Source organism: Lysobacter korlensis (assembly GCF_042434515.1).
This window is the reverse complement of sequence record NZ_JBHLTG010000002.1, coordinates 227,046-283,784: the sequence shown is the minus strand read 5'-3', so window position 1 is coordinate 283,784 and position 56,739 is coordinate 227,046. Positions and strand designations below refer to the sequence as shown.

Sequence of the window (56,739 nt, the reverse complement as noted above, 5' to 3'; positions counted from 1 at the left end):
GAACTGGTCGCCGAGGCGCAAGGCAAGGGGCTCCTGCTGCCGGGCGGCGAAGTCGTGCCGGTGGTCCAGCGTGCACTGCTCGAGACGACGCCGGCGTACCACGTGCGCTCGTTCCAGGTGGCACTGGTCGACACGATGCAGCAGAAGCGGCGGTCGCTGGAACCCGTCGCCCGCCGCCTGGCGCAGGACGGCCTCCAGGACTCCCGGATCGCCGAGAGCCTCGTCCGCTCCGCCGATCATGTGCTGGCGAGCCAGCCGGAGCTGGCCTCCGTGCTCTACGACGAGGCCCAGGCGGCCGGCATGGACGGGCGCTCGATCGCCGCACGCCGAGCCCAGGCCGCGGCGGCGTCGGGTGAGCTCGGCAGGGCGGGACAGATTCTGGATGACCTGTTCGAGAGCGACGAGGTGCCTGACGTGCGGCGGGCCGTCGACACGTTCGCAGCCGTGTGGGCTCAACGCGGGATGCTTGCGCACAGTGCAGAGACGTACCGCTGGCTCGGAGCGGAGAAGGTCCGGGCATCCGCGCCGCTCGCCGCGATCGCCATGATCGGCACCGGGGACCGGGAAGGCGCCGAACGGATGCTGTCGTCGGCGCCCGTCGCCGGGACGCCGACGCTCCCTTCGGTGGCGGTTCGGCTGATGGGTGAGGGGGTGCGAGCCTCCATCGACGGGAGCGCGAGCGGCGCGCTTCCGACCCTGATCCGCGCCTCCGACATCATGACCGCGGCGGGTGTCGCGCTTCCGCTGCCCGACTCGCCTGCGGCACTTGCCGCGCTCGTGGCGCTCAGAAGCGGCGAGCTGGCGGTCGCCGGCTCCGTGCTCGACGCGGCGCTGAAAGGTGAGCAATGCGGCCCCGCGGCACGGCCCCGGCTGCTTCTGCTCAGGGCCTGGGTCGCGATGCAGGAGGATCGGCCAGACCAGGCGCGCACCGCCATCGTCGCGGCGACGGCAGCGGCGGGGGAGCTGTTCCCGCGTGACGAGCTGTTCCTCCGCGCCCTCGAGGTGGGCCTCGCGCGGCGCGGGGATGACGCTCCGGCGCTGGTTCGCGCCTGGCGCCGCGCTCGGGAGAGCATCCTGCATGTGCCGGTGGACCTGTTCGATCTGCTGCCGCTCGAGGAGCTCGTGGTCGCGGCGGCACGGATGCGCGAGTCGCACCGGCTGGAGTCGCACCTGACGGAGGCCTGGGCGCTGCTGCGGCGCCTCGGCGACCCGCCGCTCTGGGCGGTGCCGCTCCATTGGGCCTCGGTCCAGGCAGCCATCCTCACCGACCGTCCGGGGGATCTCGCGCCGCACGCCGCCGCACTGGTGCGCGCCTCGTCGGAAAGCCGCACCGCGTCCGTGCTCGCCGCAGCCGGGCGCGCCTGGGTCACGGTCCTGGGCGGCAAGTTCGTGCCCGCAACCGTGGAAGCCGCCGCCCGCGGACTCGCGCTGGTCGGTCTGACGTGGGACGGATCCCGCCTCGCCGGCCACGCGGCCGCACACGCGGAGGACCGCCGTGATGTCGCCCGGCTGCTCGCGTGCGCCCGCGATCTGCACCCCGGATCGAAGCGACCCGACTCCGGGCAGGACAGCACGGAGCCGGCCGAGGCGGCAGTTGAGTCGATCACCGGCGATGCAGTGCTCAGCCGGCGGGAGCGCGAAGTGGCCCGGCTGATCCTCGACGGCAAGAACTACCGCGAGATCGGCGAGGCCATCTTCATCTCCCCGCGCACCGTTGAGCATCACATTGCACGGATCCGCAGCCGGTTCGACGTGAAGAGCCGATCCGAGCTGCTCGACCAGCTGCGGCTGGCGCTCGGCGACGAGACCGCGTAGCGACTCCTGCGGGCGGGGGCGACCCCGCATCCCCCCGTTGTGTGCGTGGTTCCGCGCGTTCACGAAGTCGACCCCGAACGCGCCGATCCCCGTTCCCCCTAACGCCGGCTCGCCCCGAACCCCTATCGGGAGGCACGCGGATAGGGGGCTGACCGCCGATGTGACGGGTGGTCCCGCGGCCATAGCTTGGCGGAGCCGGCCCCCACTCGGCACAACCCCGAAGAAACCCCAGATCCGTTAGGACCACTCATGAATGTGACATCCGCACTGCTCGACTTTCTGATGAACCTGCTCCGGAACCCCGAGGCAGCCGCCGAGTTCCGGGCCAACCCGGACGCGGCGCTCGAGAAGGCCGGCCTCGGCAGCGTGTCCACCGAGGACTGCGACGCGGTCATGCCGGTCGTGCTCGACTACGCCCCGGTCATCGGCGACCGCGACTACGACACCGGCGGCAACAAGACGGACGGCGGCAACGCCGGCGGCGGCGGCCACCACGGCGGCGGCCACCACCCTGCCCCCTCGGTCGGCAGCGGCGGCAACTCGGCCGGCGGCGACCACGCCCACGCGGTGCAGCAGATCGAGTACATCGTCAAGAATTACTCCTACACCACCACCGACGACCGCGACACGATCGTCGACCAGTCGGTCAACCAGAACATCTGGGCGAACGGCGACGTGACGCAGCTGTTCGACAACGACTCCGTGGTCGCGTCCGGTGACCACGCCGTCGCGGCCGGGGACGACGCCTGGGTCGACCAGTCCACGGACAACTCGGTCGACGTCGATGTGGATCTCGAGGCGGACGGTGACATCAACATCGGCAACGACAACTCGACGAACGACTCCTACAACAAGGACGTCGACATCGACGACTCGTTCAACGAGGACAACGACGTCACGGTGACGGAGGACAACGACGTCACGGTGACGGAGGACAACGACAACATCCACAAGGAAGACAACGACGTCATTGTCAAGGACAACGAGGTCAACATCGGGAACGAAGACAACGACACCATCACGAAGGAGGACAACGACATCGTCGTGAAGGACAACCAGGTCGAGGTCATCAACGACAGCGTCGTGCTCGAGGACAACACGTTCGAGTACACCGAAGACAACGACGTCATCCTCAAGGAGAACGAGGTCAAGGTCGAGATCGAGGACAACGTCATCGTCCCCGGTTTCTAAATCACCCGAGTAGAACGGCCCGACCGGAAGCGCCCCCCTCTTCCGGCCGGGCCGTTCTTCGGTGTTCACTGGGTACGCCGGGATGCAAGGGAGCACACGTGGCGAATCTCGTTCAGCTGGTCGAGCAGGGCATCGCCCTCGTCGGAGAGGGCGATCGTCCCGACCTCGGCCGGCGACTGGAGCAGACGCGGCAGCGGCTGCTCGATTCGAGCGTCCGGGTGATCGTGGTCGGCGAGTTCAAACAGGGCAAGAGCCAGCTGATCAATGCGCTGGTGAACGCGCCGGTCTGCCCGGTGGACGATGACATCGCCACCTCTGTTCCCACGGCCGTCCGGTACGGGGAGCCCCCGTCCGCCGTGCTCGTCGTGCCGAAGGAGGGCGCCGGATCCGAGACCGACACGGCTGTGGAGCGAAGGCCGGTCAGCATCGACGACGTCGCCGGCCACGTCTCCGAGCGCGGCAACCCCGGCAACAGGGAGCAGCTCATCGCCGCCGAGGTGTTCCTGCCGAGGAAGGTCCTCGCGGGCGGCCTGACGATCATCGACTCGCCCGGCGTCGGCGGCCTGGACTCGGCGCACGCGCTCACCACTCTGACCGCCCTGCCCACCGCGGATGCCGTGCTGCTCGTCTCCGACGCATCCCAGGAGTACACCGAGCCGGAGATGCAGTTCCTCCGTCAGGCGATGCGCATCTGCCCGAACGTCGCCTGCGTGCTCTCGAAGACGGATCTGTATCCGCATTGGCGGCAGGTGGCGGACATCGACCAGGCTCACCTCGACAAGATCGCCGCAGGCATCGCGCTCTTCCCGGTGTCATCCGACCTCCGCCTCCAGGCCGCACGATCGAACGACGTCGAGCTCAACGCGGAGTCCGGGTTCCCGGAGCTCGTCGCGTATCTCCGCAGAGAGATCGTCGGCCAGGCGGAGCGACTGCAGGAACGATCGGTCGCGCAGGATCTGCTCTCCGTCACCGAGCACCTGAGTCTCGCCCTGCAGTCAGAGCTGAGCGCGCTGACCGATCCCTCGAGCACCGCAGCCGTGATCGCGGAGCTGGAGGCGGCGAAGCAGAAAAACGACGAGCTGCGCCGGCGCTCCGCCCGATGGCAGGTGACCCTGAACGACGGCATCGCCGACCTCATCTCCGACATGGAGCACGACCTGCGCGACCGGATGCGCGCGATCCAGCGGGACGCCGACGAGGCCATCGAGCGCGGCGACCCCGGTCCGGTCTGGGAGCAGATGGTCGACTGGATGGAGCAGCGGATCGCCGCCGGTGTGTCGGACACCTTCATCTGGACCAACGAGCGGGCGCGCTGGCTTTCGGAGCGCGTGGCCGAGCATTTCGCTCAGGATGACGTGGCTCTGCCGGTGCTGCACGTCGACAACACGGACGAGGTGCTCGACTCCGTCGAGATCGTGCCGATGCTCGACGAAGGACTTCTCGGTCCGATGGAGAAGATGTTCATCGGGTTGCGTGGATCCTACGGAGGGGTGCTCATGGTGGGCCTCGTCACCACGATCATCGGCATGAGCCTGATCAACCCGTTCTCCATCGCGGCCGGCGTCGTGATCGGGCGGAAGGCCTACCGGGAGGACAAGGATGCGCGCCTGAAACGGCGCCAGGCTGAGGCGCGGGCCCTCGTCCGCAGGCAGCTCGACGACGTCGTGTTCCAGGTCGGGAAGCAGCTCAAAGACCGGTTGCGATTCGTCCAGCGCGCCACCAGGGACCACTTCACCGAGATCGCCGACGAGCACTCGCGGTCCCTCGGCGACTCCGTGCTCGCCGCGCAGAAAGCCGCCAGCATGTTCACAGCCGAGCGCGAGCAGCGGATGAAGGAGATCCGCGCCGACCTCAAGCGGGTCGAGGAGCTGCGTAAGCAGGCGCCGGTGCGCGCAGCCGAAGCAGTGCCGGCGGGCCGGGCGTGACCTCGGCCACCGACACCCGCCCCGCGGGCACGGTCGCCGACCTCGTCGAGCAGGCCAAGGAGGTCTACGCCGACGATGCTGAAGCCCGCGCTGCACTGGCGAGCTATGCACGGCGTCTCGACGAGCCACTGCGGGTGGCCATCGCGGGGATGGTCAAGGCCGGCAAGTCGACGCTGCTCAACGCCATCATCGGGGAGGAGATCGCGCCGACGGACACGGGCGAATGCACCAGGGTGGTCACCTGGTACCGGTATGCCGACACGCCACGCGTCACCCTCCGGTCAGTCGCGGGGGAGAGCCGGCTGCTTCCCATCCGCCGGGTCGACGGGCGGCTGGCGCTCGACCTCGACGGCACGCGGGCCGAGGAGGTCAGCAGGCTGGTGGTCGACTGGCCGGCGAAGAGCCTGCGTGAGGTCACCCTCATCGACACCCCCGGCATCGCGTCCCTGTCGCACGACGTCTCTGCGCGGTCGCACGGGTTCCTGACACCGGAGGGTGGGCCGTCCGAGGCGGACGCCATCATCTACCTCATGCGGCACCTGCATGCCGCGGACATCAACTTCCTGGAGTCGTTCCGCGACGCGGCGGTCGGGCAGTCCGGCACGGTGAACGCCATCGCGGTGCTCTCCCGCGCGGATGAGATCGGGGCGGGGCGGATCGACTCGCTGGTGTCGGCGCGCGGCATCGCGGCCCGGTACCGGAGCGACGGAGCCCTCCGCAAGCTCGCCCTGGGGGTGGTGCCGATGGCGGGGCTCCTTGCCCAGAGCGCGCGAACGCTCCGCGAAGCGGAATACGCGGTGCTGCTCGAGCTGGCCGCGCTCGGACGGGACGAGCGTGAGGCGCTTCTCGTCTCGGTGGATCGGTTCATCCGGCCGACCCCCGTGCTCGGCTCCGATCCCGAGGCGCGGGCGCAGCTGCTGAGCCGCTTCGGGTTGTTCGGCATCCGCCTGGCGTGCGTGCTGCTGCGCACCAGCGTCCGCGACTCCACCGAGCTCGCGCACGAGTTGGCACGCCGCAGCGGCCTCGGTGAGCTGCTGCGGCTGCTCGACGCTCAGTTCCACGCGAGGGCGAAGGACTTGAAGGAGCGGACCGCCCTCGTCGGGGTCGACGCGCTCGTGCGGCGTCGTCCCCGCGCCGGGTGCGAGCGGCTGGCCGAATCGATCGAGCGGATCCAGGCGAGCGCGCACCAGTTCCGCGAGCTGCAGCTGCTGGCGACGGCACGCACCGATGGTCTGGGGTTGCCTGCGGAGCTGCAGGCCGAGGCCGAGCGGCTCATCGGGGGAGAGGGGGTCGCGGCGGCGAGCCGCCTCGGTCTTCCCGAGGACGCCGCCCCAGAGGAGATCCGTGCCGCGGGGGCCACCAGCCTGCGGCGCTGGCGGACGCTCGCCGTCAACCCGCTGACCGACCGCGCCACCGCTGAGGTATGCGAGGTGCTGGTGCGCAGCTGCGAGGCCGCGGTGGCCCGGGCTGCGGAGGGGACGCCGAGGAGCTCGCTATGGCTGCCGATCGCCGCGGAGCCAGCGTCCGGCGCCGGGGAGCAGCGCGACGACCGCGGCGATGCCCGCGAGCAGCAGCTGAGCGGCGAGCAGCATGCGCAGGTAGAGGCCGGCGTCGCCCAGCGCAAGGAACGCGTCGGCGGCCACGGCGACCCCCGCGTGCGCGAACAGGAAGAGCAGGAGCACCCAGCGGATCACACGGCGCCGGTTCATCACCAGACGCAGCAGCAGCGCCTCCACCACGATGACAAGGACGAGGCCGCCCATGCAGGCCCAGTAGGCAACCTGGGCCGCCCGCTCAAGCGTGCTCTCAGTCTCGTCGGGCATCAGGTCGGCGATCAGCTCCTGCAGCTCGTCCAGCTGCGCCGCCCGGGCAAGGAAGGCGAGGCCGATCGCGAGGAAGCCGACGACGAAGCTCGCGACCCACAGGGAGCGGGAAGCGGTGATCGAGGCCGGCGGCGGGGTGGGGGGCTTGATCGGCGCGGGTGAGGCGTTCGAGATCGGCGGCCGCGGTGGCGGGGCGGGCGGTGTCTCGGGTCGTGCCGGTCCCACCTGCTTCGACCCGAAGCGGTCGGAGATCCCGGCCTCGCCAGTGTCCTCAGCCATGTACGTAGGGTAGTGGGCAACCCTCGATTCGCCGCGAGCCCGTGACCGGGGGGCGGTGCCAGACTGATGCGGTGATCTCGATGGCATCGCTCGGCCTCTTCGTCGCCGCCAGCATCCCGCTCATCCTCGCGCCCGGACCGTCGGTCGCCTACATCCTGGCGATGACACTCCGGTCGGGGCGCTCCACCGGGCTCGCGTCGACGTTCGGCATCGAGGCGGGATATCTGGTGCATGTTGCCGGCACCGTGCTCGGTCTCTCGGCGCTCATCGCGGCGAGCGCTGAGGCGTTCACCGTCGTGAAGATCGCGGGCGCTGCATACCTGTTCTGGCTCGCCTGGCGGTCCTGGCGCAGCCGGACACCGGGGACGCTCGGGGCCTTGACCGCGACGGCGGCTCCGGCACGGGGTCTGCGCTCTGCGTTCCTCCGCGCCGTTCCGATCGGCATCCTGAACCCAAAGACCGCGATCTTCTACCTCGCCTTCCTGCCGCAGTTCGCCGATCCGGCCGTGGGTCCGGTGTGGCTGCAGCTCATCGTGTTCGGGCTGCTGTTCATCGCGCTCGCCACGGTGTTCGATTCGATGTGGGCCATCTTCGGCGGGGCGCTCACCGGGCTGTTTCCGAGACTCCGCCTGATGGTTGTGGAGCGCTTCTCCGCGGGTGTGCTGGCCGCGCTGGCGGTCTTCTCCCTCACCGCCCGCCGCGCGCCCGCCTGACCCGACCTCGATCGGCTCGGAGAAGCAGGACGGGTCAGTGTCCTCCGCCGTGGTGGCCGTCGGAGGTGTCGACCGGCTTGCGGATGAAGAAGCCGAGCACCACCGCGGAAAGGGAGATGACCGCACCGCACAGGAATGCGGCCCGGACGCCCGCCGCGGTCGCAGCGACATCCTCCGTGCCGCCAGGGGACACCGAGCCGGCCACGATCGCCAGCACGGCGATGAACAGCGCGGTGCCGGCGGCCCCGGCGAGCTGCTGCAGGGTCCCCACGGTGGCGCTGCCGTGCGAGTACAGGTGCGGCGGCAGGGCCCCGAGCCCGGCACTGAAGAGCGGGGTGAACAGCAACGCCAGGCCCATGCTCAGGACCACGTGGGCGGCGACGAGCAGCACCACCGGGGTGTTCTGCCCCACCATCGACAAGCCGAACAGCACGCCGCTCACGAGGACCGCCCCCGGCAGCACCAGGACCTTCGGGTTGAGCCGGTCGTAGAGCCGTCCGACCACCGGTCCGAGCAGGCCCATGAGGAGACCGCCGGGCAGCAGGATCAGCCCGACGCTGATCGGCTCGAGGCCGAGCACGTTCTGCATGTAGATCGGCAACACGATGATGGTGCCGAAGAGGGCGATCATGCTCGCGCACAGCATCGCGATGGCGAACGTGAAGTTGCGCTCCGTGAAGGTGCGCAGATCGAGCAGCGCCCGCTCGGCCCGCTGCAGCCGCAGCTGCCTGATGATGAAGAGTGCGAGCGTTACCGCGCCCACGCCCGCGGCGGTCACCGCGACGCCGGCACCGCCGACGCCGTCCGGCTCGCCGAGCCCGCTCAGCCCGAACACGAGACCGCCGAACGCGATCGCTGAGAGCACCACCGAGAGGATGTCGAGCGGCAGCCGCCGAGGCGTGGTGACGTTCTGAATCCGCCGGCCCCCGATCAGCAGCGCCGCGAGTGCGATCGGGAGCACCAGCCAGAAGATCCATCGCCAGTCGAAGACGCTGAGGATCAGTCCCGACACCGTCGGGCCCAGTGCCGGCGCGACCGAGATCACGATGGAGATGTTGCCCATGACCACGCCGCGCCGTGCCGGCGGAACCAGGTTCAACACCGTCGTCATGAGCAACGGCATCATGATGGCCGTGCCACTGGCCTGCACCACTCGCCCGACGACCAGCATCTCGAAGCCGGGCGCCGTCGCGCAGACGAGCGTCCCGGTCGTGAACAGGCCCATCGCCGCGAGGAACAGCGCGCGCGTCGAGAACCGCTGGATCAGGAAGCCGGTCACCGGGATGACGACCGCCATGGTGAGCAGGAAGGCCGTCGCGAGCCACTGGCCGGTGGTCGGCTGGATCCGCAGATCCTCCATCAGCCGGGGGAGGGCGACGTTCATGATCGTCTCATTGAGGATCACGACGAACGCCGACACCAGCAGAATGGTGATGACGAGCTTGTCTCGAGCCGGCAGCCGCACCGGCTGGGGCTTCTCCGTTTCGAGGAGTTCTTCGGTCACTTGGGTCCTTGTCTGTGCACGCGAACGGGACACGTTCCGCGGCGTCGCGATTGCTGAGAGAGGGGCGCCCCGCCCGCGTGCCGACGCGGTGTGCTGGTCGGCAGGTCAGGCTGGCGGCGGTCTGATCGGGGTGGACGGCGATCAGGCGGTGCTCAGAGCATCTGACCATCCTGTCAGGCCGACCCGTCTGTGGGAAGAAGATCATCGGCCATTCGCCCACGGCATACTGCCACGCCCGGCGAGCGGCCGGAGGGCCGGTGCGGGATACTGGTCGTTACGCCTCTCGCGGGGTGAACCGGAAAGGGAGGAGAGTCCGGTGACTCTCAAAGACACGCCAGCAACCACGCTCGCCAAAGTGGACCGTGCGGGGAAGATCGTCGGCGGAATCGTCAACGACTCGAGTCTTCGCCGCTACCTCGAGGGGATCCCGGGGATCGACGCGGTCGGGCTGGAAGCACGGGCCGGGAGTTTCGGGACCCGGTCGATCAAGACCACCTCGAAGGCGTGGGCACTCGACCGGATCATCGAGCTGATCGACCTGACCACGCTCGAGGGCGCGGACACTCCGGGGAAGGTGCGCTCGCTGGTCGCCAAGGCGCTGCTGCCGGACCCGACCGACCCGGCCTGCCCACGCGTCGCCGCCGTCTGCGTCTACGGCGACATGGTGCCGTACGCCGTGGAGGCGCTCGGATCGGCGCACTCCGCCGGACGTGACGACGGCATCAACGTGGCCGCCGTCGCGACCGCGTTCCCGAGCGGGCGGGCGTCGCTCGACATCAAGCTGCGTGACACCGCAGAAGCGGTCGCCGACGGGGCGGATGAGATCGACATGGTCATCGACCGCGGGGCGTTTCTCGCCGGCCGCTACAGCACGGTGTACGAGCAGATCGCGGCGGTGAAAGAAGCCTGCCGCCGTACAGACGGCAGCTACGCCCACCTGAAGGTGATCCTCGAGACCGGTGAGCTCGCCACGTATGACAACGTGCGTCGCGCCTCCTGGCTCGCCATCCTCGCCGGCGGCGATTTCATCAAGACCTCCACCGGCAAGGTGTCGCCCGCCGCGACCCTGCCGATGACGCTCCTCATGCTCGAAGTCGTCCGCGACTGGCACCGTCTCACCGGCGAGAAGATCGGCGTGAAGCCGGCGGGCGGGATCCGCGCCGCCAAGGATGCGGTGCGGTACCTCGTCGCCGTCGCCGAGACGGTCGGCGAGGAGTGGCTGGACCCGCACCTGTTCCGCTTCGGCGCCTCCAGCCTGCTGAACGACGTGCTGCTGCAGCGTCAGAAGGTTCGCACCGGCCATTACTCCGGCCCCGACTACGTCACTCTCGACTGACAAGGACCGCTCTCATGTCATTTCTCGACTACGCCCCCGCTCTGGAATCGGCGTCGATCCTGAAGCTGAAGTCCGACTACGGGCTGTTCATCGACGGCGACTTCGTCGACGGGAACGGCACGCCGTTCCCCACCATCAACCCCGCCACCGAGGAGCACCTCGCCACGATGCAGTCGGCGGACGAGGCGGACGTCGACCGGGCGGTTCAGGCGGCCCGTGCGGCCTACGAGAACGTCTGGTCGAAGCTGACCGGCTCCGAGCGATCGAAGTACCTCTACCGCATCGCCCGGCTCGTGCAGGAGCGGAGCCGTGAGCTGGCGGTGGCGGAGACCGTCGACAACGGCAAGCCGATCAAGGAGACCCGCGACTTCGACATCCCGACGGTCGCCGCGTGGTTCTTCTACTACGCGGGGTGGGCGGACAAGCTCGACTACGCCGGGATGGGTCCGAACCCGCGGGCGCTCGGTGTCGCCGGGCAGGTGATCCCCTGGAACTTCCCGCTCATGATGCTGGCGTGGAAGATCGCCCCGGCGCTCGCCGCGGGCAACACCGTCGTGCTGAAGTCGGCCCCGACCACACCGCTCACCGCGATCCTCTTCGCCGAGATCCTGCAGCAGGCCGACCTGCCGCCGGGTGTCGTCAACATCATCTCCGGCGGCGGCGCGACCGGTCAGGCGCTCGTCACCCATCCCGACGTGAACAAGGTCGCGTTCACCGGCTCGACGAACGTCGGCCGCCAGATCGCGCGCGGCGTCGCCGGGACGTCGAAGAAGCTCACCCTCGAGCTCGGCGGCAAGGGTGCGAACATCGTGTTCGACGATGCGCCGATCGACCAGGCGGTCGAGGGCATCGTGTCCGGGATCTTCTTCAACCAGGGCCAGGTCTGCTGCGCGGGATCGCGGCTGCTGGTGCAGGAGAACGTGCACGACGAGGTCGTTGAGCGGCTGAAGCTCCGCCTCTCGACCCTGCGCCTGGGGAATCCGCTGGACAAGAACACCGATGTCGGCGCCATCAACTCCGCGCAGCAGCTGAAGACCATCACGACGCTCACCGACATCGGCGTGGAAGAGGGCGCCGACCGATGGAGCGCCCCGTGCGAGCTGCCCGCGAAGGGCTTCTGGTTCGCACCGACGATCTTCACCGGAGTGTCCACCAGCTCCCGGATCGCACGCGACGAGATCTTCGGTCCGGTGCTGTCGGTGCTGACCTTCCGCACCCCCGACGAGGCAGTGGCCAAGGCCAACAACTCGCCCTATGGGCTGTCGGCCGGCATCTGGAGCGACAAGGGATCCCGCGTCCTCGCGATCGCCGACAAGCTTCGTGCCGGCGTCATCTGGACGAACACGTTCAACAAGTTCGACCCGACGTCGCCGTTCGGCGGCTACAAGGAGTCCGGGTACGGCCGCGAGGGCGGTCGGCCGGGGCTCGCCTCCTACCTGCAGCCGGCGCCCGCCGCGCTGCGCATCCCCGCGAACGGATCAGACCAGTGAGCCGCCTGCCAATTCTGAAGACCTACAAGCTCTACATCGGCGGGGCGTTCCCGCGCAGCGAGTCGGGCCGGTCGTACATCGTCAACGCCGAAGACGGCTCGTTCGTCGCGAACGCCGCGTGGGCGTCCCGCAAGGATGCCCGGGATGCGGTGCGTGCGGCCCGTGCCGCGATGGGCTCCTGGGCGGGCGCGTCGGCCTACAACCGCGGTCAGGTGCTGTACCGCATCGCGGAGCTGCTCGAGGGACGGCGCGAGCAGTTCGTGGCGGAGATCATGGAGGCGGAGGGCGTCTCCCGCGCCGCGGCGTCCGAGCAGGTCGACGCGGCGATCGACCTGTGGGTCTGGTACGCAGGCTGGACGGACAAGGTCGCCCAGGTCGCGGGGAACGCCAACCCGGTCGCAGGGCCCTACTTCAACCTGACCGTGCCTGAGCCCACGGGCGTCGTCGCGGTGCTCGCACCGCAGCACCGCGTCGCGACGCTGCTCGGCTTCGTCAGCGTCGTGGCGCCCGCGCTCGTCACCGGCAACACCGTCGTGGTCGTCGCGAACGAGGTCGCGCCACTGTCGGCGATCACCCTCAGTGAAGTGCTCGCCACCAGCGACGTGGCCGGGGGAGTCGTCAACGTGCTGACCGGCCCGGTCGCGGAGCTCGCCCCGTGGCTCGCCGCGCACGCCGACGTCAATGCGCTGGACCTGTTCGGCGCGGCCGGCCTGGATTGGGTGGAGTACGAGATCGCCGCGGCGGACACCGTGAAGCGGGTGGTGCGCCCGGATGGCGGTGCGGACTGGGCGGCCGGGTCCCTGGAGCGCATCCTGGCCTTCACCGAGACGAAGACGGTCTGGCACACCAAGTCGGTGCTGTAAGCCGCTACGGCCGTTCCGGGCCCCCGGGTGCCTTCTCGGGCGAATCGGAACGGGAGGTCGCCTCGACCGTCGGGCCGGCGGTGCGGGGTTCCCCGCTGAGTCGGCGACGGACCGCGCGTTTGAACCACGGCGTGTCCGGAACGCGGGCGAGCAGCGGTCCCGCGATCACCGTCATCAGCACGTAGGCGGTCGCGAGCGCCGCGAACTGCGTGTCCACGCCCGCGCTGATCGCGAGCCCGGCGATGACGATCGAGAACTCCCCCCGGGGGGTCAGCGTCAGCCCGGTGCGCCACCGGCCGGGGATCCCGATGCCGGCATGCTTGGCCGCGAGGTATCCGCTCAGCGTCTTCGTCGCGAGCGTGAGCACCGCGAGGGCAGCTGCCGGGAGCAGCACCGGCACCATTTCCCTCGGGTCGGTGGCCAGCCCGAAGAAGACGAAGAAGATCGCTGCGAACAGGTCGCGCAGCGGCGACAGCACTTCCACCGCGCTGTGCGCGAGCTGCCCGGAGATGGCGATGCCGACGAGGAATGCCCCGACCGCCGCCGAGACGCTCACCGCCTCCGCGAGCCCGGCGATGAGCATGGTGAGTCCCAGCACACCGAGAATCAGCGCCTCCGGGTCCCGGTCGGAGAGGACCTTCGAGATGACTCTCCCGTGCCGCAGGGCGAGGAAGAGGATGATGGTGACGGCCGCCACAGCGATCGCCACAGTCAAAGAGCCCTGAAGCAGGCCGGCGCCGACGACCAGCGTCGACAACACCGGCAGGTAGAACGCCATCGCGAGATCCTCCATGACGAGGATCGAGAGAACCGTCGGCGTCTCCCGGTTGCCGAGACGGCCGAGGTCGCGGACCACCTTCGCCACGACGCCGCTCGACGACACCCAGGTGACCCCGGCCAGTGCGAACGCGGCTACCGGACCCCAGCCGAGAAGCAGGGCGAACGCGGCACCCGGCAGGGCGTTCAGCGCGCCGTCGATCAGCCCTGCCCGGCGGGAGCGGCGGAGGCTCGCCACCAGCTCGTCGGCGGTGTACTCGAGGCCGAGCATGACGAGCAGCAGCACCACGCCGATCTGCGAGCCGATCTCGAAGAACTCCTCACCGGCGTTCAGCGGGAGGATGCCGCCCGTGCCGAAGGCGAGGCCGGCCAGCAGGTACAGCGGGATGGGCGAGATGCCGAACTTGCCCGCGGCACGGCCGAGCAGGCTGAGTCCGAGGAGGAGCGCACCAACCTCGATGAAGAGAAGGGTGGTGTGGTGCATGGCGTCGGCTCAGCTGGGGCCGTGCGCGAGCAGCGTGGAGAGGGCGTCGAGGCCCTTTCTGGTGCCGACGGCGACAAGGGTGTCGCTCGGCTGGAACACGACGTCGGGAGTGGGGGAGGGGATGACCTCGTGCCCGCGGAGGATGGCGACGATCGAGGCGCCGGTCCTCGTCCGCGCCCGCGTCCGCCCGAGCGGCGAGCTCACGTAGGGGGAGTCGGCCGGCAAGGAGATCTGCTCCGTGAAGAGGCCGGCCGCCTGATCGCGGATGCCCGCCAGCTGCTGCATCATCACCGAGGCGCCGAGCACGTTGGCGAGGGCCGCTGCCTCCTCCTCGGTGAGGGGAACGGATTCGGTGCTGGCGTCCGGGTCGTCCGGGTCGAACAGTGCGATGTCCCTCGCTCCGTTGCGATGCGATACGACGGCGACCCGCCGGCCTTCAGCTGTCACGACGTCGTGCCGGACGCCGATGCCTGGAAGGTCGACCTTCTCGATGCGAACACCCACGGGGGCAACGCTAGCATCGGCCCGCGTCGGCTCCGGCTGGGGGTCTCCGGGGCGTCCGGACGTGAAACGTGTCCGCCGGATACCCTGCGAAGGTGACCAGTTCCGGGCCGCGCGCCTTCATCGGCATCTCCGGCTGGCGCTACCGGTCGTGGCGGGGTCGCTTCTATCCGCCCGGCCTGCCACAACGCCGCGAGCTCGAGTACGCCGCCGAACGGATGACCTCAGTGGAGCTGAACGGGTCGTTCTACTCGCTGCAGCGCCCGAGCAGCTACCAGCGGTGGCGTGCGGAGGTGCCGGAGGACTTCGTCTTCGCGGTCAAGGGCAGCCGGTACATCACCCACATGCTGAAGCTGCGCAACGTCGACACGGCGCTCGCCAACTTCCTCGCGTCCGGTGTGCTGGCGCTCGGACCGGCCCTCGGCCCGATGCTGTGGCAGCTGCCGGAGCGGCTGCAGTTCCATCCGGAGATCCTCGAGCCGTTCCTGGCCGCGCTGCCGCGCTCGACGACGGCCGCGGCGGAGCTTGCGGTCGCGCACGACGCTCGCCTGAAGGGCCGTGCACATGTCGAGGTCGAGGCTGACCTGCCGCTCCGGCACGCGCTGGAGGTGCGCTCACCGACCTTCGAGACACCGGAGCTGGTGGAACTGCTGCGACGGCAGGACGTGGCGCTCGTCGTCGCCGACACGGCGGGCAAATGGCCGCTTCTGAAGGACGTGACCTCGGACTTCGTCTACGTGCGCCTGCACGGCGCTGAGGAGCTCTACGTGAGCGGCTACACCGACGAACAGCTCGAACGCTGGGCGGCCGACGTGCGCGGCTGGATGACCGGCGCCTCCACTCCGGACGGCGTGGGCCGGGACGTCTACGTCTACTTCGACAACGACGTCAAGGTGCACGCCCCCTTCGACGCCATCCGCCTGCTGGAGCTCGTCACCACCTCCTGACCCCACGGTCGACGATGCGGCGGAGGAAGTCGTTGTCGAATTTGCGCTGGGGGTCGAGGCGGTCGCGGAGCGCTGAGAAGTCCGCGAAGCGGGGGTAGAGCGACCGGACCTGCTCGCCCGTGCCGGCGAAGAGCTTGCCCCAGTGCGGGCGGGCGCTGAAGGGTGCGAGCGTCGCCTCCAACCGGGGGAGGAGCGGCAGCACGAGGTCCGGGTCCTTCCGCCAGGTGAAATGGAAGGCGATCACGTCGGTGCCCTCAGCACCGCTCAGCCATAGCGAGTCTGCCGCGAACGTCCGCACCTCGGAGATCTGGATGGCATGCGCGACCCGCGGCCCGAGCTCGCGCATCGCCGTGATCGCCTCAGCGGCGAAGCGGCGGGGGATCACGTATTCGCTCTGCAGCTCCTCGCCGGCGCTCGGCGTGAACTCGAGCCTGAAGTGCGGCAGGCGCTCGTGCCACGGGCCGGGCGCCCCGCCCTGCGCGGTGGTGAACTCGGTCGGGGCGTCCGGAACCGGGTGCTGCTGGCCGACCGCCGGGGCGGCACCGAACAGCTCGGCCGGCGCGTCGTCCGCCGTGCTCTTGCGCCAGACCTGCCGGATGTCTGCGTCGGCCCAGTTCGTGAAGAGGCTGACGCTGTAGGCGCTGCCGAGCAGCTCGTCCAGGTGGTCGATCGCCGTGCTCCAGGCGAGCCCGACGTAGACGGTCTGCCACACGTCGTATGCCGGAACGATGTCGAGCGTCATCCGCGTCACGATCCCGAGCGCGCCGAGCGAGACGACGGCGCCGTCGAAGTCCGCGTCGCCGCGCCGGATCCAGCGCAGCTCGCCGTCGGCGCTCACCAGTTCGAGCGCGGCGACCGCGGCCGCCAGCGATCGGCTGCCGACTCCGGAGCCGTGCGTGCCGGTCGCGACGGTGCCCGCGATGGAGATGTGGGGAAGCGAGGCGAGATTGCCGAGCGCCCAGCCCTCGGCGTGCAATGCCGTGGCCAGGTCGCCGTAGCGGAGCCCGGCCGATGCGGTGACGGTGCGGGCAGCCGGATCGATCCTCACATCGGGGTCGAGCCGGTCGAGCACGATCAGTTCGCCGGTCGTGTCCGCGATGTCGCTGAACGAGTGCCGCGACCCAAGCCCCCGTATGCTGTCGCTTCCCGCGACCAACGACTGGACTTCCTCGATACTGCCGGGGTGATGCACCGCGCGAGCCCGGTACGTCAGGTTCCCCGCCCAGTTCTCTTCCGGCATGGGTGCGACGATACCGGTCGTTCAGCGGAGTCGGAGACTCGGCACCCTCCCCGGAAGCCCTCCCTAGACTGACGCGGTGTCCCGACGCGAAACCTTTGACGACCTCACGATCGACGTGACGCGGCTCGCCGGACCACGCGGTGCGGCCGCCGCCCGCCCGTTCGTCCTCGTGCACGGCATCGGGGTGTCGCAGCGGTACTTCGAGCCCGTCGCCCGGCTGCTGTCCCAGCACGGCGATGTGTGGATGATCGACCTGCCCGGATTCGGCACCGCGCCGAAACCACCGCGGAACCCGAGCATCGAAGACCACGCGCGGGTCGTCGCCCAGTTCCTGCGGCGGCACGGCATCACGCGGCCCGTGCTGGTGGGCCACTCGATGGGCTGCCAGATCGTCGCAGCCCTCGTCGAGCAAGACCCGGGCATCACGGATCGCGTGGTGCTGATCGGGCCGACCACCGAGGCGAAGGCCCGCTCGGTCGCGCGGCACATCTGGCGGCTGACGATCGAGATGGTCCTCGACCCGTGGCGGGTGAAGGGCATCGTCGGCATCGACTACCTGTTCCGGTGCGGACTTCCCTATTACATCAAGCAGCTGCCGAACCTGTTCGAGGACCACATCGAGAAGCGGATGCCGCAGCTGACCGCGCGGGTTCTGGTCATGCGCGGCCGGAACGACCCCATCGCACCGAGGGAATGGTGCGAGGCGCTGGCCGAATCCGCCGTCGACGGGGAGTTCGCAGAGGTCGCCGGACCCCACGTCGTCATGTTCACCGACGAGGCTCGGGTCAGCCGGCTGCTGGTGCAGCACTCGCACTGATGCCGACCATGCGCAATCCGCTCTCGTGGGTTTCCGACTACCTCTACGCGACCGACGCGCAGGTGCGCCACATCTTCGGCAGGAGCGACACCCGGCGCTTCATCACCGGCACCAAGGCGCCGGTGATGCTCCTCCCGGGCGTGTACGAGAGCTGGCAGTTCATGCGGCACATCGCCGAGCGACTGAACGCAGACGGGCATCCGGTGCACGTCGTGCACACCCTCGGCTTCAACATCCGCTCGGTGCCCGATGGTGCGAAGGCAGCGCAGCGGTACCTGCGCGAGAACGACCTCACCGACGTGCGCCTGGTCGCGCACAGCAAGGGCGGGCTCATCGGCAAGCACATGATGGTCGTCGACGACCGCGAGAAGCGCATCGACCGGATGATCACGATCAACACGCCGTTCGCCGGCTCTCCGTACGCCCGGTTCGCGCTCGGACGCACCCTCCGCGAGTTCCACCCGAGCGCCGCGACGCTGACCATGCTCGGGAAGGAGCTGGAGGCCAATCGCCGGATCACCTCGCTGTACAGCGAGGCGGACCAGTACATCCCGGGCGGGAGCCCGCTGCAGGGCGCGGAGAACGTGCCGCTGCCGTTCGTCGGCCATTTCCGCGTGCTCGCCTACCCGCGGGTGATCGACGAGGTCGCGAAGCGGATGTGACCGGGCTGCGAGCGCGGCGTTCAGGCGAGAATCGCGTCGCCATCGAGCGCGAGCAGCAGCACGACGAGCACCGCGGCGGCCAGGATCAGCCGGAACGACAGCCGGGTGGCCGGACCGCCGCGCGCGGCGGCGGAGCGGCCGACCGCCACGCCGACGACGGCGATGACCACGACGGCGACGAGTCCGGCGATCGCGACCGGGGATCTCGCGGCGTTGCCGAGCGCAACGAGTGCTGCCGCGGCGACGAGCGCGATCCAGGTGATCGCCTCGGTCGGAGCTCGGCCGAGCCGGTGCGGGAGCCCGCGGATGCCGGTGCGGGCGTCGTCCTCGAGGTCGGGCAGCACGTTGGCGAAGTGCGCAGCCACCCCGAGTGCCGCCCCGGCTCCGATCGCCCACCAGGCGGCGCCACGCGGGTCCTCGGCGCTGAGCGTCACCACAGCCGGCAGGGTGCCGAACCCGATGCCATAGGGCAGCACCGACAGCGGCGTACGTTTGAGGCCCAGGTTGTACGACCATCCAGCCGCCAGGAACACGGCGTGGGCGAGTGCCGCTGCCGGCCCGAGCAGGATGCTGAGGATCACCGCCATCCCGGCCGTCGCGAACGCCGCCAGCCGGACGGCGCTTGCCGGCACGAGACCGAGCGCCACCGGCTTGTCGGTGCGGCCGACCGCGCGGTCGCGCTCCGCGTCGAGCCAGTCGTTCGAGAGCCCGACCGAGAGCTGGTTCAGCAGCAGCACCGCACCGAGCAGCGCGATCCGCCACGGGTCGAGCCCGACTCCGGCGGCGAGCACCACGACGATCAGCGTCACCGCGACGGTCGGCCCGGGGTGCGTCGCGAGCGCGAGAGACCGTGGCTGCCATCGCATGTCGGTCATCGTAGCGACGCGCCGGTGCGCCGGGTCGTGCCGCGCGATCCCGGTATACGGTTGTCGGGATGGAGACGCTAGACGACCGAGCCCTCGCGGAGCTGCTGCCCGGTCGCTGGGTGATCCTCGCCACCAACTTCCCCGTCTGGCTGCTGACGGCACACCTGAACCCCAGCGTCGAGTACGAGGTGGTCAAGAAGGATCCACTCGTGCTTGCCAGCGTCATCCGCTTCGAGACGGAGGACGGCGAGGAGAAGGCCGTCTACGGCCGCAGCCGGTGGACGGGGAACGGGTTCGTCCGCCGCGGCACGGGCCTTCGCCGTTTCGTGAAAGGCCGGTGGAGTGTCGGAGGCGTCAGCGAGGCCGGGCACGTGGTCACGATCCGCACCGAGAAGTCGATGGTCTTCCCGGATGGCGTCACGCTGATCGTGCGCGACGATGTCGACACCGACCAGCTGCGAGCCCACGTGGCGAACAACTCCACCCGCTTCGGCCTCACCGCGGAGGATTTCGCGAGCCTCGGCTGGATCTGAACGGCTGCGCTCGCCCGATGCTCGCTCGGTTCAGGTCGGCGCTGATCGCCGCGCTCGCGGTCGCCTGTGTGGTGACCGGATGCGCCGCGGTGCCCCCACGGGCGACCGCGCCGCTGATTTCGGAACCGGCGAGGCCGCGGGCGGTGCAGATGAACGAGAACCCCGCACGGGCGTTCGTGCTCCGCCGCCTCTCAGCCATGACGGTGGCCGAGAAAGCGGCGAGCGTGCTCATGCTGCACACCGGGGGAACGGATGTCGACGCACTGAGGGGTCTCGTGGAGGGGAACGGGCTCGGCGGCCTGATCCTGATGGGCGACAACGTGCCGGTCCCGGACAGCAGGCTCGCGAGGATCACCGACGCGCTCGTGACCGACCCGGAGCTGCCGCCGCTGATCGCCATCGACCAGGAGGGCGGCATCGTTCGTCGCGTGCACTCCGACGACGGTCCGGCCGCCGGCCGGCTCCGCTCGCGGCCCGCGAACGAGACCCGCTCTGCATTCGAGGACCGGGCCGAGCTCCTCGCCGGCCTCGGCGTGAACGTCAACTTCGGCATCGTCGCGGACGCCACCGGCCAGCACGGGTCATTCATCCGCTCGCGCACCCTCGGGAACACACCGGTGGAGGCGGCGCCCAGGGTCGCCGCCGCGGTGCGGGGCGAGCGGGGCAGGGTGCTCTCGACCCTCAAGCACTTCCCGGGCCACGGTGTCGCGCCGGGCGACTCACATTCCTCCATCCCGGGCACCGGAATGGGCGAGAAGGAGTGGCGTGCCACCCACGCGCTGCCGTTCGAGGCGGGCATCGACGCGGGAGCGGAGCTGGTCATGTTCGGGCACCTCCGGTTCGACGCGATCGACCCGGCACCGGCGACGATGTCGACCCGGTGGCACGAGATCCTCCGTGACGACCTCGGGTTCGAGGGCGTCGCGGTGACGGATGACCTCGGGATGCTCGAGCATTCCGGCGAGGCCGAGTTCGCCGACCCGGTGGAGAACACCGTCCGGGCGCTGGAGGCGGGCAACGACCTGCTGCTGCACGTCGGCGCGCTCGACGTGGACGCCGCCGTGGAGGCCCTCGCCGAGGCCGTGGAGTCCGGCAGGATCCCTGAGGAGCGCCTCGATCAGGCCGCCCGGCGGGTGCTGGCGCTTCGGCACTCGCTGGCGGAGTGACCGGCGCCGCTTCGACACCCGCAGGGTCGGAGGCGTCCGCCGAGGATCACGCACCCCGTATGGCCGGCCCCGGCCACGGGGCGGTCAGTCCGGCGGAGCGGCGGCATCGAGCGGAGCGGCGGCGTCGAGCGGGTTCGGCCGTCCGGAGATGGCGTCGGCGGCGCGGACCAGGGCGAGGTGCGAGAACGCCTGCGGGGTGTTGCCCACGTGCCGTTCCTCCCCGACGTCGTACTCCTCGGAGAGCATCCCGACGTCGTTCGCCATCCCCACCAGCCGGTCCATCAGCTTCCTCGCCTCAGGCATCCGGCCGGACCTCGCATACTGCTCCACCAGCCAGAACGAGCAGGCGAGGAACGGATGCTCGTTCCCCGGCAGCCCGTCGACGCCAGTCTCGGTGCGGTAGCGCAGCAGCAGGCCGTCGCGGAGGAGGTCCTCCTCGATCGCGGCCACCGTGCCGAGCATCCGGGGGTCGTCGTAGGCGACGTAGCCCACCTGCGCCAGCTGCAGCAGGGAGGCGTCCACCGCGGTCCCGCCGTAGTACTGCGTGTAGGTGTTCCGCTCCCGGTCGAAGCCACGGGCCTCGATCTCGTCCTCCAGCTGCTGCTTCAACGCGATCCAGCGGTCGACCGGCCCCTTCAGCCCGTGGTCGAGCACGCCCCGGATGCCGCAGGCCAGCGCCGCCCACAGCATCACGCGCGAGTGCGTGAACGACCGCTCCGGTCCGCGGATCTCCCAGATGCCGTTGTCGGGCCGTTCCCAGTTCTCCTCGATGAAGCGCAGCAGCTCCCGCTGCAGCGCCCAGGAGAACTGGTCCTCGGCGATGCCGAGCTCCCGGGCCTCGTGGAGCGCCATCATCACCTCGCCGAAGATGTCGCCCTGATACTGGCGGAACGCCGCGTTGCCGACACGAACCGGGGCGGAGCCCTGGTAGCCGGGCAGGCTGTCCAGCTCCCGCTCGATCAGCAGGCGCTCGCCGGCGATCCCGTACATGATCTGGATGTCGGCCGGGTCGCCGGCGATCGCCCGCAGCAGCCAGTTGCGCCATCCCTGCGCCTCACGCTCGTAGCCGTGCAGCATCAGGGCCTGGAGTGTCAGGGCCGCGTCGCGCAGCCACACGTACCGGTAGTCCCAGTTGCGGCTGCCGCCGATCTCCTCCGGCAGGCTCGTCGTCGCCGCGGCGACGATGCCGCCGGTGTCCTCGTGCGTGAGGGCGCGCAGCAGCAGCAGCGACCGGCTGACCTCCTGCCGGTACTCCTCGTGGATGTCGCAGGTGTTCGCCCAGTCGCGCCACCAGCGCTTGGTGCTCTCGAACCGGGAGTCGACGTCGAGCGGCTCGGGCGGCGGCCGGTGCGACGGGAACCAGGTGAGCACCGTGTCGACGGTCTCGCCCTCGGACACCCGGAAGTACGCGGCGTGCGAGTGGTCGCTCGGCCGGAACCGTGGACCGCGAACCTTGATCGCGTCGGGACCGGCGGTCGCCACCAGCACCTTCTCGCCGTCCATGTCCACCTGCTGCACCCACGGCATCGCGGTCGCGTAGCAGAACCGGATCCGCAGCACCTGGTGCATGTCCACGGTGCCCCGGATGCCCCGCACACGGCGCACGACATCCGCCCTCCGGTCGCCGAGCGGCATCATCTCCAGCACCTGCACTTCGCCCGTCGAGGTGGTCCAGCGGGTGTCGAGCACGAAGGTGTCCGGACGGTACTTCCGCACCGCCGTCGCCTCAGGGTCGGTCGGGGCCAGCAGCCACGAGCCGTGGCGCTCGTCCCCGAGGAGTGCTCCGAAGACGGAGGGCGAGTCGAAGCGGGGAAGGCAGAGCCAGTCGATGCTGCCGTTCTTTCCGACCAGTGCGGCGGTGTGGCAGTCCCCGATGAGCGCGTAGTCTTCGATGGCCATCGGCATGGTCCCATCTTGGCGGAGTTCACTTGGCTCATGGATACCACCAAGCGCACCCTCTTGATCTTCGGAGCAGGCGGTGACCTGACTTCCAGGTTGCTGCTGCCGGGCATCGGCCAGCTGCTCTCCAGCGAACGCGGCACCTCCCTCGAGCTGATCGGGGTCGACCGGGAGGAGCGCAGCGACGCGGACTGGCAGGCGCAGGTGAAGCGATCCTTCGACGTCGGCGGGGCGGACCCCGAGGAGACGCGTGTCGTGCTCGAGGCGGCGCGGTATCTGCAGGCGGACGTCACGGACTCCGGATCGCTCCAGCGGGTGCTCGGCGAGTGCGCCGGACCACCGGCGATCTACTTCGCGCTCCCGCCGCACGTGACGGTGCTGAGCTGCGCCGCTCTCGAGCACGTCGAGCTGCCGCCCGACACCATCCTCGCCCTGGAGAAGCCCTTCGGCACGGAGCTGAAGAGCGCCCGCACCCTCAACCGGCTGCTGCAGCGGCTGGTGCCGGAGAGCAGGGTCCAGCGCGTGGACCATTTCCTCGGCAAGTCGACGGTGCTCAACATCCTCGGCCTCCGGTTCGCGAACCGGCTCTTCGAGGCGGTCTGGAACGCATCGAGCCTCGAGCGGGTGGAGATCACCTACGACGAGTCGCTCGGTCTCGAGGGGCGGGCCGGGTATTACGACCGCGCCGGGGCGATGGTCGACATGATCCAGAGCCACCTGCTGCTGGTCCTCGCGCTTGTGGCGATGGAGCCGCCGTCGACGCTCGACGCCGAGGACCTGCGCGGATCGATGGCGCAAGCGCTTCGCGCGACGCGAGCGATGCGCGGCGGCAGCCGGCGGGCCAGGTATGAGGCGGGCATCGTCGGGGATCGCGAGTTCCCGGCGTACGCCGACGAGCCGGGCGTGGACCCGGAGCGGAAGACGGAGACGCTCGCCGAGGTGACGGTCGCGGTCGACAACTGGCGGTGGGCCGGTGTTCCCTTCGTGCTGCGCTCCGGCAAGGCGATGGAGTCGGTGCGCAAAGAGATCGTGCTGACCTTCAGGGATGTGCCCCACGCGCTGACCGGGCTCACCGGGGCTCCAGGGCGTGCTCGGCTCGTGATCGGGCTCGACCCGGACATGCTCAAGCTGGATCTCGTCATCAACGGCGAGGGGAATCCGTTCGACCTCGACCTGGTGACGCTCGACGCCACCTTCGGCAAGGGCGAGCTCAGCGCCTACGGCGAGGTGCTGCACGGGATCCTGGAGGGCGACCCGCTGCTCTCCGTGCGCGGCGACATGGCGGAGGAGTGCTGGCGCATCGTCGATGAGGTGCTCGAGGAATGGCGGACCGGGCATGTGCCGCTGGACACCTACCCGGCCGGCTCCACCGGCCCGCACGGCTGGGCGAGCACGGAGGGATAGCCACCCGACCGGAACGGGACCTCAGGGCGCCGGCTCGGGGCGAGGCGGGGCGCTCTCCTCCGGCTCCGGCTCGAGCTCGATCGCAGGCTCACCGCCGGGCAGCAGCCCAGCCGCGGTGAGCTGCTCCGCCAGCCCCTTGCCGTCCGGCGCGTAGACCCACGGCACGCTCGTCTGCTTCGCCCGGTCGCTCGCCTTCGTGCGGCCACCGGCGAACACCGCCTCGCTGGTGGAGAGCTGCCGGATCGCGACCGCGGCGACTTGGGTGGGATGCTCGAGGGCGAAGTCGCCGTAGAGCTCCTCGTCGTGTTGTCCGTCGTCGCCGATGAGCAGCCACTTCACGTTGGGGAACTCCGTGGCGAGGCGGCGCAGGCTGGCGCGTTTGTGCTCCCGCCCGCTGCGGAACAGGCGGTCGTGGGTGGGACCCCAGTCGGTGAGCAGCAGCGCGCCTGAGGGGTAGAGGTTCCGCGACAGGAAGCGGGTGAGGGTCGGTGCGACGTTCCAGGCACCCGTGGAGAGATAGACCACCGGGGCGCCGGGGTAGTGCTGAGTGAGCCGCTCGTAGAGCACCGCCATTCCGGGCACCGCGTTCCGCGCGTGCTCGTTGAGCACGAACGTGTTCCACGCCGCAAGGAACGGGCGGGGGAGGGCGGTGACCATGACCGTGTCGTCGATGTCGGAGATGATCCCGATCGGCTCGTCCGCCCCGCTGACGAACACCGGCGCGGTCACCGTCTCGGCGCCCTTCATGCTGAGCGTGACCTCGTGCCAGCCCGGGGGGAAGTCCGCCGTCACATCGGCATCGAGCACGCCGCCCCGGTCGGCCACGACCACGTGTTCCTTGCCGCCCGCCGTCACCGTGACCTTGGCGCGCTTGACGGGGATGCTGAGGAAGCTGCGCCAGCCGCGGATGCCCTTGTACTGTGGCGCATTGTGGGTGTGCGCCCGGGAGAGCAGCACACGCCCGAGGATGCGCACCCACCCGTCGCCGCCGTACCCGGTGTACGGGATGACGACGGGTCCGGTCCCACGGCGGCGGGCGCGGCGCTCGCGGAGATCGTGGAATCGGTCCTCCATGCGGGCGGCCCAATGCACGATCGCGGGCTTCTGCGCCGTCTCGTCGTACGATCGAGCCGCTGCGCTGCGCTGGCGTGCCATTCGTCCAGTCTTTCACGTCGGCAACACCGGACCGTGAGTATGCCCCCAGCGAAGCGCCCCCTCACCGGGGGCGTAGGATCGAAAAGTTCAGGCACGAGCAGATGAGGGGTGGTCCGTGTCCGAGGAGGTTCTGCCGCCCGCTGCGGGCGACGAGAAGCGTCTGCTGCGCAATGCGCCGGTCCAGGCGCGCAGCGCTGCACGGCTCGCCGCCCTGCTCGACGCCGCGGCGTCGACGCTCGACGACGTAGGCATGGAGCGGCTCACCACAGCGCTGGTCGCCGAGCGAGCCGGTGCATCGATCGGCACCGTCTACCGGTACTTCCCCGACCGCGTCACCCTCCTGCAGGCGCTCGCCGAACGGAATCTGCAGCGGCTGGAAGAGCGGATCGACGCCGCCATCCCTGAGGCCGTCGGCAGTGCGCTGGACGCACTCGGCACGGTCGCCGATGTCGTTCTCGACATGTTCCGCACCGAGCCGGGGTTCCGGTCCATCCGCCTCGGCGATGTGCTGGATCTGCGGGACGCCGGACGCCCGGAGCCCGCAAAGGCGCGCCTCGCGCGCTCCATCGCGGACGCCATGACGGTCGCGTACGACGACCTCGACGCTGAGAGCCTCACCGCACGGCTCGACATCGCCCTCGAGGTGCTCGACGCGCTCATCACCCGGGCGTTCGTCGCGGACCCGGCGGGCGACGAGCGCTTCCTGGTGCCGGCACGCCGCGCCTTCCTGTCGCTGGTCGACGACCGGGTGCTCGCGGCCTAGCCGGAACGGGCCGGCTGACGGCAGATCCGGCAGGATCCCGACTGCGCGCGGCACCCATCCGCATTGTCGGCGGCACCGAATAGTGTTTGGCTGATCCCAGTCCTGGCGCGATCGTCGTGCCGCCGCACAAGAGAATGCGTCTGGTCGAGTGATCGAATTCCGCGACGTCAGCAAGCAGTTCCCCGACGGCACCACGGCCGTCGAGCGGTTCAGCCTGATCCTGCCCGCACACAAGACCACCGTGCTGGTCGGCTCCTCCGGCAGCGGCAAGACCACCCTGCTGCGGATGATCAACCGGATGGTGGACCCCACGACCGGCGCGGTCGAGATCGACGGCGAGGACGTCTCACGGGTCGACGCAGTGCAGCTGCGCCGTCGGATCGGGTACGTGCTGCAGAATTCGGGGCTGCTCCCGCACCGGAAGGTCCTCGACAACATCGCGACCGTTCCGCTGCTGTCGGGAACGACCAAGCGTCAGGCCCGCGCCCGGGCGCTCGAGCTCATGGACACCGTCGGCCTCGACCGGTCGCTCGCGGACCGGTATCCGAGCCAGCTGTCCGGCGGCCAGCAGCAGCGGGTCGGCGTCGCTCGAGGGCTCGCCGTCGACCCGAACATCCTGCTGATGGATGAGCCGTTCGGTGCGGTCGACCCGATCGTCCGCGCCGACCTGCAGCGCGAGCTGCTGCGGCTGCAGCGGGAGCTCGGCAAGACGGTCGTCTTCGTCACGCACGACATCGACGAGGCGTTCCTCCTCGGCGATCAGGTGGTGATCCTCGAGGCCGCGGCCCGGATCGCGCAGCGCGGAACGCCCGCGGAGATCCTGGCGAGTCCCGCGAACGACTTCGTGGCCGATTTCGTCGGCACCAACCGCGGCAAGCGACGGCTCACGCTTCAGCAGACGCCGGGCGGCCCGATCCTGATCGACGCGGACGGCCGACCCGCCGGCGTGCTGGCGGAACCGACGGCCGGCTAGTGGACTGGGTGCTCGACAACCTGGACCTGCTGGCGGCCCTCACCGTGCAGCACATCCGGCTCAGCGTGCCGCCCATCGTCATCGGGCTGGCCGTCGCCCTGCCCGTCGGCTGGGTGGCCTTCCGCTTCGGCAGGATCCGCGGTGCGGTGCTGTCGACGGCCGGGATCCTGTACGCGATACCCTCGCTGGCGCTGTTCCCGCTGCTTCCCGCGCTGTTCGGCATCGGCTTCCTGAGCGAGCTCAATGTCACGATCGCCCTCTCCATCTACGCCCTGGCCCTCCTGTCGCGATCCGTGTGCGACGCGCTCAACGCGGTCGATCGCGACGTGCGGCAGTCCGCGACGGCGCTGGGCTACTCGTCGTGGCGGCGGTTCTGGGCGGTGGAGCTGCCGCTTGCCGGTCCGGTGATCCTCGCCGGGCTTCGGGTGGCGGCCGTCAGCACGGTGAGCCTCGTGACGGTGGGCGTGCTCATCGGCGTGCAGAGCCTTGGGTACCTCTTCATCAACGGCTTCGAGCGCCGCATCCTCGAGGAGATCTTCACCGGGGTGCTGCTCACGATGCTCGTGGCACTGCTGTTCGATGCGGTGCTGGTGCTCCTCGGCCGGGCGCTCATGCCGTGGGCGAGAGGATCAGACGCCAGACGCGCACCCCAGCGGATCGAGGTCGCCCCGTGAACCTGTTCCTCGACGCGCTCGCCTGGCTGTTCTCGCCGGAGCGCCTGGTGGGGAGCAACGCGCTCCCGGTCCGGATCGGCGAGCACCTGCTCTACACAGGCATCTCCGTCGCTCTCGCGGCGGTGATCGCGGTTCCGCTCGGCTACCTGATCGGTCACACCGGCCGAGGACGCGAGGTCGCCGTCGGATTCTCGGGCGCCGCGCGTGCGCTGCCCTCCCTCGGCCTGATCCTGCTGCTGGTGCTTCTGATCGGCGTCACGGGAATGGAACGCGCCACCGCCGCGGTTATCGCTTTCGTGCTGCTTGCCATCCCGTCGCTGCTGGCGGGCGCGTACGCGGGGATCCAGGCGATCGACCGGACCACCGTCGACGCGGCACGCGCGATGGGGATGACGCAGTGGCAGGTGCTGACCAAGGTGGAGATCCCCCTCGGGCTGCCGTTGCTGATCGGAGGCCTGCGCAGCTCGGTGCTCCAGGTCGTCGCAACCGTGACGCTCGCCGGCTACGTCAACCTCGGCGGACTGGGCTACCCGCTGCTGCAGGGTCTGGAGCTGCGGCGGTACGAGCAGATCCTCGGTGCCTCCCTGCTGGTGATCGCGCTCGCCCTCCTGCTCGAAGGTCTCCTCGCCGTCGCCGAGCGCATCGCCGTGCCGCGCGGCGCGCTGGCCGGTCGTGCCACAGATGTCCGGGGAGCGCCGACCCGGCGCCGACCGGCTGCGGGAACCCCCGCACCACGAGAAGAAAGCATTTCGTCATGAACACAGTCAGGAACAAAGGCCGGCTCGCCGTTGGCGCAGTCGTGGTCGGGGCGGCATTGGCCCTTTCAGGGTGCGCCCAGGGGGATCCGCTGACCCCCGCTGAGCCATCCGAGACCGGTGGCGGCTCCTCGGAGGAGGCCATCGTCATCGGATCTCAGGCGTACTACTCGAACGAGATCCTCGCCGAGATCTACGCTCAGGCACTGGAGAACGCCGGGATCGAGGTGGAGCGCCAGTTCAACATCGGCCAGCGAGAGGCGTACCTGCCGGCGCTGGAGAACGGTGAGGTGGACCTCTTCCCCGAGTACACGGGAAACCTGCTGCAGTACTACGTGCCCGACACGGAGGCCACCCAGTCCGACCAGGTCTACACGGAGCTCGAGGAGGCGCTGCCCGACGGTCTCGCGGTGCTCGAGCAGTCGGCGGCCACGGACCAGGACTCGTACAACGTCACGTCCGAGTTCGCAGAGGAGCACTCGCTGACCACCCTCGGCGACCTCGCCGGTGTCGACGGGCTCGTCCTCGGCGGCGCACCGGAGCTCGAGGAGCGTCCCTACGGCCCGAGCGGTCTGCAGGAGGTCTACGGCGTCGACGTCGAGTTCTCGGCGACCGGTGACACCACCGTCGAGGCGCTGCTCGCGGGTGAGATCAACATCGCCAACGTGTACAGCGCGGACCCGCGGATCGGTGAGAACGACCTCGTCACGCTCGAGGATCCAGAGGGCCTGTTCCTCGCCTCGAACGTCGTGCCGCTGGTGAACGCGGACGTGGCGGACCAGGTCGCCGACGTGATCAACGAGGTGAGCGCCACGATGACCCCCGAGATGCTCGTTGAGCTGAATGTGCAGAGCACCGTGGAGCAGCAGTCGTCCGCCGATATCGCGACGGCCTGGCTGACGGAGAACGGGCTGATCTGAGGCCCGTTCCGCGGGCGCAGGCGGAGGGCACCCCTCCGCCTGCGCCACCCCTGCTCGCGCCGGACCGCGTCGCCGTCAGTCGCGGGTGTTGGCGTCCCCGTCGCCCGGCACCAGCATGTCGCGCTCGGAGACCTTCGCGAGCACGGTCTTCACGCCCCACACGAGCGCCAGGAATGCAGCGATGATGCCGACGAATACATAGCCGGCCCAGTGGAGCTGCTCGGAGATCAGGCGCCGGGTCACGCCGCCGGCGGTCGCACCGACGGTGACGTAGGCGGTCGCCCAGAGCAGGCACGCGGGCAGCGTCCAGGCGATGAACTTGCGATAGCTCATGGTGCTCATGCCGACGGTGAGCGGCACCAGGGAGTGGAGCACCGGCAGGAAGCGGGAGATGAACACCGCGATCCCGCCGCGGCGATCGAGGAAATACTCGGCTCGGCGCCAGTTCCGCTCGCCGATGCGGCGGCCGACTCGGGAAGCGCGGATCTTCGGGCCGAAGTAGCGGCCGAGGGCGAAGCCGATGCTCTCCCCGGCGAGGGCGCCGACCACGACCGCGGCGATGAGACCGAGGTATTGCGCCGGGTTCTGCAGCGGGTCGGGGGTCGCCAGACTCGCCACGATCACCACCGTGTCACCCGGCACGACGAGGCCGATCAGCACCGACGTCTCGAGCATGATCGCAAGTCCTGCGAGCACGATGCGGAGCACCGGGTCGACGCTCTCGATGGTGTCGAGGATCCAGCTGAGGATGTCGTTCACCACGGCTTGAGCCTAGGGCGTCCCCAGTGCTGCCGCACCGGGGGAAACCCTGATCCTCACCGCGGCGGCTGTGGCGGAAGCGGCCGGGCGATCGCGTCCAGCCGCCGGCGCCAGGCCTCCAGTCGTCCCGCCTCCTCCGCGAGGGCGGGACCATCGATCCACTCGGTCGCGATCCGCGCCCCGTGGAGCGAACTCAGCGCCCACACCTCACGACCTGCCAGCTCCTCCGGATGGAGGAACTCCGTCGTGACGCGCACGCCCAGCGCGGTCGCCAGCACGTGCAGTGAGCGAGCCGTGACGCTGGCCACCCGTTCGAGCGCCGGGTCGGGGAACACCAGCTGGTCGCCGCGCCACCACGCCAGCGCGCTGTAGGCGCCCTCGATCACGTAGCGCTCCGGCGAGAGCAGCACCGCCTCGTCCGCCCCCAACGGCTGCACCGAGGTTCGCACGGCGGCGAGACGCTCCAGGTCCGGTCCCTTCACCGTCGGCTTGGTGCGGGGATCCGGTCCCGAGTAGGTCGCCAGACGGACGGATCGGGTCCTTCGCGGGGCCGTGCGGAGCCGGAAGACGAGGAGCGGCGTATGCAGCCGCAGCTGGAGCTCGACCCGGGGGAACCACTCGCCGGTGCGCGGCAGCCCGGCGACCGACGCGTCCCAGAACGCCTCGGCGGCGAGCTGCGCCCGCAGAGAAGCCGGGATGGCTGACAGGAACCGGTCCCGGTGAAGATCGAGGCCGCGCACCCGCCCCGCACCGACGAACCAGGAGTCGGCGGCGAGCACCCTGGTGTCGGCCATGTCACAGTAGTCCAGCTCTTCCAAGGCGCCGTCGCGCCAGCGGAAGATGCTCTCCGAACTCATAGGCTCAGGCTATGCGTTCGGGCACCCTGCGGCACCGGCTGCCGGGCTGGATCGACCCGGCCGGGGCATACTCGCTGCTGTTCCGCGACCGCGAGGACAGCTTCTGGCTGGACAGCTCGGATGAGTCCGGTCGCAGCTGGATGGGCGCGGGGGTGCCCCTTCGGCCGGAGGCCGATGGGGGCGCCGGGCTGCTCGACGCGGCCCGCGCGGCGATCGGCGGACGGGCAATTGCGCCATCCGGGCGCGGAGCCCCGCTCGGCCTGGTCGGGTGGTTCGCGTACGAGCTGGGGGAGTGGACCGCCCCCGCACCGGGCCGACGGATCGAGGCTCCCGGCACGTCAGCCGGGGAATGGCTGGTCGTCGACCGGCTTCTCGAATTCGACGCGACGTCGCGGGAGGTGTCGCTCCTCGCGGTCGGCGACAGCTGGGCGGGGGACCTGGACCGCTGGCGCTCCTCGCTGACGGAACGCCTGTCGGCGGCCCGGGATGCCGCTGCGCCGCCCGCCCCGCCGGCTGCGTGGCCCCTGGCGGCGAGGTGGCGCGACACCGACGGGGACTACCTGGCGAAGGTCGAGGCCTGCAAGGCGGCGATCGCCCGAGGCGACGCGTATCAGCTCTGCCTCACCACGGCGGCGGAGGTGAGCACCCGGGAGCACCCGCTCGACGTCTACCTGCGGCTGCGTGCCGGCAGCCCGACGCACCACGGCGGGCTGCTGCGGATCGGCCGCACCGCCCTGCTGAGCGCCTCCCCGGAGCAGTTCCTCGGTGTGGACGGGTATGGCGTCGTCTCCACCAGCCCGATCAAGGGCACGCGACCCCGCGGGAGAACCGCTGGTGACGATGCGCTACTGAAGTCGGAGCTCGCGGAGAGCGACAAGGAGCAGGCCGAGAACCTGATGATCGTCGACCTGATGCGGAACGATCTGGCACGGGTCTGCGAGCTCGGATCGGTGGAGGTCTCGCGGCTGCTCGAGGTGGAGTCGTACCCGCAGGTCCATCAGCTGGTCAGCACCGTTCGCGGCCGGCTGGCCGGCGGGAAGACCGCGCTGGATGCGGTCGCCGCCTGCTTCCCCGCCGGGTCGATGACCGGCGCCCCGAAGCGGAGCGCCATGTCGATCCTCGCGGAGCTCGAACGGGCTCCCCGCGGTGTGTACTCGGGGGTGTTCGGCTACCTCGGTTTCGACGGCACCGCGGATCTGGCCATGGTGATCCGCTCCGTGGTGATGAGTGGCGGCGTCGCGACGGTCGGTGCCGGCGGCGGCATCACGGCGCTGTCGGTCCCGGAGCAGGAGCTCGCCGAGGTCAAGCTGAAGGCGGCCGCCCCGCTGTCGGCCCTCGGCGCGACCTGACGGGGCGGTCAGGGTCTCAGCACCACCCGGACGCAGCCGTCCTCCTTCTTCTTGAACAGGTCGTACGCCTTCGGTCCCTGCGACAGCGGCAGGATGTGCGTCGCGAGGTGCCCCGTCTTGAGGTCGCCGGCCACCATCCGGTCGAGCAGCATCGGGATGTAGCGCTGCCCGTGCATCTGCGCGCCCCGGACCGTGAGCCCCTTGTTCATCAGGGCGCCGAGCGGGAATTTGTCGACGAACCCGCCGTAGACGCCGAGCACGAAGACGCTGCCGCCTTTCCGCGCCGCGAGGATCGCCTCCCGGATCGCGGTCGGCCGGTCGGACTGCAGGCGCAGCTGCAGCTTCAGCTGGTCGTACGCGAAATCCGGGCGGGTGCTGTGCGCCTCCATGCCGACCGCCTCGATGCAGACGTCGGGGCCGCGGCCGCCGCTCCACTCGCGAAGCTCCGCAAGCACCTCCGTCGACGAGTAGTCCAAGGTCTCCGCCCCGATCCAGTCACGCACCTGCTGCAGCCGCTCCGGGATCCGGTCGATCACGATCACCTTCTCGGCGCCCAGCAGCATGCTGGCGCGTGCGGCCATCTGTCCGACACCGCCGGCGCCCCAGACGGCCACGGTGCTGCCAGGACCGACCCCGCCGAGGTCCGCGCCCATCCAGCCGGTCGACGCGGCGTCCGAGGCGAACACGGCCTCCTCGTCCGTCAGCGACTCCGGCACCGGGAAGGCGCCGACATCGGCGAACGGCACGCGCACGAACTGGGCGTGGGACCCGGCGAACCCGCCGGTGATCTGGCTGTAGCCGAAGCAGCCGCCGGTCGCGGCCCCCCACAGGGTCTCTGCAATGCCGGGCTGCGGATTGGTGTTGTCGCAGAGCGAGAACAGCGAGTTGCGGCAGTACCAGCACTGCCCGCAGGCGATGAAGGACGACACGACCACCCGGTCGCCGACCTGGTGCCTGGTGACGGCCGCTCCGATCTCGACCACCTCTCCGAGGAACTCGTGCCCGAGGATGTCGCCCGCCCGCATCGCCGGCACGTAGCCGGCGAGCAGGTGCAGATCAGATCCGCACGTCACGGTGGAGGAGACCCGGACGATCATGTCCTGGTCGTTGAGAATGGCGGGATCGTCGACCGTCTCCACCGACAGCGAGTTGATCCCCGTCCAGCAGAGCGCCTTCATCGCTTCTCCCTCCCGTTCCGTTGCGGGTTCACAGCACACCTTCCCCGTGTGAGCGCCGGACCACCGTGTCGACGATCGCGCCGGCCGGAGTCTGCGGGCGAGCGCCGGAGGGTCGCGGATCGATCCGCAGCACCTCGCCGGCTTCGATCAGCTGCTTCGACTCGCGCACCGCGATCCGCACCGTCTCCCGCGGGTCCCGGCCGTGCGCGAGCTCGCGCAGTTCGCCGGCGAAACCGGCACGCGGTCGCGCCGACAGCTCGATGCCGCGGTCTCCGGGGGCCGGCTCCAGGCGCCACTCCACCCGGTCGCCGAGCTCCGCGAGCGGATGCGGCGGGGCGCCGTTCGGGGCGACCTCCTCCCGGCTCGCCGCGACCGTGACGGTGAGCCAGCGGTCGTCCTCCGGAGCCGGCTCGTCGTCGCCGGCGCGCCTGGCGAGCAGCGCCGCGCCGGCAAGAGCCAGGACCGCGCCTCCGATCAGTGTGATGCGTCCGATCATGGGTCCTCGATTCGGGAGCGCCTGCGCCGACGCGGGTTCCGGGTTGCCTTCACGCTACGAACGCTCACCCCCGCCGGGGAATAATTTCAGGCTCCTGCCAGTTGCCGTCGGCAGTCGTTCAGGTGCCGTTCTCCGGGGCTTCCTCCGGCGGCGGAAGCGGGAAGCGGCGGGCGACTAGTCTGGGACATCGGGTCCGGCCCCAGCCCCCGCGCCGCGACCGGAAATCTGCAGCAACCCCCAGGAGATCCGTGGCACAGCACACCGAGCAGGAGACCGAGTACGACGTCTCGCGCATCCAGGAGAAGTGGCTCCCGATCTGGGACGAGCTGAAACCCTTCAGCACCTCGAATCCGGACGACAAGCGTCCGCGCAAGTACGTGCTCGACATGTTCCCGTACCCATCGGGCGACCTGCACATGGGCCACGCCGAGGCATACGCGCTCGGCGACGTCATCGCCAGGTACTGGCGGCAGCAGGGCTTCCGGGTGCTGCACCCCATCGGCTGGGACTCGTTCGGCCTGCCGGCGGAGAACGCCGCGATCAAGCGCGGCCTCGACCCGCGCAAGTGGACCTACGAGAACATCGCGCAGCAGCGGCAGTCGATGCGCCGCTACGCCGCATCCTTCGACTGGGACCGCGTGCTGCACACGAGCGACCCGGAGTTCTACAAGTGGAACCAGTGGCTGTTCCTGAAGCTCTACGAGAAGGGTCTCGCGTATCGCAAGGCCAGCTGGGTGAACTGGTGCCCGTTCGACCAGACAGTGCTCGCGAACGAGCAGGTCGTCGACGGCCGCTGTGAGCGCTGCGACAACGTCGTGGTCAAGAAGCAGCTGACCCAGTGGTACTTCAAGATCACCGCATACGCCGACCGGCTGCTCGACGATCTGAAGCAGCTGGAGGGCCACTGGCCCGCCAAGGTGCTGAGCATGCAGCGGAACTGGATCGGGCGGTCCGTCGGCGCAGAGGTCGACTTCGAGGTCGAGGGGCGGAATGAGAAGATCACCGTCTTCACCACGCGCCCGGACACCCTGTACGGCGCAACCTTCATGGTGGTCGCGCCCGACTCCGAGCTGGCGGCCGAGCTGGTCGCCGGCAGCACGCCGGAGGTGCAGCAGTCCTTCCGCGCGTACCTGACGGAGGTGCAGAAGGAGACCGAGATCGAGCGGCAGGACGCCGGCCGTGAGAAGACCGGCATCCCGCTCGGCCGCTTCGCGATCAACCCCGTCAACGGTGAGCGCCTGCCGATCTGGGCCGCGGACTACGTGCTCGCCGACTACGGCTCCGGCGCGATCATGGCGGTGCCCGCCCACGACCAGCGAGACCTCGACTTCGCGCGGAAGTATGAGCTGCCCGTCCGCGTGGTGGTGGACACGAACGCGCCGGTCACGGGTGCGATCCCGGTGCTCGAGCTGGACGAGCAGGGCGTGCCGATCCTGCCCGACCTGCCGAGCACCGACCCGGCTGAGACCGGGGAGGCGCTGGCCGGCGACGGCCGGATGATCAACTCCGGCCCGCTCGACGGACTCAGCAAGTCGAACGCGATCAAGCGGATGATCGAGCTGCTCCAGTCCAGAGGAGCCGGTCGTGCCGCGAAGACGTACCGGCTGCGCGACTGGCTGATCTCCCGGCAGCGCTACTGGGGCACACCCATCCCGATCCTGCATGGTGCCGAAGGCGAGCTGATCCCGGTGCCAGAGGACCAGCTGCCGGTAACCCTGCCGTCGACGGAGGGGCTGGACCTGCAGCCGAAGGGCGCCTCACCGCTCGGCGCCGCCGAGGAGTGGGTGAACACCACCAGCCCGATCGACGGCTCCCCGGTGCGACGCGACCCCGACACGATGGACACCTTCGTCGACAGCTCGTGGTACTTCCTGCGCTTCCTGTCGCCGAACGATGACGGTCAGGCCTTCGACGTCAAGGAGGCGGACAAGTGGGCGCCGGTCGACCAGTACGTCGGCGGTGTCACGCACGCGATCCTGCACCTGCTCTACGCCAGATTCATCACCAAGGTGCTGTTCGACCTCGGCTACGTCTCGTTCACCGAGCCGTTCAGTGCGCTGCTGAACCAGGGCATGGTTCTCATGAACGGCTCGGCGATGAGCAAGAGCCGCGGCAACCTGGTGCGGCTGAGCGACCAGCTCGACGAGCACGGCGTCGACGCCATCCGGCTCACCATGGCGTTCGCCGGGCCACCGGAAGACGATATCGACTGGGCCGACGTGTCGCCCGGAGGATCCGCGAAGTTCCTGGCGCGCGCCTGGCGGCTCGCCGGCGACGTGACGAGCGACCCGTCGGTCGAGTGGAAGACCGGCGATCTCGCGCTCCGCCGCCACACGCACCGGTTCCTCGCCGACGCCCCCGGACTCATCGAGTCGTTCAAGTTCAACGTCGTGGTCGCCCGGATCATGGAGCTCGTCAACGCCACCCGCAAGACGATCGACTCCGGGCGGGGCGGCGGCGACGCCGCGGTGCGTGAGGCGACCGAGGTCATCGCCATCGCGCTCAGCCTGTTCGCGCCATACACGGCCGAGGAGATGTGGGAGAAGCTCGGCTACTCGCCCACGGTGGCGCACGTGCAGTGGCGCAAGCCCGACCCGCACCTGCTGGTCGAGGAGTCGGTGACCGCGATCCTGCAGGTCGACGGCAAGGTGCGCGACCGTGTGGAGGTCTCGCCGAAGGTGAGCGCAGAGCAGCTCGAGAAGCTGGCGCGGGACTCCGCCGGTGTGGTGCGGGCGATCGGGGACCGCGAGGTCGTCAACGTGATCGTGCGGGCCCCGCGGCTCGTCAACATCGCGACCCGGGGCTGAGCCGCCCACAGGTGCCTTCCCCCGCCCCGGCCGCCGGGGCCGCGCGTCTAGCGTCCTGGCATGGGGACGCGGTCGGCTGCTCGGACTGACGGTGCCAGGGCGGCGTCCCGCCTCCGCACCACGGTCGGCGGCGCCATCGTGCTGCTGCTGGTCGCCGGTGCGGCGGCCGTGCTGTCGTTCACCCTCAACGCGCCCGGCGGTCCCCGCGCCGTCGGGGACCCCGGTGTCGCGCAGGGGGAGAGCGTCGGGTCCGCGCCGACGACGGAGGGTGCGAACGATGCGCCGATCCTGGTGCACGTGCTCGGTGCCGTGGCGGCACCCGGGCTCTACGAGTTGAGCGAGGGCGAGCGGATCGTGGACGCCGTCGCGGCGGCGGGCGGGTTCGCGCCGGATGCTGACCAGGCGGCGCTGAACCTCGCCCGCGCGGTCGCCGACGGTGAGCAGGTCTATGTGCCGGTGGTGGGTGAGGAGCCGCCTGTGCCGCCGGATGCCGGCGGCGGCCTCGTCAACCTCAACACCGCCGACGCCGCGGAGCTCGAGACCCTGCCGGGCCTCGGCCCAGAGCTCGCCGGACGCATCGTGGAGTGGCGGACGCAGCACGGCCCCTTCTCGAGCGTCGACGATCTGCTCAATGTGACCGGCATCGGCGCCAAGACGCTCAGCGCGCTCGCCGACCTCGTCACGACGTGACGCACTCGGTCGCCACCGTCGCGCGTCCGTTCGGGCGGCTCGACCTCCGCCTCGCCGTCCCCGCCGCGGTGGCGTGGCTGACCGCGGTGCTGCTCGTCGGTGCGCCCGCTTCGGCGGCGTGGGTGGCCGTGCCCGCCTGGCTCTGCGCCGGACTGGCGGCGTTCAGACGGGCTGCCGCCCTGACCGTGTGCCTCGGCGCCGTCGGGCTGCTCGCGGTCGCCGTCGCCGCGCATGAGGCGCGTCGTTCGCCGGCTGACCTCGTCGCGCTGGTGGAGGAGGGCGCCGTCGTCGAGGCGATGGTGCGGCTCGATGAGCAGCCCGGCTCCGCGCGCAGTGCCGCGGGCACCATGATCGAGCTCGCGGTCGACGACCGGGCGTGGACCACTGGCGTGCCCGTCCGGCTGGTCGGCGCGCTCCCGGCCGCCGCGCCCGGGGCGGAGCTCGCCGTTGTGGCGGATGTGGCCAGGGCCGACCCGGGTGAGGGCGCGGCGTTCGTGCTGTTCGCCCGAGCCGACATCCGGGTGCGCACCGGACCGCCCGCGGGCCTGGAGCTGGCGGCGGATCTGCGGGAGGACTTCCGCACGGCGGCGACACGGCTGGGCGGAGACGGCGGCGCGCTGCTGCCGGGGCTCGCGATCGGCGACACGTCAGCGGTGGACTCGGGTCTCGAGGATGCGATGCGCTCGGCGTCGCTCACCCACCTCACCGCGGTATCCGGAGCCAACTGCGCCGTGGTCGTCGGTCTGGTGCTGATGGCCGGCGGGATGCTGCGGCTGCCCCGGTCGGCCCGAGTCGCGGCCGCGCTCGCGGCGCTCGGTGCATTCGTGGTGCTCGTGACCCCTGAGCCGAGCGTCGTCCGTGCGGCCGTCATGGGCGGCATCGTGCTCACTTCCCTCGCCGGCGGCCGGCCGTTCCGCGGCGTGCCGGTGCTCGCCGCCGCGGCGCTGGCGCTCCTGGTCGCCGACCCGTGGCTGTCGCGGGACTTCGGATTCCTGCTGTCCGTGCTCGCCACGGGCGCGCTGCTTCTGCTGGCAGGCCCGCTCGCCGCCGTGCTCGGCCGGTGGATGCCGCAGCCGCTCGCCGCGCTGCTTTCCGTCCCGCTCAGCGCCCAACTCGTCTGCACGCCAGTCGTGGTGCTGCTCGATCCGTCCCTGCCGCTCTACGGGGTGCCCGCGAACCTGCTCGCCGGCATCGCCGCTCCGGTCGCCACGATCGTCGGGCTCGCCGGCTGCATCCTCCTGCCACTGGTCCAGCCGGTCGGCGCGGCCCTCACGCAGCTCGCCTGGATCCCCGCCTCATGGATCGCCGGGGTGGCGCGGGTGACGGCCGACACCCCCGGCGCGAGGGTGGACTGGCTGCCCGGCTGGCCGGGCCTGCTCGTGCTTTCGACGGCGACCGCGCTGACGCTCTTCGCGGTGCTCGCGCGGCCCGGCAGAGCCCGGCGCGTCGCCGCGGCCCTCAGTGCGCTCCTCGTCGCCGGCGCCGCCGGCGCGGCTCTCGGCGGACCGCTGGTCGCCGCTGCGGGCCGGCCCGCGAACTGGCTGTACGCACTCTGCGATGTCGGGCAGGGCGACGCGCTGGTGGTGCGCAGCGCAGGGAAGGTCGCCGTCGTGGACACCGGCCGGGATGCGAAGAGCATGGCCGATTGCCTGCGGACCCTCGGGGTGGGCTCGGTCGATCTGCTGGTTCTGACGCACTTCGACCTCGACCACGTGGGTGGCGCCGGCGCGCTGTCCGGGCGGGTGGGCCGGCTGCTCATCGGCCCGACGGCAGCCGCGGAGGACGAGCGGCTCGTCGCCGGCTTCCGGGAGGCCGGGGCGGAGGTGGTCCAGGTGTCGCTGGGGCGGACCGGCGTGTTCGGCCGCACCCGGTGGCGGGTGCTCTGGCCGCCGGTCCGCTCGCCGTTCGAGCCGGGGAACGAGTCGAGCGTCGTCCTCGAGCTGATCCCGCTCGGCGACTGCGCCGACGGCTGCGTGAGCGCGGTGCTGCTGGGCGACCTCGGCGAGGCTGCGCAGGACGCCATGGCACGGGCCGGACCGGTGCCCGAGGTCGAGCTTGTGAAGGTCAGCCATCACGGCTCCGCCGATCAGAGCGCCGCACTCTACCGGCGGCTGTCCGCCGAGCTCGGGTTGGTCGGCGTTGGGGAGAACCGATACGGGCATCCCACGGCGCGGGTGCTCGGCATCCTCGGTGGCGTGGGCACGGAGGTGTTCCGCAGTGACCGGCACGGCCTGGTCCTCGTCGCCGAGAACCGGGACGGCGTGCTGGAGGTGTGGACCGAGCGGGGCGGCCGATGAGCGTCGCGTGACAGGGGAACTGCTTAAGCTTGACGACGGGGCGAGGCCCCGAACCGGAGGTGCGCGTGGCCAGAGCGGCAGCGGCGAGCAAGGGGACGGCGAGCAGAGCCTCGCGTCCGGTGATCCCGCAGCTCGGCTGGGACGGCATCCGTCCGGCGCCTGTGGTGCTCGTCACGGGTCCGGAGACGTTCCTCGCCGAGCGGAGCATCCGGTCGCTGCGCGACCTGCTGAAGGCCGAGGACCCGAGCCTCGAGGTGCACGACCTCGAGGCCGACGGCTACGCGCCGGGCGAGCTGCTGACCCTCGCCAGCCCATCGCTGTTCGGCGAGCCGCGCCTGCTGCGCGTGTCGGCGGTCGAGAAGTGCACGGACGCGTTCCTCGCCGACGCGCTGTCGTACCTCGAGTCGCCCGCAGACGACACCTACCTGGTGCTCCGTCACGGCGGGGGAGTGCGCGGCAAGAAGCTTCTCGACGCGATCCGGGCCGGAACCGGCGGCGGAATCGAGATCGTGTGCGCCGAGCTGAAGAAGGACGCGGAGAAATACGACTTCGCCGCCGCGGAGTTCAGCGCGGCGAAGCGGCGGATCACCCCCGGGGCCCTGCGAGCGGTGGTCTCCGCGTTCTCCGACGACCTCGCCGAGCTCGCCGCGGCGTGCCAGCAGCTGCTCGCGGACACCGGGGAGCAGATCACCGAGCAGACCGTGGCGAAATACTACGGCGGCCGGGTGGAGACGAACTCGTTCCAGGTGGCCGACGCGGCGATCGCCGGCCGGCGCGGGGAGGCGCTCGTGCTCCTCCGGCACGCCCTCGCGTCCGGGGCGGACCCGGTGCCGATGGTGGCGGCATTCGCCTCGAAGCTGCGCACGATGGCGAAGGTGTCAGGCGCGCGCGGCGCATCGAACGCGGTCGCGTCGAAGTACGGCCTCGCGCCGTGGCAGGTCGACCGGGCGCGTCGCGACCTGCAGGGCTGGACCGAGGAGGGTCTCGGCCGCTCGATCGAGTCCGTGGCGGAGGCCGACGCACAGGTGAAGGGCGGCGGCCGCGATCCGGTCTACGCGCTCGAGCGCCTCGTCGTCGCGGTCAGCGCCCGCGGCCGCGCCTGACCCTTCTGCTGGCCCGTGTTCGCTGAGGCGGGTAGTGCTTCGGCTCAGGTCAGAGCGCGCCGACCTGCTTCGCGATGGCCGACTTGCGGTTCGCGGCCTGGTTCTTGTGGATGACGCCCTTGCTGGCTGCCTTGTCGAGCTTCTTGGCGGCGACGGCGAGCGCCTTGGCCGCCTTCTCCTGGTCACCGGCGGCGATGGCGGCCTTGGTGGAGCGGATGGCGGTCTTGAGCTCGCTCTTGACGGCCTTGTTGCGCTCGTGCGCCTTCTCGTTGGTCTTGATGCGCTTGAGCTGCGACTTGATGTTTGCCACGAAGTTTCGTCTTTCTGATCGATCAGGGAAGGGTATGCCGCCCGGCGGAAGAGGGCGCCTGCGGCGAGTTCGTGCGGCGATCCACACGCAAGCCAACAGGAAACTTTACCAGGTCTCCAACTTGCTCGAGTCGCGGACTTCGGACGCGAGTCGGCGGCGTGTCGTGTGCGAAGTCCGCGACTCGGGCGAGAGCTGGTCGATGGCGTCGGCGAGGAGGCGGTTGAACTGGGTCGGGCGGGTGAGGCTCACCATGTGGTTGGCCCCCTGCAGACGGACCACGGTGCCGCGCTTGAGCTGCCGCGCGAACGCCCGCTCCTGGATGCGGAAGTGGTCGAGCGAGCCGTTGACGAGCCACACCGGCTGCTCGATCCTGGCGAGCGAGGCGCGCGTGTCGAGCTTGCGCAGCTCGCGCAGCACGTCGTCCATCACCTCGAGCGCCGTGCCGCCGCGCAGCACGTCATCCGGACTCCCCGGATACCGGATGAAGGTGCGCACAGCCCAGTCGTTGAGCCACTGGCCACGGTCGGGGAAGCGGTGGATGCCCGCCGCGACCATCCGGTACCCCCACAGGATCACCGGATACGCCTGCGTGCTGCAGCTCGCCGCGATCAGGCCACGGATCGGCCGGTCGCCGGTGCCCGCGTAGTGGACGCTGAGATACGCACCGAGCGAGAACCCGACGAGCAGCACGTCGTCCCCGAGCGAATCCACCGCATCCGAGATGGTGTCGATCGCCCCCTCCAGGGTGAACCGCTCGTCCATCCGGGCGCCGTGGCCGGGCAGGTCGGGAGCGAGCACCCGGTGTCCGCGCGCCTCGAGGAAGCGCACCTGCCTGCGCCACATCGACGACGACGTCCGGATCCCGTGCACGAGGACGACGGACGGCGACATGACGTGATGGTAACGGTGTGTTCGCCACGAGAGCACAGCGCACAGCGGAGAACAAGCGTTATGGGAGAATTGTGGGAATGTCCCCACGAGCTGTGCACGCCCTCGAGCCTGCCGCGACCGATCCCGCGCGAATCCGGAACTTCTGCATCATCGCGCACATCGACCACGGCAAGTCGACCCTCGCCGACCGCATGCTCCAGATCACCGGGGTCGTCTCCGACCGCGACATGCGGGCTCAGTACCTCGACCGCATGGACATCGAGCGCGAGCGCGGCATCACGATCAAGAGCCAGGCGGTCCGGATGCCGTGGTCGCTCGGCTCAGCCCAGGGGGCGGCGGAGACCTACGCCCTGAACATGATCGACACCCCGGGGCACGTCGACTTCACCTACGAGGTGTCCCGCAGCCTCGCCGCGTGCGAAGGCGCCATCCTGCTCGTCGACGCGGCGCAGGGCATCGAGGCGCAGACGCTCGCGAACCTGTACCTGGCGCTGGAGAACGATCTCGCCATCATCCCGGTGCTGAACAAGATCGACCTGCCCGCAGCGGAGCCGGACAAGTACGCGCGTGAGCTCGCGAGCCTGATCGGCGGCGACCCGGATGACGTGCTCCGTGTCAGCGGAAAGACCGGCATGGGGGTCGAGGAGCTGCTCGACACCGTGGTGCGCACCATCCCCGCCCCGACGGGCGACCCGGCGGCGCCCGCCCGCGCGATGATCTTCGACTCCGTGTACGACAGCTACCGCGGCGTCGTCACATACGTGCGGATGATCGACGGCAAGCTGAGCCCGCGCGAGCGGATCCAGATGATGTCGACCCGGGCCACCCACGAGCTGCTCGAGATCGGCGTCAGCGCGCCGGAGCCCGCCCCCACCAAGGGGCTCGGCGTCGGTGAGGTCGGCTACCTGATCACCGGTGTGAAGGACGTGCGCCAGTCGAAGGTCGGCGACACGGTGACGAACGCCGCGAAGCCGGCGGCGGATGCGCTGCCCGGCTACACCGAGCCGAAGCCGATGGTGTTCTCCGGTCTGTACCCGATCGACGGCGGCGACTACCCGGATCTCCGCGAGGCGCTCGACAAGCTCAAGCTGTCGGATGCGGCGCTGGTCTACGAGCCGGAGACCTCGGTCGCGCTTGGCTTCGGGTTCCGCTGCGGCTTCCTCGGCCTGCTGCACCTGGAGATCGTGACGGAGCGGCTGCGTCGCGAGTTCGACATCGACCTGATCACCACGGCCCCGAGCGTCGTCTATCAGGTCACCACCGAGGACAAGAAGACCGTCACGGTGACGAACCCGAGCGAGTTCCCTGCCGGCAAGATCGCCAGCGTGCACGAGCCGGTGGTCCGCGCGTCGATCCTCACGCCGAAGGACTACGTCGGCACGGTCATGGATCTCTGCCAGGGCCGTCGCGGTTCGATGCAGAAGATGGAGTACCTCGGCGAGGACCGGGTCGAGCTGCACTACACCATCCCGCTCGGCGAGATCGTCTTCGACTTCTTCGACCAGCTGAAGAGCCGCACCCAGGGCTACGCGAGCCTCGACTACGAGCCCGCGGGCGAGCAGGAGGCCGACCTCGTGAAGGTCGACATCCTGCTCCAGGGCGAGCAGGTCGACGCGTTCAGCGCCATCGTGCACAAGGACAAGGCGTACGCCTACGGAGTGCTCATGACCGGCCGTCTGCGGGAGCTCATCCCACGTCAGCAGTTCGAAGTTCCGATCCAGGCCGCCATCGGCGCTCGCATCATCGCCCGCGAGTCGATCCGCGCAATGCGCAAAGACGTGCTAGCCAAGTGCTACGGCGGTGACATCACGCGGAAGCGGAAGCTGCTCGAGAAGCAGAAGGAGGGGAAGAAGCGCATGAAGATGGTCGGTCGCGTGGAAGTTCCCCAAGAGGCGTTCATCGCCGCGCTGTCGGGCGACACGGAGAAGGCGAAATGACCGCGGGCTTGCCGCTCTGGGAGCGCCGGGTCACCTACGCGTCGGTCGGCGGCACGCAGGCGGAGGACCTGGTCGAGTACCCGCCGCGCGGATACCGTCCGCTCGTGCGCCGCGCACGGATCGGCCACGGCGACGCCCGGTTCGCCCACGCGACCGCCACGGCGCTGGGCTGGGGCATCCACAAGCGCAGCGGCTTCGACGTGGAACTGGAGGCCTCGCCCGCGGAGGTCACTGACGGCACCTACGTCGCGGTCGGGTTCAACACGAAAGGCATCCCCGTCGTGCCCGCGGGCGGCGACCGAGACGCCCTCGCCATCGGCCCGGACGGGACCGCGCTGCTGAAGCCCGGGGACAGCGCGACGCTGCGTCTGCCGGCCGGCCCGATCACCTTCGAGTGCCCGGTTCGGGTCATCTACGTCGTCGACGATCCGGCCTGCAAGGGGTTCGCCTGCGGCACGCTCCCCGGACACCCTTCGCGCGGCGAGGAGGCGTTCCTCGTCGAGCAGGAGGAGGACGGCTCCGTCTGGCTCACAGTCAGGGCGTTCTTCCGCCCCGCGGGATTCGGCTGGTGGCTGGCGTCGCCTCTGCTGCGGATCGTGCAGGCGCGGATCACGGCGCGCTACCTGCGGGCGCTGAGCGGGCCCATCCCGAAGGCCGCCGACCAGACGCCTGCGATCCCCGATGCCGAGCGCGCTGCCGCTGGCTGATCCCGCCCCGCTGGACGGCCTGCTCCCCGCCTCCGCGGCGGAAGGAGCGGAAACCCGGAGCTTCGGGGTGTACCTGCACGTGCCGTTCTGCCGGGTGCGGTGCGGCTACTGCGACTTCAACACGTACACCGCCGACGAGCTCCGCGGCGCGAAGCGCGCCGACTACGCGTCGCAGGCCATCGAGGAGATCGCACTGGCGGGGCGGACGCTCGCGCGCCTTCCGGCCCGGCCGGTGTCGACCGTCTTCTTCGGCGGGGGCACGCCGACTCTGCTGCCGGCGGCCCAGCTCGCGGCGATGCTGGATGCGGTGCACGGCACATGGGGCATCGTCGACGGCGCGGAGGTGACGACCGAGGCGAATCCGGACTCCGTGGACGCCGAGTACCTCGCAGAGCTTGCGGCGAACGGCTTCACCCGGGTCTCCTTCGGCATGCAGTCGGCCGTGCCGTCGGTGCTCGCCACGCTGGAGCGAACCCACGATCCGCTGCGCATCCCGCTCGTGGTGGCATGGGCGCGGCAGGCGGGGCTCGAGGTCAGCCTCGACCTCATCTACGGAACCCCTGGTGAGACACTGGACGACTGGGAGACGTCGCTGCGTGCGGTGCTCGCGCAGCGCCCGGACCATGTGTCGGCCTACGCGCTGATCGTCGAGCCCGGCACGAGGCTCGCCCGGCAGATCCGTCGCGGTGAGGTCGCGGAGCCGGACGACGAGCTACAGGCGGACATGTACGAGCTGGCCGATCGGCTGCTCGGCGAGGCCGGCTACGACTGGTACGAGGTGAGCAACTGGGCACGCCGAGACGGCGACGGCGCCTCGCGGGTGCACCGATCGCGCCACAACCTCGCCTACTGGACCGGCGGGGACTGGTGGGGGATCGGGCCGGGAGCGCACAGCCATGTCGGCGGGGTGCGCTGGTGGAACGTGAAGCATCCCGCGGCGTACGCCGACCGGATCCGGCACGGACACTCGCCTGCGGCCGGCCGGGAGACGCTCGACGAGGCCACCCGGCGTCTGGAGCGGGTGCTGCTGCTGGTCCGGCTGCAAGACGGGCTGCCGCTGGACGAGCTGGCGGGTGAAAAGCGTCCCGAGGTCGCCGGCCTCATCGCCGACGGTCTGGCCGAGCCTGCCGACGCTCTCCGCGGCCGCGTCGTGCTGACCCTCCGCGGCCGCCTCCTCGCCGACGCGGTGGTCCGCCGCCTCGTCGACTGAGCGCCCTCTACACGCGACCTAGCCGGAGCTGCGCCGTCCGGGCGGGAGTCGCCGTCCCGCCCCGAGGTCACAGCTCCAGCTGTGAGTCGGACGATCGGGTCACTTGACCATCGGGATGGCGACCGGGTAGCGGTACCACTCGCCCTTGTTCGCCGCGACGGCCGCGAGGATCGGGAACACGATCCCGATGATCGCCACCACGACGATCAGGAAGAAGCCGATGATCACGAAGAACAGGATGGAGCTCACCACGTAGGCGATCAGCAGGGTGATCTGGAAGTTCAGGGCCTGCGCGGTGTGGTGGCGGACGAACGCGCCGCGGTCCTTGAACACCAGGTAGGTGATGAGCGGTGCGAGCACGCTGAAGAAGATGCCGCCGATGTGCGTCAGCGTCGACCAGAGCTTCTCGTCGCTGGGGCTCAGCGGCTGAACGGTCGAATAGGGCGTCTGCGGCGGAGGAGGAGGTGCGTCGGTCATGCCGCCGATTAAAGCGGAAGGGGAGCCGCGCCGGAACGCGACTCCCCGAGAACCATCAGGCGGATCTGCTATTTGATCAGCCGGAGTGCGACCGGGTAGCGGTACGGGACGCCGTCCTTCGCCTTGAGGAAGCCGAGGATCGAGAACACGATCACACCGGCCCACAGCGCCAGGTAGAGCAGCGGTGCGATCAGCCCGAAGATGCCGAAGGTCACCACGCTGAGGATGGTCGTCAGGATCAGCAGCGCGATGTAGGCGATGGCAGCGGTGATCTGGAAGTTGAGCGCCTCCTTCGCCTCACGGTTGGTGAACGCGCCACGGTCCTTGAACACCAGCCAGATGATCAGGGACGGGAGGAAGCCCAGGATGCCGCCCAGGTGGGCGAAGGAGGCCCACTGCCGGTCTTCCGACTCGGACAGGGGGGCTGCAGTAGGGGCAGCGGAAGAGGTCATTTCTGTGTTCGCCTTTCGGATTGTTCCCACAAAGTAGCGCCCGGCGTGTCCCGCCTGCAATGGGTTTCACGTCCCGTGTTTCCCGGGCTGTCCCGTAGAATTGGCACTGCATTCGAGAGAGTGCCAACGGAAGGCCGAATGCCGACGAGAGGATGGGCAGGATGGCGTCGGAGCGAAGCCTGGAGGTGCTCCGGGTGATCGTGCAGGACTACATCGCGTCCCGCGAGCCCGTGGGCTCGAAGTCGATCGTCGAGCGGCACGGCTTCGGGGTGTCCGCCGCCACCATCCGGAACGACATGGCGGTCCTCGAGGAAGAGGAGCTGATCGCCACGCCCCATACCTCGTCGGGCCGGGTGCCGACCGACAAGGGGTACCGGGTCTTCGTGGACCAGCTCGCCGACCGCCGGCCGCTCACCGCCGCCCAGCGGCAGGCGATCGAGACGTTCCTCGGCAAGGCCGACGACCTCGACGAGGTGCTCGGCCGCACGGTGCGGCTGCTCTCCACCCTCACGAATCAGGTGGCGCTGCTGCAGTATCCGACCAGCACCCGGTCGCTGGTGCGGCACGTGGAGCTGGTCCGTCTCAGCGACTCGCGCCTGCTGACGGTGCTCATCACGGACAACGGCAACGTCGATCAGCGGGTCATCGACAGCGGGGGACCGGTCGACGACGAGCTGCTCGGCGAGATCCGCGCGAAGCTGAACGCCAGCCTCGGCGCCACTCCGCTCGTGGAGGCCGCGTCGGTGCTGGACCGGCTGCCCGGTCAGTTCGCGCCCGGCCGCGAGGCGCTCGTGCGACGCATCGCGGAGAGCCTCCACGACCAGGTCAGCGCCAGCCGCCCCGACAAGCTCGTGATGGCGGGCACCGCGAATCTGGTGCGCACCGAGAAGGACTTCACCGGCAGCATCTATCCGGTGCTCGAGGCCATCGAGGAGCAGGTGACGCTGCTGCGCCTGTTCGGCGAGATGGATCTGGACGAGAGCGGCCTGTCCGTGAGCATCGGACGTGAGAACGCCGAGTTCGGGCTGTCCGAGGCGTCCGTGCTCGCGAGCGGCTACTCCGCCTCACCCTCCGGGGTGGCGAAGCTCGGAGTGCTCGGGCCCACCCGGATGGATTACCCGGCGAACATGGCGGCCGTGCGTGCGGTCGCGCGGTATCTCTCCAAGCTGCTCGGACAAGACTAGACAGCACCCGCCGCCGCGGGCCCACCGCGCAAGTGAAAGTAGACATTCCTTTTGGCTGACCACTACGAGGTCCTCGGCGTCGACCGGAACGCATCCCCCGACGAGATCAAGAAGGCGTACCGGCGCCTCGCCCGCGAGCTGCACCCGGACGTCAACCCCGGCGCCGACGCGGCGGAGCGGTTCAAGCTCGTCACGCACGCGTACGACGTGCTCAGCGACCCGAACTCCCGGCAGCAGTACGACCTCGGCCCGCAGGCGACCTTCTCGGGCGCCGGCTTCAGCGGCTTCGGCGACATCTTCGAGACGTTCTTCGGTGCCGGGGCGGGGAACGCAGGACCGCGATCCCGGCGCGAGCGCGGCCAGGACGCCCTGGTGCGCGTCGAGGTGGAGCTCGACGAGGTGATCTTCGGCACCCGGCGGGACATCGAAGTGAACACCGCCGTGCTCTGCGACACCTGCGGCGGCTCGTGTGCTGCGCCCGGCACCAGCGCGGTGACCTGCGACATCTGCCACGGCACCGGTCAGATCTCCCGCACGGTGCGGTCCCTGCTCGGCAACGTGATGACCTCCAGCCCCTGCGGCACCTGCCGCGGGTACGGCACCGTCATCCCGAACCCCTGCCCGACATGCGCCGGCCAGGGCCGGGTGCGCGCGACACGGAACATCCCCGTCGACATCCCGGCCGGCGTGGACACCGGCGTCCGGCTGCAGATGCCGGGACAGGGGGAGGTCGGCCCCGCCGGCGGCCCGTCCGGAGACCTTTACCTCGAGGTCAAGGTGCGGCATCACGACACCTTCAGCCGCAACGGCGACGACCTGCTCGCCACCCTCGAGGTGCAGATGACGGATGCGATCCTCGGCGCCCGGACCGTCGTCCACGCCCTCGACGGCGACGTCGACATCGAACTCAAGCCCGGCACGCAGAGCGCCGACATCCTCACGATTCGCGAACGCGGCGTCACGCATCTCCGCGGCGGCGGCCGCGGCGACCTCAAGATCGGCATCCAGGTCGTCACCCCGACCAAGCTCAGCCACAAGGAGCAGGACCTCGTGAAGCAGCTGGCGAAGGCGCGCAAGTCGTCCCCGCCTCGCCTCTCCACCTTTCAGCAGGGTCTCTTCACCAAGCTCCGCGACCGCTTCCTGAACTTCTGATCCCCGGATGAGCGCACTGTTCCTCTCGCCAGGGCTCACCCCCGGCGATGCCGTCGTCGGCGCTTCGGCGGTGATCACCGGACCAGAGGCGAAGCACGCGACCGTGAACCGGGTGCGGGCCGGTGAGCGCGTCTCGGTCGGCAACGGCGCGGGGCTCATCGTCACCGGTCCGGTCGTGTCGGTGAGCCCGCAGGAGCTCCTGGTGCGGATCGAGGAGGTCCGGACGGAAGAAGCGCCGCATCCGGAGCTCTGGCTGGTGCAGGCGCTCGCCAAGGGAGACCGTGACGAGCTGGCGGTGCAGGCCGCCACGGAGCTCGGCGTCTCCGGTGTCATCCCGTGGGCGGCGGAGCGGAGCGTGGTGCGCTGGGAGGGTCCGAAGCGGTCGAAGGGGGAGGAGCGCTGGCGCTCCATCGTGCGGGAGGCGTCGAAGCAGTCGATCCGGGCGTTCCTTCCCGAGGTGGCCCCACTCGCCACCACGGCGGAGGTCGCCGGGCTCGCCGCCGCGGACACGGTGCTCGTGCTGGAGCCAAGCGCTGAGGAGCGGCTGGCCGCGGTCACGCTCTCCCGTGCCGCCGGCCGGGTGTATCTCGTCGTCGGTCCGGAGGGGGGCATCGCGCCGGGGGAGCTGGAGCGCTTCCGGTCCGCCGGCGCCCGGCCGGTGCGGCTCGGACGGGAGGTGCTCCGCACCTCCACCGCCGGACCCTCCGCCCTCGCTGTGCTCAGCGCGAACTCGGGACGCTGGTGAGCGTCGGCCCGTACCATAGGCCTATGGCGCCGACGTCCCCGACCATCTTCTCCCGCATCATCGCGCGCGAGATCCCGGCGGACATCGTCTTCGAGAACGACCGGATCGTCGCGTTCCGCGACATCGCCCCACAGGCGCCGGTGCACCTGCTGGTGGTGCCGCGCACCGAGGCGTACGCCAACGTGGTGGAGCTCGCGGCCGCCGATTCGGGCCTCCTCGCGGAGATCGTGGAGGTCGCGAACGCTCTGGCGGCCGAGCACTGCGGCGGTCAGTTCCGGCTCATCTTCAACACCGGCGAGGACGCGGGGCAGACGGTCTTCCACGTCCACGCCCACGTGCTCGGCGGCAAATTGGCGGAAGGCTCACTTGGCTGACAGCGACAGTCCCATGAACGACGGAACCGCGACTTCACGAGCGGAATTGCAGGTGGACGGCGTCGCCATGGTGCGGCTGCTCGGCCCGCAGGACCGATTGCTGACGACGATCGAGCGTCAGTTCCCGGATGTCCGCCTGCTCGTGCGCGGCAATGAGATCCGGCTCGAGGGTGAACCCGGGTCGGTGGAGGCCGCGAAGCGGCTGGTGGAGGAGTTGATCGTGATGGTGCGCAACGGGGCTGAACTCGGACCCGTCGACGTGACGAGCTCGGCGAGGATCCTGGACTCCGGCGCCGGCAGCCCTGCCGACGTGCTCAGCCAGGCGATCCTCACCAGCCGCGGGAAGAGCATCCGCCCGAAGACCCTCGGGCAGAAGAACTACGTCGACGCGATCGACCAGAACACCATCGTCTTCGGCATCGGCCCCGCCGGAACGGGCAAGACCTACCTCGCGATGGCGAAGGCCGTGCAGGCGCTGCAGCGCAAGGAGGTCAGCCGGATCATCCTCAGTCGCCCGGCGATCGAGGCCGGCGAGCGACTCGGGTTCCTCCCCGGCACGCTCACGGACAAGATCGACCCGTACCTGCGGCCGCTCTACGACGCGCTCAACGAGATGATGGACCCCGAGATGGTGCCGAAGCTCCTCGCGGCCGGCACGGTCGAGGTCGCGCCGCTCGCCTACATGCGCGGCCGCACCCTGAACGACTCGTTCATCGTGCTCGACGAGGCGCAGAACACCACGCCGGAGCAGATGAAGATGTTCCTCACCCGCCTCGGCTTCGGCTCGCGGATGGTCGTCACGGGCGACATCACGCAGATCGACCTTCCCGCTGGGGCGAGCGGGCTCCAGCTGGTGACGAAGATCCTCGAGGGGATGGACGACATCCACTTCGCCCGGCTGACCAGCGACGACGTCGTGCGGCACACTCTGGTCGGGCAGATCGTCGACGCCTACACCCGGTACGACGCGCAGCAGCAGGCGCGCCGGTTCGAGCGGGAGCACCCGGTGCCGGAGGGCGCGAACCGCGCCGAACGCCGCGGTCACGCCCCGCAGGACCACCAGCCGCCGCGTCGCGACCGACGCTGGGGACGCTGACGTGGCCATCGAGGTCAACAACGAGTCGAACGTCCCGGTCGACGAGGCGGCGCTGCAGCGGCTCGCCGCGTACGCGCTCGACGAGCTGCGGGTGCACCGGGACGCGGAGCTGGCGATCGTGCTGGTCGACGAGGCGGCCATGGAGCAGCTGCACGTGCAGTGGATGGACGAGCCCGGCCCCACGGACGTGCTGAGCTTCCCGATGGACGAGCTGCGCCCCGGCACGGATGACGCGATCACGCCTGCCGGCCTCCTCGGCGACATCGTCCTCTGCCCGCAGGTCGCGATCGCACAGGCGGAGGCGGCCGGGCACAGCACGCAGGAGGAGCTCCTGCTGCTCACCTGCCACGGACTGCTGCACCTGCTCGGGTTCGATCACGCTGAGCCCGAGGAGGAGCGCGAGATGTTCGGGCTGCAGCGCGACTTGCTCATCGGCTTCTCGCTCGCCGAGCGCCGGCGAAGGTGATGATCTTCGCCTTCCTCGCCGTCGCCGGAGTCTTGATCGCCTTCGGCGGGCTGCTCGCGGCCGCCGATGCGGCGCTCGGGGTGCTCAGCCGCAGCGATCTGCAGGAGCTCGCGTCCACGAGCCGTGCGCGCAAGTCCCTGCTCGGAATCGCCGGCGATGTCGGCGCGCACGTCAACGCCCTGAACTTCATGCGCATCGTCTCGGAGACCACCGCCGCGGTGCTCGTGACGCTCAGCTTCGCGTACACGTTCGGCGAGTGGTGGTTGACGCTGCTCTTCAGCGCGCTGATCATGATCGCCGCATCCTTCGTGCTCGTGGGATCCAGCCCCCGCAGCGTCGGTCGCACCCACGCCCGGGTCGTCATGAAGCTCTCCGCCGTGCCGGTGCGCGCCACGCGCGTCCTCAGCGGGCCGATCGCGGATGCCCTGGTCGCGATCGGCGACCGTGTCACGCCCGGGCGGCCGCGCACCCAGAGCTTCTCCAGCGAGGAGCAGCTCCTCAGCATGGTGGACGAGGCGACCGAGCAGGACGTGCTCGAGGAAGAGGATCGCGAGCTGATCCACTCGATCTTCGAGTTCAGCGACACGGTGGTGCGCGAGGTGATGATCCCCCGCACCGACATGGTGACGATCGACGACGAGGCGACCCTGGACCAGGCGATGAGCCTGTTCCTCAGCCGCGGCGTCTCCCGCGTCCCGGTGATCGGCAAGGACGCCGATGAGGTGCTCGGAATCCTCTACCTCCGCGACGTCGCACGGCTGAACTACGAGCAGCCGCCGGGCTTCGCGAAGACCTCGGTGGTGCAGCTCGCCCGCCCCGCGCTGTTCGTGCCCGAGTCGAAGAAGGCGGACGACATGCTGCGGCAGATGCAGCTGGAGTCGAACCACCTCGCCATGGTCGTCGACGAGTACGGCGGCATCGCCGGCCTCGTGACGATGGAGGACCTGATCGAGGAGCTCGTCGGTGAGATCTCCGACGAGTACGACCGTGCCTTCGCCGACATCCAGGAGCTCGAAGACGGCTCATACCGGGTCAACGCCCGGCTGCCCATCGACGAGCTGGGCGACCTGTTCGACCTCGAGCTGGAGGACGACGACGTCGACTCCGTCGGCGGCCTGCTCACCAAGCACCTGGGCCGACTGCCGGTCTCCGGATCACGCGTCGAGGTGGCGGGGCTCGCGCTCACGGCCGAGCGGACCGAGGGGCGAAGGAAGCGGTTGCGCACCGTGCTGGTCGAGCGCGGCGCGCCGGTCGAGATGCCGGCACCCGAGGCCGAGCCCGAGCACGAGCCTGAGCTCGAGCGCGGACCGGAGGTGGAGCCGCAGCAGCCGCGGCAGAAGCGGCAGCCGGAGCCGCAGGCGAAGCGGCCGCACGAGCCGAAGCGAACGCCGCGTTCACGACCGGAACGACAGCCGGCCCGAGCGGAGCCGGAGCCGGAGCCGGAGCCGGAGCAGGTTCCTGATCCTGATGCCGGTCCGCAGTTCAACGAGTGGGTGCGCGGCCCGCAGCGTATCGCGCCGAACGCCGCGGTCACGGCACCCTCGCTCCCGGCCGATGCCGTGGACCCGGATGAGAAGCTCCCCGTCGAGGGGGAGCGCGGCCAGGAACGGAGCCGCCGATGAGCGCGCGGACGCCCTTCCGCGCCGGGTTCGTCTCCTTCGTCGGTCGGCCGAACGTCGGCAAGTCCACGCTGACGAACGCCCTGGTGGGCGAGAAGGTGGCGATCACCTCCTCCAAGCCGCAGACGACGCGGCGGGCCATCCGCGGGATGGTGCACGCACCCGGCGGACAGCTCGTGCTGGTCGACACCCCCGGGATGCACCGGCCGCGGACCCTGCTCGGGGAGCGGCTCAACGAGGTGGTCCAGTCGACGCTCGCCGACGTCGACGTCATCGGGCTGTGCGTGCCGGCGAACGAGAAGCTCGGGCCGGGGGACCGGTTCATCAACGACCAGCTCGAGCAGTTCCCGCGGGCGAAGAAAGTCGCCATCGTCACGAAGGTCGACACCGCCGGCAAGACGCAGGTGGCCGAGCAACTGCTCGCGGTCAGCCGGCTCCGTGAGTGGGACGCCATCATCCCGATCTCGGCACTCACCCGATCGCAGCTCGACGTGCTCACCGACGAGCTCATCGCCCTGCTGCCGGAGTCGCCGGAGCTCTACCCGCACGACGCCGTGACGGACGAGACCCTCGAGGCCCGCGTCTCGGAGCTGATCCGGGAGGCCGCGCTCGAAGGTGTCAGCGACGAGCTGCCGCACTCGCTGGCGGTCACCATCGACGACATGGTCGAGCGGGACGACAAGCAGCTGCTCGAGATCTACGCGAACCTGTTCGTCGAGCGAGACAGCCAGAAGGGCATCATCATCGGCCACAAGGGGGCCCGCCTGCAGGAGGTCGGCGCCCGTGCGCGAGCCGCGATCGAGCCGCTCGTCGGCTCCCACGTCTACCTCTCGATCCGGGTCAAGGTGGCCAAGGACTGGCAGCGCGACCCGAAGCAGCTGGGCCGCCTCGGGTTCTGAGCCGTGCACGCCTCGGCCGGCGTACATCTCGAGGATGATTTCGCCTCCGAGAGAGGAAGATCGGCGGCGGGTCGGCGTCCCGCGCCGTAGCGTTGAACCGTGTTCCGTCGCCTGACTCCGCAGCAGCTGACGTTCGACCTCGTCGTGCCGGCCGGGATGGTGCTCGTTCTGTGGGCGGGGTACGCCAGCAGCGGCGGCGCTCATCTGCTCGTGATCGTCGGCATGGGCGTCGCCCTAGCGCTCCGGCGGCTCTCGCCCGGGCTGGCCCTCGGAGTCGCCTGGGTGGTGGCGCTGGCGCAGATGGCGGCCGGACTCTCGCCGAACCCGGCCAATCTGGCGATCGCAGGCGTTCTCTACACGACCGCCGCGTACGGGTCGAAGGCCATCCGCTGGATCGGATTCGCGTCGGCCCCGACCGGTGCTCTGGTCGCCGCGGTGTACGTGTTCCTGCTGCCGCGGGTGAGCGGATTCCCGTGGTTCCAGGCGGGCGTCGGCGGGTCCGCCGCCGAGGGGCTGCTCCCGACGCTGCAGGCCTGGATCGCGTGCACGACCTTCTTCCTGCTCGCGTGGACGCTGGGCCTGCTCGCCCGCACCTGGATGCGCGCCCGCGACAGCCGCCGCGCCCAGGCGGAGGCCGAGCGCATCGTGGTCGTCGAGCAGGAGCGCAACCGCATCGCCCGGGACATGCACGACGTCGTCGCGCACTCGCTGGCGGTGGTCATCGCCCAGGCCGACGGCGCCCGCTACGCCCAGCGGGCTGACCCGGCGACGGCGGAGGCGGCGCTCACGACCATCGCGACCACCGCTCGTGAGGCCCTCGCCGACGTGCGCGTGCTGCTCGGGAGGCTCCGGCACAGCGAGGGAGAGCTGCCGCAGCCGGCGCTCTCCGACCTCGACCGGCTCTACGACTCGCTCGAGACATCGGGCCTCGAGATCGTCCGCACGGAATCCGGTGCTCCGGTGCCGCTGTCGACCGCGTCGCAGCTCGCGGTGTACCGCATCGTGCAGGAGGCGCTCACGAACGCCTTGCGGCACGGCGACCCGGCGGGAACGGTGCACCTCGGCTTCGCGTGGGCCGCCGAGGAGCTCCGCATCACCGTGCGGAACCGGCGAAGGACGGGGGCACCGGCCGAGGTCGTGTCCGGTCACGGGCTCACCGGTATGCGGGAGCGGGCGCTCCTCGCCGGAGGAAGGCTGGAGGCAGGAGCGGTCGGCGAGAGCTTCGTGGTCGAGGCTGCGGTTCCCGCCCCCGCTTCACCGACGGCAGCGGGCGTCGCCGCAGCGACAGCGGCGGAACCACGATGACCGTGATCCGGGTGGCGCTCGTGGACGACCAGGCGCTGTTCCGCGCCGGCATCCGGATGCTGGTGGACTCCCAGCCGGACCTCGAGTGCGTCGGTGAGGCGTCGAACGGCGAGGAGGCCGTCACGCTGGCCGCCGAGACGATGCCGGACGTGATGCTGATGGACATCCGGATGCCGGTGCTCGACGGCATCGAGGGAACCCGGCGCGTGCTTGAGGCTGCGGCGGCGCGAGGGGAGCCCGGCCCGCGAATCGTGGTGCTCACCACCTTCGACCTCGACGAGGCCGCGGCGCGGGCGATCCGGAACGGCGCGAGCGGCTTCGTGCTGAAGGACGCCGACCCGGAGTTCCTGCTCGCCGCGATCCGCACGGTGCACGCCGGGAGCTCGGTCATCGCCGCCTCCGCGACTCGCGAGCTGTTCCAGCACTTCGACTCCCGCGCGCAGCCGACGGCACCGCCGCCGTCGTTCGGGGAGCTCACCGCCCGGGAGCGTGAGATCTTCCTGCTCGCCGCGCGCGGGCTCAGCAACGCCGAGATCGCCGCCAGGGAGTATCTCAGCGAGGCGACGGTGAAGACGCACATCAGCCGCATCCTGGGGAAGCTGGCGCTGCGCGACCGGGTGCAGCTGGTCGTCTTCGCGTTCGAGCACCGCCTGGTGTGACGGATCATCCTCCGGATGTACAGGAGTTCACTCCCGCGGCCGATCCGCGCGACGGCACCCGGTCCGTAGCGTCGGAGGCATGAAGAACCCACCTCACGACGGCGGCCTCGTTGCCCGCGTCGAGCACCTCACCAAGACCTACGGAGCCCACGGCAACCGGGTGACCGCCCTCGCGGACGTCAGCATCGGCATCCGAGCGGGCGAGTTCACGGCCGTCATGGGTCCGAGCGGCTCCGGCAAGTCGA

53 protein-coding genes (2 of these 53 running past the window's edge) are annotated in these 56,739 nt (G+C 70.3%); 38 read left to right on the top strand and 15 right to left on the bottom strand.

The features are described 5' to 3' along the window. The 5 genes from ACFFGH_RS10520 to ACFFGH_RS10500 all read left to right on the top strand — a co-directional run. A protein-coding gene (locus ACFFGH_RS10520) for a LuxR C-terminal-related transcriptional regulator (protein ID WP_386667974.1) crosses the window boundary here: on the top strand, positions 1–1,815 show its 3' portion. Its footprint begins 714 nt before the window's first position; 1,815 of the gene's 2,529 nt are visible here — the last part of the coding sequence; its start codon lies beyond the left edge, outside the window; the stop codon is at positions 1,813–1,815. A gap of 249 nt (positions 1,816–2,064) precedes the next feature. Continuing rightward, a complete protein-coding gene (locus tag ACFFGH_RS10515) occupies positions 2,065–3,006 on the top strand; it encodes an IniB N-terminal domain-containing protein (RefSeq protein ID WP_386667972.1) in 942 nt (313 codons plus the stop codon). 98 nt (positions 3,007–3,104) lie between these two features. Then, positions 3,105–4,931: a dynamin family protein gene (locus ACFFGH_RS10510; RefSeq protein WP_386667970.1), complete on the top strand. Its 1,827-nt coding sequence runs from the start codon at positions 3,105–3,107 to the stop codon at positions 4,929–4,931. Further along, positions 4,928–6,916 carry a dynamin family protein gene (locus ACFFGH_RS10505; protein WP_386667969.1) on the top strand — a complete coding sequence of 663 codons (1,989 nt, stop codon included), beginning with the start codon at positions 4,928–4,930 and terminating at the stop codon, positions 6,914–6,916. The genes ACFFGH_RS10510 and ACFFGH_RS10505 overlap by 4 nt, the downstream gene beginning before the upstream one ends. A gap of 197 nt (positions 6,917–7,113) precedes the next feature. After that, complete coding sequence (locus ACFFGH_RS10500) at positions 7,114–7,746, top strand: LysE family translocator (RefSeq protein WP_386668953.1); 633 nt, start codon at positions 7,114–7,116, stop codon at positions 7,744–7,746. 34 nt (positions 7,747–7,780) lie between these two features. On the opposite strand, the gene ACFFGH_RS10495 is transcribed toward ACFFGH_RS10500, so the two are convergent. Then, entirely contained in the window at positions 7,781–9,250 is a 1,470-nt protein-coding gene (locus tag ACFFGH_RS10495) for a DHA2 family efflux MFS transporter permease subunit (RefSeq protein ID WP_386667968.1), read from the bottom strand. A gap of 316 nt (positions 9,251–9,566) precedes the next feature. Here ACFFGH_RS10495 and deoC point away from each other — a divergent pair, with 316 nt between their 5' ends. From deoC to ACFFGH_RS10480, 3 genes are read left to right on the top strand one after another with little or no spacing between them, the layout of a single operon-like run. Beyond that, entirely contained in the window at positions 9,567–10,586 is a 1,020-nt protein-coding gene (gene deoC, locus ACFFGH_RS10490) for a deoxyribose-phosphate aldolase (RefSeq protein ID WP_386667966.1), read from the top strand. 14 nt (positions 10,587–10,600) lie between these two features. After that, positions 10,601–12,076, top strand: coding sequence for an aldehyde dehydrogenase family protein (locus ACFFGH_RS10485; protein ID WP_386667965.1), 1,476 nt, complete (start codon positions 10,601–10,603; stop codon positions 12,074–12,076). After that, positions 12,073–12,939 (top strand): aldehyde dehydrogenase family protein, encoded by an 867-nt coding sequence (locus ACFFGH_RS10480; RefSeq protein ID WP_386667963.1) that lies wholly within the window; start codon positions 12,073–12,075, stop codon positions 12,937–12,939. Before ACFFGH_RS10485 ends, ACFFGH_RS10480 begins: the two co-directional genes overlap by 4 nt. A 4-nt stretch (positions 12,940–12,943) precedes the next feature. On the opposite strand, the gene ACFFGH_RS10475 is transcribed toward ACFFGH_RS10480, so the two are convergent. Continuing rightward, on the bottom strand, positions 12,944–14,200 hold the full coding sequence (locus ACFFGH_RS10475) for a cation:proton antiporter (protein ID WP_386667962.1): 1,257 nt from the start codon (positions 14,198–14,200) through the stop codon (positions 12,944–12,946). 9 nt (positions 14,201–14,209) lie between these two features. Further along, positions 14,210–14,704, bottom strand: coding sequence for a cation:proton antiporter regulatory subunit (locus ACFFGH_RS10470; protein ID WP_386667960.1), 495 nt, complete (start codon positions 14,702–14,704; stop codon positions 14,210–14,212). A gap of 92 nt (positions 14,705–14,796) precedes the next feature. Here ACFFGH_RS10470 and ACFFGH_RS10465 point away from each other — a divergent pair, with 92 nt between their 5' ends. Then, positions 14,797–15,648 (top strand): DUF72 domain-containing protein, encoded by an 852-nt coding sequence (locus ACFFGH_RS10465; protein ID WP_386667958.1) that lies wholly within the window; start codon positions 14,797–14,799, stop codon positions 15,646–15,648. On the opposite strand, the gene ACFFGH_RS10460 is transcribed toward ACFFGH_RS10465, so the two are convergent. Beyond that, positions 15,635–16,888 carry a D-arabinono-1,4-lactone oxidase gene (locus ACFFGH_RS10460; RefSeq protein WP_386667956.1) on the bottom strand — a complete coding sequence of 418 codons (1,254 nt, stop codon included), beginning with the start codon at positions 16,886–16,888 and terminating at the stop codon, positions 15,635–15,637. The genes ACFFGH_RS10465 and ACFFGH_RS10460 overlap by 14 nt on opposite strands. Before the next feature lie 76 nt (positions 16,889–16,964). On the opposite strand from ACFFGH_RS10460, the gene ACFFGH_RS10455 reads away from it, so the two are divergent. Then, positions 16,965–17,705 carry an alpha/beta fold hydrolase gene (locus ACFFGH_RS10455; protein WP_386667954.1) on the top strand — a complete coding sequence of 247 codons (741 nt, stop codon included), beginning with the start codon at positions 16,965–16,967 and terminating at the stop codon, positions 17,703–17,705. An 8-nt stretch (positions 17,706–17,713) separates the two neighbouring features. Next, positions 17,714–18,367 carry an esterase/lipase family protein gene (locus ACFFGH_RS10450; protein WP_386667952.1) on the top strand — a complete coding sequence of 218 codons (654 nt, stop codon included), beginning with the start codon at positions 17,714–17,716 and terminating at the stop codon, positions 18,365–18,367. Positions 18,368–18,387: 20 nt separating this feature from the next. On the opposite strand, the gene ACFFGH_RS10445 is transcribed toward ACFFGH_RS10450, so the two are convergent. After that, positions 18,388–19,233, bottom strand: coding sequence for a UbiA family prenyltransferase (locus ACFFGH_RS10445; protein WP_386667951.1), 846 nt, complete (start codon positions 19,231–19,233; stop codon positions 18,388–18,390). A 68-nt stretch (positions 19,234–19,301) separates the two neighbouring features. Here ACFFGH_RS10445 and ACFFGH_RS10440 point away from each other — a divergent pair, with 68 nt between their 5' ends. Together ACFFGH_RS10440 and ACFFGH_RS10435 are read left to right on the top strand one after the other, a co-directional pair. Then, on the top strand, positions 19,302–19,766 hold the full coding sequence (locus tag ACFFGH_RS10440) for a hypothetical protein (RefSeq protein ID WP_386667949.1): 465 nt from the start codon (positions 19,302–19,304) through the stop codon (positions 19,764–19,766). Positions 19,767–19,783: 17 nt separating this feature from the next. Continuing rightward, positions 19,784–20,932 carry a glycoside hydrolase family 3 N-terminal domain-containing protein gene (locus ACFFGH_RS10435; RefSeq protein ID WP_386667947.1) on the top strand — a complete coding sequence of 383 codons (1,149 nt, stop codon included), beginning with the start codon at positions 19,784–19,786 and terminating at the stop codon, positions 20,930–20,932. An 84-nt stretch (positions 20,933–21,016) separates the two neighbouring features. Here the strand turns inward: ACFFGH_RS10435 and ACFFGH_RS10430 are convergent, their stop codons facing one another. Next, entirely contained in the window at positions 21,017–22,831 is a 1,815-nt protein-coding gene (locus ACFFGH_RS10430) for a glycoside hydrolase family 15 protein (protein WP_386667946.1), read from the bottom strand. Positions 22,832–22,867: 36 nt separating this feature from the next. Here ACFFGH_RS10430 and ACFFGH_RS10425 point away from each other — a divergent pair, with 36 nt between their 5' ends. Further along, complete coding sequence (locus ACFFGH_RS10425) at positions 22,868–24,235, top strand: glucose-6-phosphate dehydrogenase (protein WP_386667944.1); 1,368 nt, start codon at positions 22,868–22,870, stop codon at positions 24,233–24,235. Between the two features lie 21 nt (positions 24,236–24,256). Here ACFFGH_RS10425 and ACFFGH_RS10420 read toward each other — a convergent pair whose 3' ends face one another. Continuing rightward, positions 24,257–25,390 (bottom strand): App1 family protein phosphatidate phosphatase, encoded by a 1,134-nt coding sequence (locus ACFFGH_RS10420; RefSeq protein ID WP_386667942.1) that lies wholly within the window; start codon positions 25,388–25,390, stop codon positions 24,257–24,259. Between the two features lie 115 nt (positions 25,391–25,505). Between ACFFGH_RS10420 and ACFFGH_RS10415 the strand changes: the two genes are divergently transcribed. From ACFFGH_RS10415 to ACFFGH_RS10395, 5 genes are all read left to right on the top strand, one after another. Continuing rightward, positions 25,506–26,153, top strand: coding sequence for a TetR/AcrR family transcriptional regulator (locus ACFFGH_RS10415; RefSeq protein ID WP_386667940.1), 648 nt, complete (start codon positions 25,506–25,508; stop codon positions 26,151–26,153). Between the two features lie 148 nt (positions 26,154–26,301). Continuing rightward, positions 26,302–27,126 (top strand): ABC transporter ATP-binding protein, encoded by an 825-nt coding sequence (locus ACFFGH_RS10410; protein ID WP_386667938.1) that lies wholly within the window; start codon positions 26,302–26,304, stop codon positions 27,124–27,126. Then, positions 27,126–27,800, top strand: a complete 675-nt coding sequence (locus ACFFGH_RS10405) for an ABC transporter permease (RefSeq protein WP_386667936.1) — start codon at positions 27,126–27,128, stop codon at positions 27,798–27,800. Before ACFFGH_RS10410 ends, ACFFGH_RS10405 begins: the two co-directional genes overlap by 1 nt. Next, positions 27,797–28,558 carry an ABC transporter permease gene (locus ACFFGH_RS10400; protein ID WP_386667935.1) on the top strand — a complete coding sequence of 254 codons (762 nt, stop codon included), beginning with the start codon at positions 27,797–27,799 and terminating at the stop codon, positions 28,556–28,558. The genes ACFFGH_RS10405 and ACFFGH_RS10400 overlap by 4 nt, the downstream gene beginning before the upstream one ends. Continuing rightward, positions 28,555–29,475: an ABC transporter substrate-binding protein gene (locus tag ACFFGH_RS10395; protein WP_386667933.1), complete on the top strand. Its 921-nt coding sequence runs from the start codon at positions 28,555–28,557 to the stop codon at positions 29,473–29,475. The genes ACFFGH_RS10400 and ACFFGH_RS10395 overlap by 4 nt, the downstream gene beginning before the upstream one ends. Before the next feature lie 75 nt (positions 29,476–29,550). Here the strand turns inward: ACFFGH_RS10395 and ACFFGH_RS10390 are convergent, their stop codons facing one another. Both ACFFGH_RS10390 and ACFFGH_RS10385 read right to left on the bottom strand, forming a co-directional pair. After that, on the bottom strand, positions 29,551–30,237 hold the full coding sequence (locus ACFFGH_RS10390; protein WP_386667932.1) for a DedA family protein: 687 nt from the start codon (positions 30,235–30,237) through the stop codon (positions 29,551–29,553). A 53-nt stretch (positions 30,238–30,290) separates the two neighbouring features. Beyond that, positions 30,291–31,091 carry an aminotransferase class IV gene (locus ACFFGH_RS10385; protein ID WP_386667930.1) on the bottom strand — a complete coding sequence of 267 codons (801 nt, stop codon included), beginning with the start codon at positions 31,089–31,091 and terminating at the stop codon, positions 30,291–30,293. Positions 31,092–31,102: 11 nt separating this feature from the next. Between ACFFGH_RS10385 and ACFFGH_RS10380 the strand changes: the two genes are divergently transcribed. Then, on the top strand, positions 31,103–32,440 hold the full coding sequence (locus tag ACFFGH_RS10380; RefSeq protein ID WP_386667928.1) for an anthranilate synthase component I family protein: 1,338 nt from the start codon (positions 31,103–31,105) through the stop codon (positions 32,438–32,440). 8 nt (positions 32,441–32,448) lie between these two features. On the opposite strand, the gene ACFFGH_RS10375 is transcribed toward ACFFGH_RS10380, so the two are convergent. Together ACFFGH_RS10375 and ACFFGH_RS10370 are read right to left on the bottom strand one after the other, a co-directional pair. After that, positions 32,449–33,618 (bottom strand): zinc-dependent alcohol dehydrogenase, encoded by a 1,170-nt coding sequence (locus tag ACFFGH_RS10375; RefSeq protein WP_386667926.1) that lies wholly within the window; start codon positions 33,616–33,618, stop codon positions 32,449–32,451. Positions 33,619–33,646: 28 nt separating this feature from the next. Then, a complete protein-coding gene (locus ACFFGH_RS10370; protein WP_386667924.1) occupies positions 33,647–34,114 on the bottom strand; it encodes a hypothetical protein in 468 nt (155 codons plus the stop codon). A 248-nt stretch (positions 34,115–34,362) separates the two neighbouring features. Here ACFFGH_RS10370 and leuS point away from each other — a divergent pair, with 248 nt between their 5' ends. The 4 genes from leuS (at position 34,363) to holA (ending at position 41,011) form a co-directional block, all read left to right on the top strand. After that, complete coding sequence (leuS, locus tag ACFFGH_RS10365) at positions 34,363–36,921, top strand: leucine--tRNA ligase (protein ID WP_386667922.1); 2,559 nt, start codon at positions 34,363–34,365, stop codon at positions 36,919–36,921. Positions 36,922–36,981: 60 nt separating this feature from the next. Continuing rightward, the gene (locus tag ACFFGH_RS10360) at positions 36,982–37,611 is read left to right on the top strand and encodes a ComEA family DNA-binding protein (RefSeq protein WP_386667920.1); all 630 of its coding nucleotides are present in this window, start codon (positions 36,982–36,984) and stop codon (positions 37,609–37,611) included. Further along, the gene (locus ACFFGH_RS10355) at positions 37,608–39,908 is read left to right on the top strand and encodes a ComEC/Rec2 family competence protein (RefSeq protein WP_386667919.1); all 2,301 of its coding nucleotides are present in this window, start codon (positions 37,608–37,610) and stop codon (positions 39,906–39,908) included. The genes ACFFGH_RS10360 and ACFFGH_RS10355 overlap by 4 nt, the downstream gene beginning before the upstream one ends. A 65-nt stretch (positions 39,909–39,973) precedes the next feature. Beyond that, positions 39,974–41,011, top strand: coding sequence for a DNA polymerase III subunit delta (gene holA / locus ACFFGH_RS10350; RefSeq protein ID WP_386667918.1), 1,038 nt, complete (start codon positions 39,974–39,976; stop codon positions 41,009–41,011). Between the two features lie 49 nt (positions 41,012–41,060). Here holA and rpsT read toward each other — a convergent pair whose 3' ends face one another. After that, complete coding sequence (gene rpsT / locus ACFFGH_RS10345) at positions 41,061–41,321, bottom strand: 30S ribosomal protein S20 (protein WP_386667916.1); 261 nt, start codon at positions 41,319–41,321, stop codon at positions 41,061–41,063. 105 nt (positions 41,322–41,426) lie between these two features. Continuing rightward, entirely contained in the window at positions 41,427–42,212 is a 786-nt protein-coding gene (locus ACFFGH_RS10340) for an alpha/beta fold hydrolase (protein WP_386667914.1), read from the bottom strand. Between the two features lie 77 nt (positions 42,213–42,289). Here ACFFGH_RS10340 and lepA point away from each other — a divergent pair, with 77 nt between their 5' ends. From lepA to hemW, 3 genes are read left to right on the top strand one after another with little or no spacing between them, the layout of a single operon-like run. Then, positions 42,290–44,149: a translation elongation factor 4 gene (gene lepA, locus ACFFGH_RS10335; protein WP_386667912.1), complete on the top strand. Its 1,860-nt coding sequence runs from the start codon at positions 42,290–42,292 to the stop codon at positions 44,147–44,149. Beyond that, positions 44,146–44,856, top strand: a complete 711-nt coding sequence (locus tag ACFFGH_RS10330; RefSeq protein ID WP_386667910.1) for a DUF1990 domain-containing protein — start codon at positions 44,146–44,148, stop codon at positions 44,854–44,856. Before lepA ends, ACFFGH_RS10330 begins: the two co-directional genes overlap by 4 nt. After that, a complete protein-coding gene (gene hemW, locus ACFFGH_RS10325; protein WP_386667909.1) occupies positions 44,831–46,066 on the top strand; it encodes a radical SAM family heme chaperone HemW in 1,236 nt (411 codons plus the stop codon). Before ACFFGH_RS10330 ends, hemW begins: the two co-directional genes overlap by 26 nt. Before the next feature lie 99 nt (positions 46,067–46,165). Here hemW and ACFFGH_RS10320 read toward each other — a convergent pair whose 3' ends face one another. Together ACFFGH_RS10320 and ACFFGH_RS10315 are read right to left on the bottom strand one after the other, a co-directional pair. Next, complete coding sequence (locus tag ACFFGH_RS10320; protein WP_386667907.1) at positions 46,166–46,543, bottom strand: DUF4870 domain-containing protein; 378 nt, start codon at positions 46,541–46,543, stop codon at positions 46,166–46,168. A 68-nt stretch (positions 46,544–46,611) separates the two neighbouring features. Then, a complete protein-coding gene (locus tag ACFFGH_RS10315; protein ID WP_386667905.1) occupies positions 46,612–46,995 on the bottom strand; it encodes a DUF4870 domain-containing protein in 384 nt (127 codons plus the stop codon). 161 nt (positions 46,996–47,156) lie between these two features. Between ACFFGH_RS10315 and hrcA the strand changes: the two genes are divergently transcribed. The 11 genes from hrcA to ACFFGH_RS10260 all read left to right on the top strand — a co-directional run. Then, a complete protein-coding gene (hrcA, locus tag ACFFGH_RS10310) occupies positions 47,157–48,179 on the top strand; it encodes a heat-inducible transcriptional repressor HrcA (protein ID WP_386667903.1) in 1,023 nt (340 codons plus the stop codon). Positions 48,180–48,230: 51 nt separating this feature from the next. After that, the gene (gene dnaJ, locus ACFFGH_RS10305; protein ID WP_386667901.1) at positions 48,231–49,331 is read left to right on the top strand and encodes a molecular chaperone DnaJ; all 1,101 of its coding nucleotides are present in this window, start codon (positions 48,231–48,233) and stop codon (positions 49,329–49,331) included. A 7-nt stretch (positions 49,332–49,338) separates the two neighbouring features. Further along, complete coding sequence (locus ACFFGH_RS10300) at positions 49,339–50,076, top strand: 16S rRNA (uracil(1498)-N(3))-methyltransferase (RefSeq protein ID WP_386667899.1); 738 nt, start codon at positions 49,339–49,341, stop codon at positions 50,074–50,076. Between the two features lie 23 nt (positions 50,077–50,099). Beyond that, the gene (locus tag ACFFGH_RS10295) at positions 50,100–50,450 is read left to right on the top strand and encodes a histidine triad nucleotide-binding protein (protein ID WP_386667897.1); all 351 of its coding nucleotides are present in this window, start codon (positions 50,100–50,102) and stop codon (positions 50,448–50,450) included. Between the two features lie 13 nt (positions 50,451–50,463). Continuing rightward, positions 50,464–51,546 carry a PhoH family protein gene (locus ACFFGH_RS10290; protein WP_386667895.1) on the top strand — a complete coding sequence of 361 codons (1,083 nt, stop codon included), beginning with the start codon at positions 50,464–50,466 and terminating at the stop codon, positions 51,544–51,546. A 1-nt stretch (position 51,547) separates the two neighbouring features. After that, positions 51,548–52,012, top strand: coding sequence for an rRNA maturation RNase YbeY (gene ybeY / locus ACFFGH_RS10285; RefSeq protein WP_386667893.1), 465 nt, complete (start codon positions 51,548–51,550; stop codon positions 52,010–52,012). Then, the gene (locus ACFFGH_RS10280; RefSeq protein WP_386667891.1) at positions 52,012–53,634 is read left to right on the top strand and encodes a hemolysin family protein; all 1,623 of its coding nucleotides are present in this window, start codon (positions 52,012–52,014) and stop codon (positions 53,632–53,634) included. The genes ybeY and ACFFGH_RS10280 overlap by 1 nt, the downstream gene beginning before the upstream one ends. After that, positions 53,631–54,530: a GTPase Era gene (gene era, locus ACFFGH_RS10275; RefSeq protein ID WP_386667889.1), complete on the top strand. Its 900-nt coding sequence runs from the start codon at positions 53,631–53,633 to the stop codon at positions 54,528–54,530. The genes ACFFGH_RS10280 and era overlap by 4 nt, the downstream gene beginning before the upstream one ends. Before the next feature lie 99 nt (positions 54,531–54,629). Then, a complete protein-coding gene (locus tag ACFFGH_RS10270) occupies positions 54,630–55,835 on the top strand; it encodes a sensor histidine kinase (RefSeq protein ID WP_386667887.1) in 1,206 nt (401 codons plus the stop codon). Then, positions 55,832–56,494, top strand: coding sequence for a response regulator (locus tag ACFFGH_RS10265; RefSeq protein ID WP_386667885.1), 663 nt, complete (start codon positions 55,832–55,834; stop codon positions 56,492–56,494). Before ACFFGH_RS10270 ends, ACFFGH_RS10265 begins: the two co-directional genes overlap by 4 nt. Positions 56,495–56,573: 79 nt before the next feature. Continuing rightward, positions 56,574–56,739 carry the beginning of an ABC transporter ATP-binding protein gene (locus ACFFGH_RS10260; protein WP_386667883.1) on the top strand. The gene runs 596 nt beyond the window's last position, so 166 of the gene's 762 nt are visible here — the first part of the coding sequence; its start codon is at positions 56,574–56,576; its stop codon lies off the right edge, out of view.

Excerpts from the sequence above, each read along its gene's own strand:
- ACFFGH_RS10435 (WP_386667947.1), top strand. The coding sequence starts at position 19,784 with ATGCTCGCTCGGTTCAGGTCGGCGCTGATCGCCGCGCTCGCGGTCGCC.
- ACFFGH_RS10320 (WP_386667907.1), bottom strand. The coding sequence starts at position 46,543 with ATGACCGACGCACCTCCTCCTCCGCCGCAGACGCCCTATTCGACCGTT.
- ACFFGH_RS10460 (WP_386667956.1), bottom strand. The coding sequence starts at position 16,888 with ATGCCGGAAGAGAACTGGGCGGGGAACCTGACGTACCGGGCTCGCGCG.
- ACFFGH_RS10330 (WP_386667910.1), top strand. The coding sequence starts at position 44,146 with ATGACCGCGGGCTTGCCGCTCTGGGAGCGCCGGGTCACCTACGCGTCG.
- ACFFGH_RS10445 (WP_386667951.1), bottom strand. The coding sequence starts at position 19,233 with ATGCGATGGCAGCCACGGTCTCTCGCGCTCGCGACGCACCCCGGGCCG.
- ACFFGH_RS10340 (WP_386667914.1), bottom strand. The coding sequence starts at position 42,212 with ATGTCGCCGTCCGTCGTCCTCGTGCACGGGATCCGGACGTCGTCGTCG.
- ACFFGH_RS10370 (WP_386667924.1), bottom strand. The coding sequence starts at position 34,114 with ATGATCGGACGCATCACACTGATCGGAGGCGCGGTCCTGGCTCTTGCC.
- ACFFGH_RS10450 (WP_386667952.1), top strand. The coding sequence starts at position 17,714 with ATGCGCAATCCGCTCTCGTGGGTTTCCGACTACCTCTACGCGACCGAC.
- ACFFGH_RS10440 (WP_386667949.1), top strand. The coding sequence starts at position 19,302 with ATGGAGACGCTAGACGACCGAGCCCTCGCGGAGCTGCTGCCCGGTCGC.
- hrcA (WP_386667903.1), top strand. The coding sequence starts at position 47,157 with ATGGCGTCGGAGCGAAGCCTGGAGGTGCTCCGGGTGATCGTGCAGGAC.
- ACFFGH_RS10380 (WP_386667928.1), top strand. The coding sequence starts at position 31,103 with ATGCGTTCGGGCACCCTGCGGCACCGGCTGCCGGGCTGGATCGACCCG.
- hemW (WP_386667909.1), top strand. The coding sequence starts at position 44,831 with ATGCCGAGCGCGCTGCCGCTGGCTGATCCCGCCCCGCTGGACGGCCTG.
- ACFFGH_RS10300 (WP_386667899.1), top strand. The coding sequence starts at position 49,339 with ATGAGCGCACTGTTCCTCTCGCCAGGGCTCACCCCCGGCGATGCCGTC.
- ACFFGH_RS10395 (WP_386667933.1), top strand. The coding sequence starts at position 28,555 with ATGAACACAGTCAGGAACAAAGGCCGGCTCGCCGTTGGCGCAGTCGTG.
- ACFFGH_RS10500 (WP_386668953.1), top strand. The coding sequence starts at position 7,114 with ATGGCATCGCTCGGCCTCTTCGTCGCCGCCAGCATCCCGCTCATCCTC.
- lepA (WP_386667912.1), top strand. The coding sequence starts at position 42,290 with ATGTCCCCACGAGCTGTGCACGCCCTCGAGCCTGCCGCGACCGATCCC.
- ACFFGH_RS10265 (WP_386667885.1), top strand. The coding sequence starts at position 55,832 with ATGACCGTGATCCGGGTGGCGCTCGTGGACGACCAGGCGCTGTTCCGC.
- ACFFGH_RS10430 (WP_386667946.1), bottom strand. The coding sequence starts at position 22,831 with ATGGCCATCGAAGACTACGCGCTCATCGGGGACTGCCACACCGCCGCA.
- ACFFGH_RS10475 (WP_386667962.1), bottom strand. The coding sequence starts at position 14,200 with ATGCACCACACCACCCTTCTCTTCATCGAGGTTGGTGCGCTCCTCCTC.
- ACFFGH_RS10420 (WP_386667942.1), bottom strand. The coding sequence starts at position 25,390 with ATGGCACGCCAGCGCAGCGCAGCGGCTCGATCGTACGACGAGACGGCG.
- ACFFGH_RS10515 (WP_386667972.1), top strand. The coding sequence starts at position 2,065 with ATGAATGTGACATCCGCACTGCTCGACTTTCTGATGAACCTGCTCCGG.
- ACFFGH_RS10485 (WP_386667965.1), top strand. The coding sequence starts at position 10,601 with ATGTCATTTCTCGACTACGCCCCCGCTCTGGAATCGGCGTCGATCCTG.
- ACFFGH_RS10290 (WP_386667895.1), top strand. The coding sequence starts at position 50,464 with ATGAACGACGGAACCGCGACTTCACGAGCGGAATTGCAGGTGGACGGC.
- era (WP_386667889.1), top strand. The coding sequence starts at position 53,631 with ATGAGCGCGCGGACGCCCTTCCGCGCCGGGTTCGTCTCCTTCGTCGGT.
- ACFFGH_RS10360 (WP_386667920.1), top strand. The coding sequence starts at position 36,982 with ATGGGGACGCGGTCGGCTGCTCGGACTGACGGTGCCAGGGCGGCGTCC.
- ACFFGH_RS10280 (WP_386667891.1), top strand. The coding sequence starts at position 52,012 with ATGATCTTCGCCTTCCTCGCCGTCGCCGGAGTCTTGATCGCCTTCGGC.
- ACFFGH_RS10425 (WP_386667944.1), top strand. The coding sequence starts at position 22,868 with ATGGATACCACCAAGCGCACCCTCTTGATCTTCGGAGCAGGCGGTGAC.
- ACFFGH_RS10385 (WP_386667930.1), bottom strand. The coding sequence starts at position 31,091 with ATGAGTTCGGAGAGCATCTTCCGCTGGCGCGACGGCGCCTTGGAAGAG.
- ACFFGH_RS10295 (WP_386667897.1), top strand. The coding sequence starts at position 50,100 with ATGGCGCCGACGTCCCCGACCATCTTCTCCCGCATCATCGCGCGCGAG.
- ACFFGH_RS10315 (WP_386667905.1), bottom strand. The coding sequence starts at position 46,995 with ATGACCTCTTCCGCTGCCCCTACTGCAGCCCCCCTGTCCGAGTCGGAA.
- ACFFGH_RS10375 (WP_386667926.1), bottom strand. The coding sequence starts at position 33,618 with ATGAAGGCGCTCTGCTGGACGGGGATCAACTCGCTGTCGGTGGAGACG.